The organism is Cryobacterium sp. N19 (assembly GCF_002929595.1).
Taxonomy (GTDB): Bacteria; Actinomycetota; Actinomycetes; order Actinomycetales; family Microbacteriaceae; genus Cryobacterium; species Cryobacterium flavum.
Map to the genome: position 1 here is coordinate 1 of NZ_PJJR01000046.1, position 57,671 is coordinate 57,671.

General features: G+C 62.1%; 48 protein-coding genes and 1 tRNA gene (1 of these 49 running past the window's edge). 12 read left to right on the top strand and 37 right to left on the bottom strand.

The window, feature by feature from the left end:
• Positions 1–1,917, bottom strand: a 1,917-nt coding sequence (locus CXY78_RS04680) for an ice-binding family protein (protein ID WP_140425656.1), incomplete at its 3' end; no start/stop codon positions are given.
• Between the two features lie 259 nt (positions 1,918–2,176).
• On the opposite strand from CXY78_RS04680, the gene CXY78_RS04685 reads away from it, so the two are divergent.
• On the top strand, positions 2,177–3,310 hold the full coding sequence (locus CXY78_RS04685; RefSeq protein ID WP_104088287.1) for a class I SAM-dependent methyltransferase: 1,134 nt from the start codon (positions 2,177–2,179) through the stop codon (positions 3,308–3,310).
• A 92-nt stretch (positions 3,311–3,402) separates the two neighbouring features.
• Here the strand turns inward: CXY78_RS04685 and CXY78_RS04690 are convergent, their stop codons facing one another.
• From CXY78_RS04690 to CXY78_RS04705, 4 genes are all read right to left on the bottom strand, one after another.
• Positions 3,403–4,167, bottom strand: coding sequence for an SCO1664 family protein (locus CXY78_RS04690; protein WP_092341240.1), 765 nt, complete (start codon positions 4,165–4,167; stop codon positions 3,403–3,405).
• A 5-nt stretch (positions 4,168–4,172) separates the two neighbouring features.
• On the bottom strand, positions 4,173–4,718 hold the full coding sequence (locus CXY78_RS04695) for a DUF3090 domain-containing protein (protein WP_092341241.1): 546 nt from the start codon (positions 4,716–4,718) through the stop codon (positions 4,173–4,175).
• A 9-nt stretch (positions 4,719–4,727) separates the two neighbouring features.
• Entirely contained in the window at positions 4,728–5,435 is a 708-nt protein-coding gene (locus CXY78_RS04700) for a histidine phosphatase family protein (protein ID WP_092341242.1), read from the bottom strand.
• 81 nt (positions 5,436–5,516) lie between these two features.
• A tRNA-Glu gene (locus CXY78_RS04705) sits at positions 5,517–5,589 on the bottom strand.
• A 141-nt stretch (positions 5,590–5,730) separates the two neighbouring features.
• On the opposite strand from CXY78_RS04705, the gene CXY78_RS04710 reads away from it, so the two are divergent.
• From CXY78_RS04710 to CXY78_RS04725, 4 genes are all read left to right on the top strand, one after another.
• Entirely contained in the window at positions 5,731–6,384 is a 654-nt protein-coding gene (locus CXY78_RS04710) for an MBL fold metallo-hydrolase (protein WP_092341243.1), read from the top strand.
• Between the two features lie 123 nt (positions 6,385–6,507).
• On the top strand, positions 6,508–7,278 hold the full coding sequence (locus tag CXY78_RS04715; RefSeq protein ID WP_092341244.1) for an ABC transporter ATP-binding protein: 771 nt from the start codon (positions 6,508–6,510) through the stop codon (positions 7,276–7,278).
• A complete protein-coding gene (locus tag CXY78_RS04720; RefSeq protein WP_092341245.1) occupies positions 7,275–8,567 on the top strand; it encodes an ABC transporter permease in 1,293 nt (430 codons plus the stop codon). The genes CXY78_RS04715 and CXY78_RS04720 overlap by 4 nt, the downstream gene beginning before the upstream one ends.
• Before the next feature lie 35 nt (positions 8,568–8,602).
• Complete coding sequence (locus CXY78_RS04725; protein WP_092341246.1) at positions 8,603–9,307, top strand: TetR family transcriptional regulator; 705 nt, start codon at positions 8,603–8,605, stop codon at positions 9,305–9,307.
• 5 nt (positions 9,308–9,312) lie between these two features.
• Here CXY78_RS04725 and CXY78_RS04730 read toward each other — a convergent pair whose 3' ends face one another.
• The 14 genes from CXY78_RS04730 to CXY78_RS04795 all read right to left on the bottom strand — a co-directional run bounded on the left by CXY78_RS04730 (position 9,313) and on the right by CXY78_RS04795 (position 28,677).
• Positions 9,313–10,209 carry a response regulator gene (locus CXY78_RS04730; RefSeq protein ID WP_104088289.1) on the bottom strand — a complete coding sequence of 299 codons (897 nt, stop codon included), beginning with the start codon at positions 10,207–10,209 and terminating at the stop codon, positions 9,313–9,315.
• Between the two features lie 4 nt (positions 10,210–10,213).
• Positions 10,214–13,006 (bottom strand): response regulator, encoded by a 2,793-nt coding sequence (locus CXY78_RS04735; RefSeq protein ID WP_140425440.1) that lies wholly within the window; start codon positions 13,004–13,006, stop codon positions 10,214–10,216.
• Between the two features lie 272 nt (positions 13,007–13,278).
• Positions 13,279–15,723, bottom strand: coding sequence for a hypothetical protein (locus tag CXY78_RS04740; protein ID WP_092341249.1), 2,445 nt, complete (start codon positions 15,721–15,723; stop codon positions 13,279–13,281).
• Between the two features lie 757 nt (positions 15,724–16,480).
• Positions 16,481–17,647 carry an L-rhamnose isomerase gene (rhaI, locus tag CXY78_RS04745; protein WP_104088293.1) on the bottom strand — a complete coding sequence of 389 codons (1,167 nt, stop codon included), beginning with the start codon at positions 17,645–17,647 and terminating at the stop codon, positions 16,481–16,483.
• Positions 17,648–17,687: 40 nt separating this feature from the next.
• On the bottom strand, positions 17,688–18,296 hold the full coding sequence (locus CXY78_RS04750) for a histidine phosphatase family protein (RefSeq protein WP_104088294.1): 609 nt from the start codon (positions 18,294–18,296) through the stop codon (positions 17,688–17,690).
• Positions 18,293–19,783, bottom strand: coding sequence for an FGGY-family carbohydrate kinase (locus CXY78_RS04755; RefSeq protein WP_104088296.1), 1,491 nt, complete (start codon positions 19,781–19,783; stop codon positions 18,293–18,295). Before CXY78_RS04755 ends, CXY78_RS04750 begins: the two co-directional genes overlap by 4 nt.
• A gap of 28 nt (positions 19,784–19,811) precedes the next feature.
• On the bottom strand, positions 19,812–20,585 hold the full coding sequence (locus CXY78_RS04760) for a class II aldolase/adducin family protein (protein ID WP_104088298.1): 774 nt from the start codon (positions 20,583–20,585) through the stop codon (positions 19,812–19,814).
• Between the two features lie 35 nt (positions 20,586–20,620).
• Positions 20,621–21,643 (bottom strand): LacI family DNA-binding transcriptional regulator, encoded by a 1,023-nt coding sequence (locus CXY78_RS04765; RefSeq protein WP_104088299.1) that lies wholly within the window; start codon positions 21,641–21,643, stop codon positions 20,621–20,623.
• Positions 21,644–21,755: 112 nt separating this feature from the next.
• Positions 21,756–22,799, bottom strand: coding sequence for a rhamnose ABC transporter substrate-binding protein (locus tag CXY78_RS04770; protein ID WP_092341255.1), 1,044 nt, complete (start codon positions 22,797–22,799; stop codon positions 21,756–21,758).
• A 12-nt stretch (positions 22,800–22,811) separates the two neighbouring features.
• Positions 22,812–23,924, bottom strand: coding sequence for an ABC transporter permease (locus CXY78_RS04775; RefSeq protein ID WP_104088301.1), 1,113 nt, complete (start codon positions 23,922–23,924; stop codon positions 22,812–22,814).
• Positions 23,921–24,949 carry an ABC transporter permease gene (locus tag CXY78_RS04780; RefSeq protein ID WP_092341257.1) on the bottom strand — a complete coding sequence of 343 codons (1,029 nt, stop codon included), beginning with the start codon at positions 24,947–24,949 and terminating at the stop codon, positions 23,921–23,923. The genes CXY78_RS04775 and CXY78_RS04780 overlap by 4 nt, the downstream gene beginning before the upstream one ends.
• Complete coding sequence (locus CXY78_RS04785; RefSeq protein ID WP_104088303.1) at positions 24,946–26,451, bottom strand: sugar ABC transporter ATP-binding protein; 1,506 nt, start codon at positions 26,449–26,451, stop codon at positions 24,946–24,948. The genes CXY78_RS04780 and CXY78_RS04785 overlap by 4 nt, the downstream gene beginning before the upstream one ends.
• Positions 26,448–27,446 carry an aldose 1-epimerase family protein gene (locus CXY78_RS04790; protein WP_104088305.1) on the bottom strand — a complete coding sequence of 333 codons (999 nt, stop codon included), beginning with the start codon at positions 27,444–27,446 and terminating at the stop codon, positions 26,448–26,450. The genes CXY78_RS04785 and CXY78_RS04790 overlap by 4 nt, the downstream gene beginning before the upstream one ends.
• Entirely contained in the window at positions 27,439–28,677 is a 1,239-nt protein-coding gene (locus tag CXY78_RS04795) for a hypothetical protein (RefSeq protein WP_092341260.1), read from the bottom strand. Before CXY78_RS04795 ends, CXY78_RS04790 begins: the two co-directional genes overlap by 8 nt.
• 215 nt (positions 28,678–28,892) lie before the next feature.
• Here CXY78_RS04795 and CXY78_RS04800 point away from each other — a divergent pair, with 215 nt between their 5' ends.
• The 4 genes from CXY78_RS04800 to CXY78_RS04815 all read left to right on the top strand — a co-directional run bounded on the left by CXY78_RS04800 (position 28,893) and on the right by CXY78_RS04815 (position 34,288).
• Positions 28,893–29,657, top strand: coding sequence for a DeoR/GlpR family DNA-binding transcription regulator (locus tag CXY78_RS04800; RefSeq protein ID WP_233197162.1), 765 nt, complete (start codon positions 28,893–28,895; stop codon positions 29,655–29,657).
• Positions 29,658–29,779: 122 nt separating this feature from the next.
• Positions 29,780–31,816: a bifunctional aldolase/short-chain dehydrogenase gene (locus CXY78_RS04805; protein WP_104088429.1), complete on the top strand. Its 2,037-nt coding sequence runs from the start codon at positions 29,780–29,782 to the stop codon at positions 31,814–31,816.
• Positions 31,817–31,820: 4 nt separating this feature from the next.
• A complete protein-coding gene (locus CXY78_RS04810) occupies positions 31,821–33,245 on the top strand; it encodes a rhamnulokinase family protein (RefSeq protein WP_104088306.1) in 1,425 nt (474 codons plus the stop codon).
• A 122-nt stretch (positions 33,246–33,367) separates the two neighbouring features.
• Positions 33,368–34,288 carry an NAD-dependent epimerase/dehydratase family protein gene (locus CXY78_RS04815; protein WP_158252736.1) on the top strand — a complete coding sequence of 307 codons (921 nt, stop codon included), beginning with the start codon at positions 33,368–33,370 and terminating at the stop codon, positions 34,286–34,288.
• A 25-nt stretch (positions 34,289–34,313) separates the two neighbouring features.
• Here CXY78_RS04815 and CXY78_RS04820 read toward each other — a convergent pair whose 3' ends face one another.
• From CXY78_RS04820 to CXY78_RS04875, 11 genes are all read right to left on the bottom strand, one after another.
• Positions 34,314–36,128 carry an amino acid transporter gene (locus tag CXY78_RS04820; RefSeq protein ID WP_233197167.1) on the bottom strand — a complete coding sequence of 605 codons (1,815 nt, stop codon included), beginning with the start codon at positions 36,126–36,128 and terminating at the stop codon, positions 34,314–34,316.
• A gap of 845 nt (positions 36,129–36,973) precedes the next feature.
• Entirely contained in the window at positions 36,974–37,660 is a 687-nt protein-coding gene (locus CXY78_RS04830; RefSeq protein WP_092341265.1) for a cation transporter, read from the bottom strand.
• Positions 37,657–38,010: a helix-turn-helix transcriptional regulator gene (locus CXY78_RS04835; RefSeq protein ID WP_092341266.1), complete on the bottom strand. Its 354-nt coding sequence runs from the start codon at positions 38,008–38,010 to the stop codon at positions 37,657–37,659. Before CXY78_RS04835 ends, CXY78_RS04830 begins: the two co-directional genes overlap by 4 nt.
• A 209-nt stretch (positions 38,011–38,219) precedes the next feature.
• Entirely contained in the window at positions 38,220–38,558 is a 339-nt protein-coding gene (locus tag CXY78_RS04840) for a thioredoxin family protein (RefSeq protein WP_233206081.1), read from the bottom strand.
• A gap of 104 nt (positions 38,559–38,662) precedes the next feature.
• Positions 38,663–39,268 carry a hypothetical protein gene (locus tag CXY78_RS04845; RefSeq protein WP_140425441.1) on the bottom strand — a complete coding sequence of 202 codons (606 nt, stop codon included), beginning with the start codon at positions 39,266–39,268 and terminating at the stop codon, positions 38,663–38,665.
• A gap of 680 nt (positions 39,269–39,948) precedes the next feature.
• Positions 39,949–41,406 carry a beta-Ala-His dipeptidase gene (gene pepD / locus CXY78_RS04850; RefSeq protein WP_158252737.1) on the bottom strand — a complete coding sequence of 486 codons (1,458 nt, stop codon included), beginning with the start codon at positions 41,404–41,406 and terminating at the stop codon, positions 39,949–39,951.
• A gap of 55 nt (positions 41,407–41,461) precedes the next feature.
• Entirely contained in the window at positions 41,462–42,481 is a 1,020-nt protein-coding gene (locus tag CXY78_RS04855) for an ABC transporter permease (protein ID WP_092341270.1), read from the bottom strand.
• Positions 42,481–44,007: a sugar ABC transporter ATP-binding protein gene (locus CXY78_RS04860; RefSeq protein ID WP_158253267.1), complete on the bottom strand. Its 1,527-nt coding sequence runs from the start codon at positions 44,005–44,007 to the stop codon at positions 42,481–42,483. Before CXY78_RS04860 ends, CXY78_RS04855 begins: the two co-directional genes overlap by 1 nt.
• Positions 44,008–44,012: 5 nt before the next feature.
• The gene (locus CXY78_RS04865) at positions 44,013–45,062 is read right to left on the bottom strand and encodes an ABC transporter permease (protein ID WP_104088313.1); all 1,050 of its coding nucleotides are present in this window, start codon (positions 45,060–45,062) and stop codon (positions 44,013–44,015) included.
• Between the two features lie 98 nt (positions 45,063–45,160).
• Positions 45,161–46,315, bottom strand: coding sequence for a sugar ABC transporter substrate-binding protein (locus tag CXY78_RS04870; RefSeq protein ID WP_092341273.1), 1,155 nt, complete (start codon positions 46,313–46,315; stop codon positions 45,161–45,163).
• Positions 46,316–46,490: 175 nt separating this feature from the next.
• Positions 46,491–47,726: an epoxide hydrolase family protein gene (locus CXY78_RS04875; protein ID WP_158252739.1), complete on the bottom strand. Its 1,236-nt coding sequence runs from the start codon at positions 47,724–47,726 to the stop codon at positions 46,491–46,493.
• A 338-nt stretch (positions 47,727–48,064) separates the two neighbouring features.
• Between CXY78_RS04875 and CXY78_RS04880 the strand changes: the two genes are divergently transcribed.
• Positions 48,065–49,012, top strand: coding sequence for a 3-keto-5-aminohexanoate cleavage protein (locus CXY78_RS04880; protein ID WP_092341275.1), 948 nt, complete (start codon positions 48,065–48,067; stop codon positions 49,010–49,012).
• A 55-nt stretch (positions 49,013–49,067) separates the two neighbouring features.
• On the opposite strand, the gene CXY78_RS04885 is transcribed toward CXY78_RS04880, so the two are convergent.
• Positions 49,068–49,826, bottom strand: coding sequence for a lipoate--protein ligase family protein (locus CXY78_RS04885; RefSeq protein WP_140425659.1), 759 nt, complete (start codon positions 49,824–49,826; stop codon positions 49,068–49,070).
• Positions 49,827–49,864: 38 nt separating this feature from the next.
• Here CXY78_RS04885 and CXY78_RS04890 point away from each other — a divergent pair, with 38 nt between their 5' ends.
• Both CXY78_RS04890 and CXY78_RS04895 read left to right on the top strand, forming a co-directional pair.
• Complete coding sequence (locus CXY78_RS04890; RefSeq protein WP_233197163.1) at positions 49,865–50,497, top strand: NUDIX hydrolase; 633 nt, start codon at positions 49,865–49,867, stop codon at positions 50,495–50,497.
• A gap of 97 nt (positions 50,498–50,594) precedes the next feature.
• The gene (locus CXY78_RS04895) at positions 50,595–51,560 is read left to right on the top strand and encodes a sugar-binding transcriptional regulator (RefSeq protein ID WP_158252740.1); all 966 of its coding nucleotides are present in this window, start codon (positions 50,595–50,597) and stop codon (positions 51,558–51,560) included.
• Positions 51,561–51,613: 53 nt separating this feature from the next.
• On the opposite strand, the gene CXY78_RS04900 is transcribed toward CXY78_RS04895, so the two are convergent.
• The 6 genes in view from CXY78_RS04900 to CXY78_RS04925 are tightly spaced (at most 38 nt apart) and all read right to left on the bottom strand, a layout consistent with a single transcriptional unit that may run on beyond the window.
• Entirely contained in the window at positions 51,614–52,285 is a 672-nt protein-coding gene (locus tag CXY78_RS04900) for a 2-oxo acid dehydrogenase subunit E2 (protein ID WP_092341279.1), read from the bottom strand.
• Positions 52,285–53,157: a class II fructose-bisphosphate aldolase gene (locus CXY78_RS04905; RefSeq protein ID WP_199181836.1), complete on the bottom strand. Its 873-nt coding sequence runs from the start codon at positions 53,155–53,157 to the stop codon at positions 52,285–52,287. Before CXY78_RS04905 ends, CXY78_RS04900 begins: the two co-directional genes overlap by 1 nt.
• A 36-nt stretch (positions 53,158–53,193) precedes the next feature.
• Positions 53,194–54,753, bottom strand: coding sequence for a glycerol kinase GlpK (locus CXY78_RS04910; protein ID WP_092341280.1), 1,560 nt, complete (start codon positions 54,751–54,753; stop codon positions 53,194–53,196).
• Positions 54,750–56,477, bottom strand: a complete 1,728-nt coding sequence (gene glpD / locus CXY78_RS04915) for a glycerol-3-phosphate dehydrogenase (protein WP_092341281.1) — start codon at positions 56,475–56,477, stop codon at positions 54,750–54,752. The genes CXY78_RS04910 and glpD overlap by 4 nt, the downstream gene beginning before the upstream one ends.
• A gap of 38 nt (positions 56,478–56,515) precedes the next feature.
• Complete coding sequence (locus tag CXY78_RS04920; protein ID WP_092341282.1) at positions 56,516–56,758, bottom strand: biotin/lipoyl-containing protein; 243 nt, start codon at positions 56,756–56,758, stop codon at positions 56,516–56,518.
• 18 nt (positions 56,759–56,776) lie between these two features.
• Positions 56,777–57,671 carry the 3' portion of an alpha-ketoacid dehydrogenase subunit beta gene (locus tag CXY78_RS04925; protein ID WP_092341283.1) on the bottom strand. It continues 134 nt past the right edge of the window, so only the last 895 of its 1,029 coding nucleotides appear in the window; the start codon falls outside the window, past its right edge; the stop codon is at positions 56,777–56,779.

Sequence of the window (57,671 nt, forward strand, 5' to 3'; positions counted from 1 at the left end):
ATCCGTGACGGAGACCGTCACGGTGTGCCCGCCCTCGACGAGAGCCGCGGCTATCACCGACCAAGTACCACCCGCAACAACCCTGGCGGTCAGCGTTTGACCCGCAACCACCACAGTGATCAACGTACCGACCGGGGCATCCGTCGTACCCGAAATCGTCGGCGTGCCATCCGCGGTCGTCAGCATTGAACCGCCGGTAATGACCAGCGACGGCGCAGTTATATCCAGCGTCAGACGCTGCGTCACCATGCCGGTATTGCCAGCAACATCCGTGACGGAGACCGTCACGGTGTGCCCGCCCTCGACGAGAGCCGCGGCTATCACCGACCAAGTACCACCCGCAACAACGGTGGCGGTCAGCGTTTGACCCGCAACCACCACAGTGATCAACGTACCGACCGGGGCATCCGTCGTACCCGAAATCGTCGGCGTGCCATCCGCGGTCGTCAGCATTGAACCGCCGGTAATGACCAGCGACGGCGCAGTTATATCCAGCGTCAGACGCTGCGTCACCATGCCGGTATTGCCAGCAACATCCGTGACGGAGACCGTCACGGTGTGCCCGCCCTCGACGAGAGCCGCGGCTATCACCGACCAAGTACCACCCGCAACAACGGTGGCGGTCAGCGTTTGACCCGCAACCACCACAGTGATCAACGTACCGACAGGGGCATCCGTCGTACCCGAAATCGTCGGCGTGCCATCCGCGGTCGTCAGCGACGAACCACCGGCGATGGCCACCGTCGGCGCTGTCGTGTCGAGAGTGATGGTCTGGCTCGCCGTTCCGGTCGCGCCGGTGACGGTGATGGTAACGACGGCCGCGTAGGAACCATCGGCACCGAGGTTGGTCACGGGCACCGAGAATGCACCCTCTGTAACGGTCGACGTGGCGGTAACGCCGTCGATCAGCACGGATACCGCGCTTCCGTCGGGCGCATCGGTTGTGCCGGAGATCGTCGGTGTCGAGTCGTTGGTGAGGAGAATGGCCCCGCCGGTGATCATCACGGTCGGGACGCTCACGTCCTCGGTGGAAAAGGACTTTGTAATACGAATATTGCCAACGATCGTGGCGGTGATCGACCAGGAGTAGCTGGCCGAGTCAGTTCGCGTTCCCGCCACCGTTCCGGTGACGGGATCCAGGGAGATCCCGGGTGGTAGTTGGCCCGCTGTCACTGCCCAGGCCACGTCCTCAGCGCCGACCGATCTATTGTCGGACGACACGACCGAGAGACGGTCGGAGTAGGAGACTCCGTCTGTCATAGCTCCGAGGGTCTGATCGAGCCAATTCGTGGTGGCCGTGCCAGAGGGGGCATCGTTGATGATTCGTGCCGCCGCGCTGAGGGTGATCGCTGTTCCCGTCGTGAGCAGCTGACCGTGCAGCACGGAGCCCGCCGAGAGGGTACCGGCCGTGCCGCCGATGACCCGACCGCTGAATTGGGCGTTAGCCGCAATGGTGAAGGCCGCGCCGATGAACCAGTAGACGTTTCCGGCCTGCGCACCGTTGGCCAGAACCACTTCGGCATTCGCTGCGGTGTCGAATGCGCCGTGCGGCACCATGATGAAGATGGCATCGGGGTCGCCGCCCGCGTCAAGAGTGACATTGCCGGTCAGCGTGACATTGCTGTCAGCGGTGTGAATCCCCGGCAGAAGGGTCTTTCCAGCCAACTCTCCCGAAAGAATGTAGTTCCCGATCAAGGCCAGTGCGGCGGTGTGCGCTGTGGTGAGATCAGACTGCGCGCGCTGCGCCGCTGCGTTCCGCAGGTTGATGGCACCCACGCCCGAGAGCGTTCCCGTATTGGTGTAGACCCGGTTGGACTGGACACACCCAGGTCGGAGCCGAAGGTGCCCTGGACGCTCCCCGCGTCGCTGATCGTGACGGCCGAGTTGCCCAGAACGACATACGAGTTCGTACGCCATCCCCCGGTGGAGTTTCTCGGAGAGCAACGAGTCGTCGGACTACCGAAGTTCCAGCCTGACGTACGTGTGGGTATTACCCCGGCGATGGAGCCACCCACTACGAGGGGAGAATACCCGTCTACGCCCCAGCCGGGTGACTCACCACGTATACAAGCCCTCAGAGTCAGGCCCTGGTGCGTCCCAGCCGGCGGTGACAACCCCCGGGACACCGCCGCGGCAGCGATCTATAATTGAAGGCTATGACTATGCACCGGGTTCGATGACTCCCTCAACCGACGACCCCGCCCACGTTCACTGGGCTCAGGAAGGCATTCCGGCCTCAGCACTCTGGCGTTCGGCCAATGGCGCACCAGCCCCCTCGAGCGTCGTGCCCGTTGACGACACCATCACAGCGGATGCCGCGTACCGGCTGGCTTCGCAGGGCGTTGCCATGCTCTGGAGCGGGGACTTTCAGAACGCCCGCCAGATTCTGACGGCGCTGGAGCACCGCACTCGGCCACGTCCCGACAAATCCCAGCGCACGACCGGCGAGTTGTTCTACCGGTATCGGCAGAATCGTTCGCATCGGGCCCGGATCCTCGGCCTGCTCCTCGTTCCGATGCAGGCCGGCAACATCATCGGGTTGCGGCGCGCTCCCGACGTGGTCGCGGCCACGGTCGACGCTTATGGGAGCATCTCGGAGGCATCCGTTGTGTCGCTGCACGAGGTGCTCGGCACAATCGGAGCGCACCAGTGGCGCACCAAGGGCATTCCGGTTGCCGCGCTGAACGCGTCGATCTATCCCCACTACGGCACGTTCTTTCCGGTGCGTAGTGAATACGTCGACCTCGTCGCGACGGCTCCGCTCGCCGCGCCGAACCTCGCCTTCGACATCGGCACCGGAACCGGGGTGCTCGCGGCTGTGCTGGCGACCCGGGGCGTGCCGCGGGTGATCGCGACGGATATCGAGCCGCGAGCCGTCGCATCCGCTCGCGAAACGATGGCGCAACTCGGGCTCTCTAAACGTGTTGAGGTGCAGTTGGGCGATCTCTTTCCCGAGGGGCGTGCCGACCTCATCGTGTGCAACCCACCGTGGATTCCGGCGACCGCGCACTCACTGCTCGACGCGGCGGTCTACGACCCCGGTTCGCGCATGCTCAAGGGTTTTCTGGCCGGTGTGCGTGACCATTTGCAGCCCGGCGGCGAGGTGTGGCTCGTGCTCTCCGATTTTGCCGAACTGGTGGGGCTGCGCTCCCGCGACGATCTGCTCAAGGTCATCGATGCGGCCGGCCTGCGGGTGATCGGGGTACTCGACGCGCCCGCCGTGCACGCCCGCGCGACCGACGCGAGCGATTCGCTGCACGCGGTGCGTGCGAACGAGGTCACCTCGCTCTGGCGACTCTGCGCCAGCTAACCCAGCGCTAGTGTCCTGCGTCGGAAGTGCGTGCGAACCTGAATTCGCACTGACAGCCGCGTTTTACGATTCGCGAGCGGACGCTCGGCCCCCTAGAACAGTGGCCAGGGCACGGCGGTCTGGCCACCGCGCGGGGCGGGAAACCGGGGCTCGGCGATCAAGAGATCGCAGCGTGCGGCGAGCTGCGCGACCTCGGGCCCGGTAATCAACCCGGCGAGCTTCTCGCCGAGCTGGCCCAACAGTTGCGAACGCACCCGTTCAACGCCGGCCAACTCGTCAAGTGTGAGAGCCTCACCCAGCCATCCCCACAAGACCGTCCGCAGTTTGTCGTCGACGTGAAAGGTGAGGCCGTGATCGACGCCGAAGCGATGGCCGTCTGGCATGGCCAAAATGTGGTCGCCCTTGCGATCGGCGTTGTTCACGACGATGTCGAAGACCGCCATGCGGCGCAGGGCCGCCGAATCTTCGTGGATGAGGGTGACCGCGCGGTCCTCCTCGTCCCGTCCGTCGAAAACCCGGCGCCAGCCGGCATCCGGTACAGCGTCGGTCAAGACAAGGTCGACCGCTGCCTGGTCCGGGTCGGAGTCCTGCCAGAGCTGCACCATGCCAACACCGCCGGGGCCGTCGCGCAACCAGGTACGCGGCACCACATTCCAGCCGAGCGCCTCCGAGACCAGGTACGCCGCAGCCTCACGGTGGGCAAGGATTGCGCCCGGAAAGTCCCAGAGCGGCCGTTCACCGGCCATCGGCTTGTAAACAACCACGACATCGTCGATGCGCCCGAGGAAGGTCGCATTGGACGCTGTGCGGATGCGGCCCGTGAGCCCGAGCTCCGCGTTCTTGAGGTCGGGCTGCATGGCTGTCAGCGTTCGCCGGGCAGGGCGCAGACGTGCCCGGCGGCATCGATGGGAGTGCCGCAGAGCGCACAAATGGGGCGACCGGCCCCGACGACCTCGCGGGTACGCATGGCGAAGGCCTGCGCGGAACCCACCGGAATGCGCACGACCAGCATTTCCGCCGCCTCTCGGCTAGCCGCGTCGGGGTCGTCCTCGTCGTCCACGAGCGGAAACGCCTCGATCACCACCTGCGCGGTACTCGGGTCCCAGCCCAGGGTCATGGTGCCGGTGCGAAACTGCTCATCGACCGGTTGCTCGAGCGGGTCGTTGTCGACCAGTTCGATCGGCGTGCTGGCTGGCACGCTGAACGAGTTGCCCTCGTGCGTCGTCAGCTGCTCGAGCAGCTCGTCGATCTTCTCGGCGAGCAGCTCGGATTGCTGTTTCTCGAGGGCGATGCTGACGATTTGGGCTCCCGTGCGCACCTGCAGGTAGAACGTGCGAGATCCGGGCACGCCGACGGTGCCGACGACGACTCGATCGGGCCAGTCAAATTCGTGAACAATTGTGGGCATACGACTATTTTACGAGCGCAATGTCTGTGGCGCATCAGGACCGGCCCCGCCGCCAACCGGCGCGTCGTCCCCGCCTGCAGTCGTACGCAGCCAGGACAGGTCACCGGCGTCGGTATTGGTGGCAATGACATTGGGTCGGCTCAGCCCGTAGCGCACGATCGACACCGAGGCCGGACCGACCGAGATGCGCTGGAACAGGTCCAGGTGCATGCCGAGCGCGTCGGCCAGGATCGACTTGATGATGTCACCGTGGCTGACCGCGACCCACACGGCGTCCGGCCCATGCTGCGTCTCAAAGAACGCGTCCTGGCGTCGGATGGCGGCAACCGACCGGGCCTGCATAGTCGCCATCGACTCGCCCCCGGGAAAAACGGCAGCCGACGGCTGCGTCTGCACAACCGCCCACAGCTTTTCCAGCGCAAGCTCGCTGAGCGAGCGACCCTGCCAGTTTCCGTAGTCGCATTCGGTGATGTCCGCGTCAATCGAGCTGACCGGTGAACCGGCCTGGTGCAGAAGGATCAGGCTCGAGGTCTCCTGGCACCGTTCCAGCGGGCTGGAGACCACGCCGACCAGCGGCACCGCGGCGAGCCGCTCCCCCGCGCGGGCCGCCTGCTCGCGCCCGACCTCGTCGAGGCTAACTCCGAGGGTGCGCCCGGCCAGCATTCCGGTGGCATTGGCGGTGGTGCGGCCGTGCCGCACGAGAATGACTGTGGCCATGACTATGAGCCTATACAGGCTGAAGCACTCCCTTAACCAACGAGCGCCCGGCACCTACACGAGAAGGCAACCGGGCAATTGTGACCCCAGCGGGATTCGAACCCGCGTTACCGCCGTGAGAGGGCGATGTCCTAGGCCGCTAAACGATGGGGCCGTTTTTGCAACTTATCGAGTATGCCACACAGTTGAGCGCACTTCCAAACTGAGTGCGCGCGGCGCGTCGCGACTGCTGCCAGCACCCTTCAGGAAAGCGGATGCTGTTGCGCCACGACTCGAATCGGGGTTAGCTCGGAGCATGAAACTGACCAAGCTGGAGCATGCCGCGCTCATCGTCGAACTCTCGGGCAAAAAGCTCTACATCGACCCCGGTTCGTTCACCACGGCGCTCACCGGCACGGCCGGTGCGGTCGCCGTGGTGATCACCCACGAGCACGCTGACCACTGGACTCCCGAGCAGCTCACCCGCATCATCGAAATGAATCCTGACCTCAGCATTTTCGCTCCGGCCGGTGTCGCTCGGGCCATCGCGGCCTCCAATCTCAGCGACACCCCGGTCACCATCGTCAAGGCCGGCGACGTCATCGAGGTCGAGCCGTTCACCCTGCGCTTCTTCGGCGCCACCCACGCGGTCATCCACGAATCGATCCCGGTCATCGACAACGTCGGGGTACTCGTCAACGAGGAGCTGTATTACGCCGGCGACGCCTTCACAATTCCAGAGGGAGTGGAGATCGGCACGCTCGCCGTGCCGGCCGCGGCCCCCTGGATGAAAATGAGCGAGGCGATGGACTTCATTTTCGCCATCAAGCCCAAGCGCAGCTTCCCCACCCACGAAATGTTGCTGTCCCGAGCCGGAAAAGACCTGTCCAATTCCCGATACGAGAACGTGACGAAACTCGGCGGGGGCGAGTTCTTCCCACTGGAACCGGGCGACAGCCTCGATCTGTAGGCCGAGCCGCACCGAGCATCCGCTCGGAATCGGCCTCCCCTCAGCCAACTTGCAGCAACTGCAAATTATAGTGCAGTTACTGTAATTGTGGCCCGCGTGGGCCACCAGAACCGAGGGAAACCGATGGACAGCCAGTGGGTAATTGATGCGCAAGGCCTGGAGAAATCCTACGGGTCGGGTGCGAGCCGTTTCGACGCTCTGAAAGGGGTGTCCGTTCAGATCGCACCCGGCGAGACCTTGGCGATCGTCGGAAAGAGCGGGTCGGGCAAGTCCACCCTCATGCACCTACTCGCCCTGCTCGACGAACCCGATGAGGGAACACTGCAGGTCGCCGGTCGAGACGCCAAGTCGCTGTCCAAGTGCGCGGTCAACGGGCTGCGCAACAAGGAGTTCGGCTTCGTCTTTCAGCAGTTCTTTCTCACGCCCAACGTGAGTGTGCTCGACAACGTCATCCTGCCGCTGAAGATTGCCGGCATGGGCGGCAAGGAGCGCCGCAAGCGCGGCATGGAAGTGCTCGAACAGCTCGAACTGGCCGACAAGGCCGGCAACAAGGCCACGACCCTCTCGGGTGGTCAGAAGCAGCGCGTCGTGATCGGTCGCGCCCTGGTCAATGCGCCGCGCGTGATCTTCGCCGACGAACCCACCGGAAACCTCGACACCGCCACGGGAGCCGTGGTCGAAGACATTCTGTTCGAACTCAATCGCAGCCAGGGCATCACCCTGGTCATCGTCACTCACGACGAGGACCTCGCCGCCCGTTGTGACCGTCAAATTTACATTCGTGACGGACTCGTCGTGTCGCAGACCACATCGACCCACACCGGTTTGACCCACACCGGGGCCCACGCGCTCGTCACCCCGGAAGCACTCAGCACCGCCGGAGGCGCAGAATGAGAACCAAAGACCTCGTCGCCACCGCGATCTCCAACACCTTTCGCAGCAAACTCCGCACGACCCTGACCGTTCTGGCCATCTTCGTTGGTGCGTTCACGCTCACCCTCACCAACGCAGTCGGCGCCGGCGTCAGCCAGTACGTCGACGCCCAGGTGGGTGCCCTCGGCGCCCCCGACGTATTCATCATCACGCAGGCCAGCGACGCCACCACGGCCGGCGACGGCCCGGTAAAGTACAACGCTGGCAGTTCAGCGTCGGTGTCCAGCCAGCAGGGTCCTCCCGGCACCACGACCAAGGCGCTGACGGACACCGACCTCACCAAAATCGCCGACACCGCCGGCATCGTCTCGGTCGATCCGATTCGATCGGTGCAGCCCGACTACATCGAATACGGCACCGGCACGCAGTACGAGTTCAGCATCAACGCCACCTCCGCCGTCACCACGGCCGACCTCACCGCCGGCGCGCAGCTCGATGGCAGCGCCAGCGAGGCCCAGCTCGTACTGCCCGACACCTTCGTGACTCCGCTCGGGTTCGCCTCGGCGGATGACGCAGTGGGGGCATCCGTTTCGATCGGAATCACCGATATTCTCGGCGAGCAGCACACCGTGAACGCCACCATCGTGGGCGTCTCGCTGGAGAGCCTGCTCGCTGCCGGCGCCGGCGCGAACGATGCGCTCATCGCCGAATTGGCCGACGCGCAGTCCGGCGGCATCGAGACGGCAGTCACGAGCTACGGCGTGGCCGTCGCCCACTTCGACAAGGCGCTGTCAGCGGATGCCGTGACCGCGCTCAAGGCAGACCTCGCCACCGAGGGCTACACCGCGAACACCATCGAAGACCAGCTGGGCGCCGTGCAGACCGTGATCAACGGCATCGTGGGCGTGCTCAACGCCTTCGCCGTGATTGCCCTGATCGCAGCTGCATTCGGCATCATCAACACCCTGCTGATGAGCGTGCAGGAACGCACCCGCGAGATAGGCCTGATGAAGGCCATGGGAATGAGCGGCGGCAAGGTCTACACGCTGTTCAGCCTCGAAGCGATCGTCATCGGCTTCCTCGGCAGCGCCATCGGCGCCGGCGTGGCCATCGGGCTCGGCTCCGCGCTGAGTGCCGTGCTGTCACAGGGCCTGCTGTCGGGACTACCCGGGCTGAACATCCTCTTGTTCGAGCCGACTTCGGTAGCTTTCGTCATCCTGCTGGTCATGTTGATCGCGTTCCTCTCGGGCACCCTGCCGGCCCAGCGCGCGGCAAAGCAGAATCCGATTGAGTCGCTGCGCTACGAGTAGCACCGACCGTTAACACCGATGGACCAGGACGAGGCATGACCGACACCCCGAGACCGCGCACACGCACTCGTGACGACAAGCATCACCAAACGAGCCTGCGCGTGGAGCGGAGCGCGGTCAGCCTCGTTCTGGAACACGGTTTCGACAACGTCACCGTGGACATGATCTGCAGCCAGAGCGGCATCTCACAGCGCACCTTCTTCAACTATTTCAAGACCAAGAAAGCCGCCATTATCGGCGCTGAACCGCCCAGCATCGACGAGAGCCGGGCCCGAGAATTCATCGCAGCCCCCGGCGACGACCTGCTGCCCGATGTGCTCACCCTGATGAGCGCGATCGGCCCCCGGGACGGCATCGAGGAAGAACTGTTCACGGACCGCCTCCGGGTGTTCGGCTTGCATCCCCAGCTCATGCAGGAACAGATGGACCGGATGACCCGGGTAACCTCCGAGGTGACCGAGCTGGTCTACCTGCGCCTCGGACGCGCTGCGATCCCGCAATCGGAGAGCGACGCTGACCGTGTCTTTCGGCGCGGACAAGCGGGGCTGCTTACCCACGCCATGCTCGGCGTGGTGCGTTTCATGGCCCTGCAGTGGATTCCCGACTTTGACCGCCTCTCGCCAACCGACAACGGGTCCATCGCTGCCGAGCGTGTTTTGCCCCCGTCATTGGCGGAATCGCTCGAACGAACGATCATCCTGCTGCGGCGCACGCTGGGCAGTCCGGGCCTCGGCGAGTAGTTCGGCTAACGGTCGGATTCCAGCGGTAACCATTTCAGCAGGGCGCCGCGCAATTTAGCCAAGTGCAGGGGGCGCATGAGGGACTCGTCCATGCCGACCATGCGGGCGTGATCTGCGTCGCCGCGCACTGCGCTCGCGGTCATCGCCAGAATTGGCATGCGCATTCCCGGTGGCTCGGCTGCTCGAATGGCCGATGCGAGCTCGTAGCCGGTCATCTCCGGCATGTGCAGGTCGGTGATCACCAGGTCATAGTCTCCGCTCGCCCACCGCGCGAACGCCAGGGCACCGTTGTCTGTCATGTCCGCCTCGTAGCCCAGCAGGTTCAGCTGCCAAACGATGAGTTTCTGGTTGGTCGGGTTGTCTTCGGCCACGAGGATGCGGGGAGCGCCCGGAGCACGAGGTGTCGCCCGCTCCTGGTGCGCGAGTAAAGCATCCGCTCTCGTCGCGTTGTGCCGTGCCAGCTCGCAGTGCGACTCAATCGACTGCAGAACACTGCGGGTGAGCGAACCAGCCTCGTCCGCGGTGCGTTCGTCGTCGACGCGGGGCATGAGCCAGTTGATTGCGTCTTCGAGCTCCTGATACTGCAGCGGTTTGGTGATGTAGGCATCGCATCCGACCTCGCGTGCCCGCTCCTGGTCTCGGGACATAGCCATCGCGGTCAGCGCGATCACAGGGATCTCGGCGGTGACCGGATTCTTCTTCAATTCGGCGGTGGCGGCGAATCCGTCCATTCCCGGTAACTGGATGTCCATCAGGATCAGGTCCGGTATTTCGCGGTGCGCTAGCAGCAGGCCGCTCTCAGCATCAACGGCCTCGAACGTCACGTGACCCGCCCGGCGAACGAGCAGGGTGGCGAGCTTCATGTTGATGGGGTTGTCTTCGACGATCAGAATCCTGGCCACATCATCACTGACCCAATGAGTCGCCTGAGGCCAACGCGCGCTTCACCTCGGCCATAAAAGCCGTTCGGTTGAAGTTCTCCGTTCCAAGTATCCGCACGGGCTGGGTTGGGTCGCTCTCCACTGCGGCCAGTTCCTGAACGGTGAGCTGCTTGCCGGTCAGTATCAGCACTGGAATGTGTGCCGTGCTCTCGTCGCTCTGCAACGCCAGCACAACCTGATAGCCGCTGAACCCTTCCATCATGAGGTTGAGCAGCACGAGATCGGGATGCAATCGTTGTGCCATTTCAATGGCCTCGTCCTTGGTGAAGGCGCGTTCCACGGCATATTCCGGTCGAGTGAGGAACCGTGCGATAACGTCGACGGTCTCGGGATCGTCGTCGGCCACCAACACCCGGCGGGTGCGCAGGGCATCGGGGCTGAGCCCCAACACGTTCAGCGATTGTTGGAGTGCTGCCCGACTGATCGGTTTTTCGAGCACGGCGGCCGCACCGTGGGTGAGCGCGAGGCTGACGTCTGTATCCCCCGCAATGATCACAATAGGCACAGCGGCAAGGTCAGAGAACTCGTGCAGTCGAATCAGAAACCCCCAGCCGTCCATCCCCGGCAAGCGGATATCGAGTGTGATAAGGCTGAGGTGCTGGTGCGGCGCAATCGCGAGCCCTTCCTCACCGCTCGGGGCAACGATGACGCGAAATCCTTCAGCTTCGAGCAGCAGTCGAAGCACTTCGGCACCTTTAGCGTCGTCTTCGATGACGAGCGCAACGTGCTTCTCGGAGCGCGCCTTGGACTCCTGCTGCGGTTGTGACTTCAGTGCCGCAGCCACGGATTCGGAGGTCGGCTGCCCGGTCGCGGTCGAGTACACTTCCCGGTCGGGCGATACCCCATCCGTTTTCAAGTCGGACGTTGATGACGGTGTGGCGGTAGCGGCCGGTTGGAACGGATGCGGTTTCGGCCGGCACGTACCGGATGTCTGCCCATCGGTCCCCGGGGCCGGATCCCGGCCGGTTTCCGACTTTTCCAACCCCGGCGCCGACCACTCCGGCGCAATCTGGTCGTTCGTGCCGAGCGGCAGCCAGACGGCGAAACTTGCGCCCTCTCCCTCGGCGCTGGCTACGGCCACCGTGCCGCCCTGAATTCCGACCATCTGCTTGACCGTGGCCAGGCCGAGCCCTGTGCCCTCGAACCGTCTGGCCAGGGTACTGTCAATCTGGCTGAACGCCAGGAACAGTTTCGACATGTTCTCCGACGAGATCCCCATCCCCGTATCGACGACGCGAATCTCCAGAAAGTTCATGACACCGCTCTTGGGCAGGGGAAAATCATGAACGGGCCAGGAGCCGTCAATCTTTCCGACGGCGCTGCGCGGTACGCGTTGGGCGATGAGGGTGACCTGACCCTGGTCGGGTGTGAATTTCACCGCGTTCGAGAGCAGGTTGTAGACGATCTGTTTCGTCTTGCGCATGTCAAGCTGCGGAACGCCGAGGTCGTCTGCACCCTCAAATCGAAGCTGGATGCCGTGCGTCGCGGCGCCATCGCGCACGATCAGCAGGCTTTGTTCCAGCAACGAGCGCACGTCAACGGCCTCCAACTCGATGTCCATCATTCCTGCCTCCACCTTGGACAGGTCGAGGATGTCGTTGATGAGGGCGAGTAGGTGATGACCACTGGTGTAAATATCACCGATATAGTCGCGCTGGGACTCACTCATGTCGCCCATGAGACCGTCTTTCAGCGCTTCGGAGAAGCCGATGATGGCGTTCAACGGTGTGCGCAGTTCGTGCGACATGGTGGCCAGAAACTCAGTTTTCATGCGGCTGGCGTGCTCCAGCTCGATGTTGGTTTCCTTGAGCGCCTGCTCAAACCGTTTGCGTTCCGTGACATCGCGAGCGGAGGCGAAAACACCCTGAACGACCCGATCTCGATCGTAGAATGTGGCCGCGTTGTAGGAGACGTCCGTTTCATCACCATTGAGCGCTCGCACCGTCAGCTCGTAGTCGGTGACCCTGTTCTCGGCCAGCGCCCGCCGAATCGCAGTGTCGGCTCGGGCAGGATCAGTGAAGAAGTTACGGCAGGGAGCGCCGATGAGCTCGTCTCTGGTTCGTCCGGTCAGCTCGATCATCTGCTGGTTCACGTCGGAGATGATGCCCATGGTGTCTGTCGTCATCAGTGCGTCGATATTCGACTCGATCAGCGAACGCGTGTAGAACTGCTGGTCGCGCAGCCGCTGGTCGAGCACGGATTGGGCGATCTCCACCTGTTTGCGCGAGGTGTTGTCGGTTCCGATCAGCAGGTAGCCGATAATGGCGGCATCGACGTCACGCAGCGCGGTCACCGAAACGATCGCCGGAAAACGGCTGCCGTCCTTACGCACCACGGTGAGTTCATAGATATCTTCGATGCCACGACTCGCCTTGAAGACGAGAGCCTCAAAACCGGGCTTAATTGTGGTGCCGAACTCCAGGCTGAGCTGGGCTGCTCGCAGAATGATCTCTTCGGGGTCGTGCATTTGGGCAGGGGTGACCTGGTTCACGACCTCTTCAGCGGTGTATCCCAGCATGCGCTGGGCGCCCACGTTGAAGATCTGAATCACGCCTTGCGCATCCGTTGCGATGCTGGAGAAGTTGGCACTGTTGAAGATGGCGTCCTGCAGGCTCACGGTCTGCTCCAGCAGGTTCTTCTCCAGCACGGCAGCCTGGGCGACTGAGCTCTCCGCACCCGGCAGACTCCCTTCGACCACAGCCATGCTGTCGACGGCAGGCGGCCGCTGGGAGCGATTCTTACGGCTGTGGGGGGTCATGATCATCACGCCTTCCGTGATCCATCGATGCGCAGTGAGCGTTTTAGTTCAGTGAAACGCTTCACGGAAAGGCAGAAGAGGCACGCATTCGGCAACTTCGCCTCGCTTGATTGCCGCGAGTCGTCCAGGGGAATTTCCCTCAGCCAAATCTATATCATGAAATACCCTCAGATACCCCCTTATTGGGGTAGTCGCGTATGCCCTCCCCCGACACAAAAAAGGTTCGGGCTCGGCTCGCGCCGAACCCGAACCTTGAGTGCTGTGGTGATGGGTTAGTAGACCTCGGTCACCACGACCTCGCCGTCAACAACGTTGACCTCAGCGTTGACCGTGAGGTAGTTCTCCTCGGATTCATGGCGGATCTCGGAGGAAAATCCGTAGTTGACGTCGTACGCCATGGTCACAACTCCGTAGGTGTCGGTGCTGACCGTCAGACCACCCTCCTCGTAGGACAGGTCCACCGTGAGGTCGGGCGCCGTCACGAGGGTGTAGACCACGTTGGAGTAGTAAGAAGAGATGTACCCCAGGTATGGGCAGTCGTCGGACGCGGCCTCGCCCGCGGCGAGGCAGGTCGTGATGAGCGTGTTGACGGCTTCCAGGGCGGCGGCTTCGTACTCTGCGGTTGGGGTGGCCGTGAACACGTCGTCACTCGATTCGAACTCACCGGAGCCGCCGAGCAGCCCGCTCACGACATAGGTCACGGATGATTCTTCGAAATACTCGGTGGCAGGAACGGCCACTTCGTAGGTGCCGGGGAAAGCCGGAAGGTTCAGCCCGCCGTCCTTTGTCGTCCCGACCGACGTACCGTTCGCCTCGAGGTCAACATCGCCCATTCTGGACGGCAGGTAGACATCGATCTGGCCCGGCTCGGCGTTCAGTATGGACCACTTATCAGCGATCAGCCAGGCGGTGCTCGTGCGGGTGAGCTTCAGCACGGCAGAATCGGCAACTCCGCCCTGTTTGAAGTGCACCTCGATTTCGGCGACATCTCCGACAATGGTGACGTCCGAAATGGCGGCGTCTTTGATGCGATCGGTTGCCAGCCCAAAGATGTCGTTGGAGAGCAGGCCGTCGCCGGCATCCGCTGACGACCCCAGCAGCTTCAGAGCCGTCGTAGCGTTGCCCTTTTCCAATGAATCCAGGTAGGCGGTAGCGACATTCTGCGGGCCGAACACCGAGGAACGCACGATGCCGCCGGCCACACTGCCAGCAATGACGAGCAGCACAGCCGCACCGACGATGATGGCGCCGATCTTGACACGCTTGGCGGTGGCCGGCGACATGGTGGTGGTGGCAAACGGGAGCGGTGCCGCACCCGGCTGGCCGGCCAGGGTGGGATAGGCGCTGGCGGCGGCAGCGCTGGCGGGATCGATGCTGTACGGCATCCCTGCGGCAAGAGGCGCACCGGCTGCAGCGGGCACGAGCGGTGCCGTCGGCACGACGGGCAGCAAACGTTCCTGACCCGAGAGCTTAACCAGGGCGCCAATGGTCCCTGGCGTTGCATAGGCCAGGACAACCGGTGCGACGAAGCGCGTCAGGGCCTCAATGGCAGCACCCCAGATTGCGAAGATCAGAAAGGTCCATGCAGCGGGGCCGAACGTTCCCGAGGCCGAGGCCCTCTCGGGGGCGGTCATCGACGCCGTGAACAATGCGCTGCCGAGGAGCTGGAGAATCAAGCCGAATACCAGGTACGTGGCAATGGTGGCCAGCCACGACGTGGGGGCCGGGAGCACACGGTTGCGACGAACCGCGAGCAGCAGCGAGGCGACAACCGCCAGAATGACGGCGAGCAACACGATGAGCCAGATAAAACCGGTGACTCCCTCGGTGAACACTGAAATGCTCTGCTGAGGCTGCTCGTCGGACGCGCCGCCCAGGCCGGACAGCGCACGCTCCAGGTCGCTCAAGTCTGCGGAGAAGGCGCCAAGCAGACCGATCACGACGGCGTTGATAGCGATGGTGAACAGGAATACGGGGAGCACACCGACGAATTCGTCGGCTTCAGACAGCGGAGTCAGAACGGCCAGCACGACCGCCATGACAGCGATGAACGTGCCGAGGTGCAGGGCCGCAATGCGCACGGTGCCCCAAGGCAGCCAGGTTGCGCGGGCGACCAGGCGTGACCATCCGTCTGTGGCCTGCAAACGAGCCACATACGAAACGGCGAATCCGATGACCAGAGCACCCAGGAAGGAACCGACGGATGCCGCGGAGGTGGAGCCGACAGGAATGTCCAACTGCAGGTCGGGGAACTGCACGGGCAGCACGGCCGCCAGCACTGTTGCACCAATGGCGAGCGTAAGCCCGGACACGGCCGACAGGATGAGGGCCGAGGATGTCTGCCAAACCCCGCGCCCCACGAAACGACTGGACAGATAAATTCCGGCCAGCAGAGCTGCGAGCACTAACAGCGGCAACGCCCCGACGGTGATACTGCCGGAGAAGGCGACGAAGAAGTCAACTTCTGCCGACGCACTCAGCTGGCCAAACGTTGCCATCGCGACCAACTGCACCGGGCCGGATACAAGCCAGCCGGCCGAGAACATCTCCCAGCCGGTGAGAAGCCCGGTCAGAGCAACCGTCAGGAGCGCGACCACGAACGCCGCTCCGTATCCGATTCCAGCGGATGCGATGGCTCCCCGCCACGCGCGCGGCGCGATCGTGGAGAACGCGTTCGGAGCGCTCGGCCCCTGGGCCAGGGGCTGTCCGGCTGGCACGGCGTAAGGGTTTGCCTGTGTCGGCGCTGCCTGAGCAGGAGCTGCCTGGTCAGAAGCGGGCGGAGTCGGCGCGGGCGGAGTCGGCGCGGGCGGAGTCGGCGGCATTGATCCAGGCTGGAACGGATTCGGTGGCGTGGACGGCGGCGTGTTTTCAAGCGACATAAATGTCGTAATCTCCCCAAGATTGATGTGTGTGTGCGGGCACAGGGTGAACATCACCTGTGCATTCCATGAGAAACCCATGGCAGCATTAGCCTATTGCACACAAAAGACGTCGCCGACCGGTGCATTCGAAGCTCGATCAGCCAACTCGCCAGCGAATTCAGCGAAGAACACTCTCCGGCGTTCCGCGCCGCACGACGGCACGAGAAACTTCGCAATTTCCGTGCTCGACGCGAGTAATACATCCACTGGGCAGCTGCTCGTGAACACCATCGGCGCCTACGCCGGCACGACCGAGCACGGCCCGAGGACGTCGTCGTTGCCAACACCTTCGCTGGCGACGGAACATTTCGGGTTGGCACGGATATTCAGCCGGGTACGTACTCGTCGGATGGCGGATCGAGCTGATAGTGGGCGCGACTAAATGCCACCGGCGACGACATAATAGACAACAACATCAGCTCGGGTCCGGCCCTGGTAACCGTGCAGGCCTCGGACGGCCTGATCAAGACCTCTCGCTGCGCTCCGTTCACCAAGTCAGGCTAGGAATGCGCTATCGCTGACGGACGGCGCTGAATCGAAGTCGTGGATCCGCTTAAGCGCCCCAGCCGGCCTGGCTGCCGCCAACGCGCTCGGCGGAAATCTTCGCCTGGTACCCGGATGCGGCATATGCCGTCATCGGGTCGGCCGGGAGACCCCGACTTTCGCGCCAGGCGGCGAGCGAGGGGCGCACATCCGTGTAGAAGGCATCCATCAGAATGCCATTGGCTCCGAGCACATCGCCGGCGTTCTGGGCCAGGGTCAGGGCGCCCTGGTCGACGAGCAGCGCGCGGGCGGTCATCTCCTGCACGTTGAGCACCGAGCGAATTTGCCCGGGGATCTTGTCCTCGACGTTGTGGCATTGATCGAGCATGAATGCCACGGTCGATTCCGGGCCGTAGCCGCCGCCGCGAATGACCTCGTAGAGAATGCGGAACAGCTGGAACGGGTCGGCCGCACCGACTATGAGGTCGTCGTCGGCGTAGAACCGCGAGTTGAAGTCGAAGGAGCCAAGCTTACCGAGGCGAAGCAGCTGGGCGACGATGAATTCAATATTGGTGCCTGGAGCGTGATGGCCGGTGTCGAGGCAGACGCTGGCCTTCTCACCGAGCGCGACCACCTGCGCGTAGCTGGTTCCCCAGTCGGGTACATCAGTGTGGTAGAAAGCGGGCTCGAAGAACTTGTATTCGAGCACCAGTCGGTGGTCGTCGCCGAGGCGGGCGTAGATGGCGGCGAGCGACTCGGCGAGCCGGTCCTGGCGGCCGCGGATATCGCCCTGGCCGGGGTAATTGGTGCCGTCGGCCAGCCATATCTTGAGGTCGGTCGACCCGGTCTGATGCATGATATCGATGCACTCGAAGTGATGGTCGATGGCCTTCTGGCGCGTCGCCGCGTTGGTGTGAGTGAGGCTGCCGAACTTGTAGGCGTCGTCCTGAAAGGTGTTGGAGTTGACGGTGCCGAGGGCGAGTCCTTGGTCGGCGGCGAACGCCCGCAACGCCCCATAGTCATCGACCTTGTCCCACGGAATGTGTAGGGCGATCTTGGGTGCGAGGCCGGTGTACTGGTTAACCGTGGCGGCATCACAGATCTTCTCTTCGATGGTGCGCGGGGTGCCCGGCGTTCCGAACACCTTGAACCGGGTTCCGGAATTACCGAACGCCCAGGAGGGCAGCTCGATGGCCTGCTGCGCAAGAAGCGGCTCGATCGAAGCGAAAGTGGTCATGATGTGATCCTGTTCTCTTGGAGGGTGTTGAGCTTGGTCGTCAAGGTGTCAGCGGCACGTTGTAGCTGAGCAGCGCGGTGCCTTGCGTCGTCCAGGACACCGTCGTGATGCCTACATTGAGCACTGCGGGGAAGACCGCGCGGTAGCGGTCTGCCGGAATCCCCAACGCGCGACAGAGAATGAGGCGCATAAGGGTCGAATGCATGACAACGAGCGCCGTTCCGGCAGGATGCTTCGCGGCGATCGCCTCGAGGGCAGTCCATGCTCGCTCGGCGGCGTCGACCCCCGACTCGGCCCCCGGCAGCGGGGATGTACCTGGATGTTCGACGAATCGGGCGGTTTCTTCGGGAAAGGTTGCCTTCATTTCGGCAGAAGTCAGGCCCTCTCCTCGCCCAAAGTCGACTTCACGCAGCGCTGGAACGACGCTGAGAGGGAGCCCGAGCGCCATGGCCGATGGAGTGGCGGTGGTCACGGCGCGCGACAGGTCGGAAGCGTAGACCGCATCGATCGACTGCCCCTGGGCCCAGCGTGCAAGATCTTCGGCCTGGGCGATACCCAGCTCGGTGAGCGCGACATTTGAGTTTCCGGCGTAGCGATTTTCGGCGTGCCACGTGGTCTCGCCGTGACGCACGAGAAACAGGGTCGTCACGGTGTGATCCAGTTCTTCGAGCCGAGTTCGGCGACGAATCTGTCGTAGCGATCGTTCCAGAGCGCCGCCGGAGCGGAGCGCGGCTCGACGACCCGCCCAACGATCGACATGCGCGAGGCGGTCTCGGGCAGCGAGCTTCCGGCTGTCCCCGCCCACGCGGCCAGGATAGCCATGCCAATCGACCCCTCGGACGATCGCGGAATACTGATCGTGCGTCCGAGCAGATCGGCACGAAGTTGGGTCCACCATTCGTTGTTCGTGCCTCCCCCCGACGAACTCAATGTGCCGTCGACGGCGGCGCCAGCGCGAGCCATCATCTCAAGACTGAGGCGTTCGACGCAGGCGATACCAAGCATGATCGAGGCGAGGAGAAGGTCTGGGTCGAGCAGAGTTACAGCTGCGCTGAGGCTGTAATCAATCCCGTCAACGGTGACGAACCCTGGAGCATCGGGGCGGATCACGGGGAAGCGCTCGCCGGTACCGGCCAGGGGATAACTTGTCGGAATCGATGAGAGCCGGTGCCCCAGGCCGCTCAGGCGGGAGGATGCCCCCGCCAGGTCGATGGAGGGTAGCGTTGCGGTGATCGCTCCGGCACCGACACTCGAGGCACCGCCCGGAAACCACAGTCCATCGTGGGGCGCGCGATGCGAGTAGACCGCTCCGCCGTCGTCGATGATGATGCGGTTGGACACGCCCTTGAGCACCATGGTGGTCCCGATCGTGGTGTGCCAGTCACCCAGGCCAAGAGTGGCGGCGCTGAGCTGCGCGGCACAGCCGTCGGTCATTCCGGCGAAGACGGGAATACCGACGGGCAACCCGGTCACATCGGCCCACCATGCGCCCGATCGGCCGAGCTCGGTGCCGGGAGCGACGACGCTCGGCAGCTGGTCGGGGTCGATGCCGAGTGCGTCGAGGGCACGGACGGGCCATTCCAGTGCCAGCAGGTCGTATCCCGATTTAAGGGAGTGACTCCAGTCAGAGGCGACACGCGTTCCGACGATTGCGGATGCCAGCACGTCGGCCTGGTGGGCGATCCAGCGCTTTTCGGAAAGCATGCCGTTGCGTGCGAGCCAGGCGATCTTCGGCAGGGCCCAGGTCGGCTGAATTTTGTAGCCCAAGCGCGCCCAGCGCACCGGGTCAGACTGGTTGGCTTCCGGTCCGATCGCTTCAGCCCTGGCGTCGTCGTACATGAGGCCAGCCGAACACGGCCGACCCGCGGCATCCACTGTTGTGATGGTGCCCGATGTCGCGCAGATGGATACCCCCGCGATGCGGGCCACGGCCGTGGACGGTAGCGACGCCAGTGCCACGGCCAGCGCTGCACCGGCATGGTTGATCCAATCCTGCGGATCCTGTTCGTGTCGGTCGCCCATTCGCCGACTTACCAGGGGTACAGCGGATGACGCGGCGACAGCCCCTTCATCGTCGACGATGGATACCTTCGCACTCTGAGTGCCAAGATCAATGCCGATCCACAGCGCTGTCATCGCCACTGTGGACCTGTTCCAACGGGCATCAGGCGGTGCCTGCGAGGTTCTTGCGGCGCTCTGCCATGTCCGTGCGCTCGAAGTAGTGTGCCACGGTGTCGTCACCGAGGCCGATCACCCCACCGATCGACAGCGCCTGCACTCGGGTTCGTGCACCCTTGACGGTCATGAGGGTGATCGCCTCCACGGCCTCTGCGCTGCCGCCGATCGCGACAATGCCATGATTGCCCAGCAGTACGACCGATGGCAGCTCGCCACGCGTCGCCACGTAGTCGCGTAGACGCTGAAGGAAGAGCCGGCCCAGCGCGATACCGGGCGCCGCGTACGGCACGAAGAGGGGGGTACCGATGACAAGGGCCTCGTCGGAGTAGACCCACTGCGCGAAGGCGGACTCCGCGTGCACGCTTGCGAGCAGACCGAGCACCGATGTCGGATGGGTGTGCGCGACATAGGCGGTGGGCTGCACCGACTGCACGGCCACGTGCACGAGCGTCTCGATCGACGCGCGCCGCCTCGTGCCGGTATGCTCACCCGCATCGAGCATCTCGGTGAGGTCCTCCTGGGTCGAGGTGGCGTCATCCATCAGGTCGATGAGAGGTTGAACGTCGGTGACGACGAAGTCGTCACGAGTCACAGCAGACATGTAGGCTCCCGATGCCTTCACGACGATTCGACCATCGGCGAGGCGCTGGGAGGTGTTGCCCTCGGCCAGGATCACCAAGTCTTTGGCGGGCTCGCCCAGGGAATGAGTCAGGGCGACGAGATCGTCGGTCACAAGTTCGGGTTGCCAGATGGTAACCATGGGGATCTCCTTATGGGTCAAGAGTGGGCAGCGCTTCAGTTGTCAGAGCGCATCGGGCGTGGGGCCGCGCTCGACGCGCGGGTGACAAGTTCGGGGACCAGCAGTTCGTGGTGGTGCGCATGGGCCTCGCCACGGTCGATCTCGTCGAGGAGCAGGCGCACTGCTTGCCGGCCCATTTCTTCACGCGGCTGACGTACGGTCGTAAGAGGAACAGTGGCTGCTTCCGACCAGGACAGATCGTCAAAACCCACGATCGAGACATCGTCTGGTACGCGGATGCCGCGGTGTGCGAACTCGAGGAGCACGCCGAGCGCGGTGAGGTCGTTGCCGCACATGATCGCGGTCGGCAGTTCGGCGGTGGCCCGTGCGGCGAGCGCTGCGCCTGCCATTCGTCCATCGGTGATTCGCCACGAGTCGGTAGGGACTCGCTCGGGAACAACATCAACTTCAGCGAGCGTCGCGGCGAAGCCGTCGAAGCGACGATTGGCCTGCAGACTGCTGGCGAAGTTGCCGACGAAGGCGACGTTACGGTGGCCGAGCGCAATCAGGTGCTCGGCAGCCAGCCGACCTCCCGCGACATCGTCGGTCTTGACCCAGCAACGCTCGGTCTTCTCGTCTACGCGGTCCACGTTGACGAGGGGGATATCGCGGGCATCGAGGCGCTCGACCGTCGCGTCGAGGGCGCGCACGGGCGCGATCATGATGCCGTGAACGCGCTGCTGCACGAGCAGGTCGAGGTTGTCCTGTTCACGCGCGACATCGTCGCCGTTGTGCACAATGACTACTCCCACGCCGAGTGACTTCGCTTCGGCCTCTGCGCCCAGGGCGACGTCGACGAAAAACGGATTGGCCAGATCGGCCAGGGCGAGCCCCAGGGTGCGCTGGCGACCGGCAGGGTACTTGCGGGCTCTTTGGATGGGGGTGAAACCCAGATCGGCGATTGCCGCCAGAACGCGTTCCCGAGTCTGGGGGGCGACGTAGCCGGGACGGTTGAGGACGTTACTGACGGTGCCCGCCGAGACGCCCGCATATTTTGCGACATCGTGAATGGTCGCCATCGTCTTCCTCCATCCTGCTGGGGACGGGTGGAGCCTGCAACGAAGAACGTTGCAGGCTCCACCCCCTGTGTTGATTCAGCTCGACCCGGGTGGAGTCAGCTGGCAGCTGTGCTTAGAACGAGAAGTCACCGACGTTGGACTTGTCGAACACGAACATCGGGCCGAGGACAACCTCTCCCCCGGCGCCGACAGTGAAGTCTCCGAGCTTTCCAGCGGTGAACTTGTCGCCCTCCTTGCCTGTGATCGTGCCCTGAGTGAGCGCGTCCGCGGCGTAGGTGGCCAGGTACCCCAGGTCCTCAGGATTCCAGAGACCGAACTGCTCGATGACGCCGCTCGTGACGTAAGTCGCCATTTCGCTCGGCAGACCGAGGCCAGTGACCCACACCTTGCCCTGGAACTGCGGGGTGTCAGACAGGTAGTGTGCTGCTTCCTTCACCGACACCGTGTCCGGAGCGATGATGGCCTTGAGATCCGGAATGCTCTGCATGAGTCCCTGAGCTGCTTGGTAGGCCTTCTGGTCAACGTCTTCGCCGTATGCAACCTGGGCGATCGTGATCTCCGGGTGTTCCTTCTCGATGAGAGCAGTCATCGCATCGACCCAGGCGTTGAGGTTTGCGGCGTTGGCACCACCGGAGAGGATTGCGATGGTGCCTCCGGCCGTTCCGAGGTGCTTCGAGGTCAGGTCGACCAGTCCCTGGGCGATGCCATCGACCGTGGCCTGGTTGATGAAGATGTCGCGGCAGTCGGTGTCGGTGTCGAAGGCAACGACCTTGACGCCAGCGTCCTGTGCCGCCTTCAGATCGTTGCAAACGGCAGCCGGGTCGTTCGCCGCGATGGCGATCGCCTTCTGGCCGGTCTGGATCGCCGTCTGGATAAACGGAACCTGATCGGCCGAACCGGTCGAGGTCGGACCGACCTCGGAGAAGTCAAGGCCGAGTTCGTCCGCAGCTGCTTTGGCACCTTTGTCCGAGGCCTCGAAGTACTTGTTACCAAGGCTCTTGGGGATAACGGTCAAGCTTCCGGCGCCAGCGGCGTCGGTCCCGGTGGAGCCGCCCGTGGGTGCGGCGCAGCCGGCCAGCAGCACCGACGCGGCCGCGATGGCCACGGCGATGGATGCAGCGCGCCTGTGCGCCGACTTACTGAATGTGAAATTCACTGTTTTGCCTTTCTAGTGGTTGCTTGGTACAGATTTCGGATTTGGGATTGCCCGGTGCTTTTCAACGCCTGCCGCGATTACGGAGGCCTTCGACCGCCGCCGCCGCGAGATGAATCCCGCAATACCGGCGACAACGACGGAGAAGATTAGGGTGGCGCCAGTGACGATGCTGATCGTGTCGGAGCCGATACCGGCGAGCTGCAGCGTCTTGTTCAGTGTTGCGATCAGCACGCCGCCGGCCAGTGCCCCGAGTATTGAACCGCGGCCGCCCCAAATCGAGACGCCGCCCAGCACAATGGCTGTCACGACCTGCAACTCAAAGCCAAGGCCGTTCGTTCCAATCGCATTGCTGTACTGCAGCGTGTAGTACACACCGGTCGCCGACGCGACCAGCCCGCTGAGAACGAACAGAATGAGCCGTGTGCGATTGACCCGAACGCCCGAGAACGCGGCCGTCTCGGAGCTCAACCCGATGGCGAATACACCGCGTCCGAACGGAGTGAGGTGCAATACCACCGCGAAACCGATCGCGACGACGATGATCGCCACGGTCACCATCGGAACTGGAGCACCGACGAAAAGCGGAGCGCCGATGAACTGCGTGACCTCACTCGGAAAACCCGTGATCGCCGTGGTGCCAAGCAGCCCGACGGCGATGCCGCGAAACAGCGCCAAAGTGCCGATGGTGACCGCCAGGCTCGGCAATCCGACGACCGTCACGAGCACGCCGTTGAGTAGGCCCACCAAGCCACCGCCAACGACCGCGACCCCGGCGGCCAGTGGAAGGGGAATTCCAGCGTGAAAGCTCAACCCGAATATGGCACTTGAGAAGCCGACCACACTGCCGACCGACAGATCGATGTCGCCGGTGATAATGATCAGGGTCACCGGCAACAGCATGAGCAGGATCGGCGCGGAGTTCAGGATCATCGTTAGGTAGGTATACGGCTGAGCAAAATACGGCACCGTGGTGATGGCAAAGATGATCAGCAGGATGATGGCCAGGACGATTGCCGTCTCTGTCCGCAGCAGCATCCGGCGCCACAGCGTGCGGCTATGCCTGCGGTACTGTGCGGCAGCACGACCTACGGCGTTGGTCGTGATCGTTGCGGTGTCGGCGCTCATGTCGCAGTCCCCTTTCTCTTCGCCCGGCGAATGCGGGTGATGAATACAATGCGGTCGAGCAGGATGGCGCCGACGATCAACACACCGACGATGGACTGCTGCCAGAGGCTCGGCACTCCGAGAACGGGAAGCGCGTTGCTGATAGTGGCGAGAAAAAACGCGCCCAGTGCGACGCCCCAGATCGTGCCGGATCCGCCGACGATGGCGACTCCGCCCACCACGGCTGCCGCTACAGCCTGCAGCTCATATCCGGTACCGACCTGCGCATCACCGGTCGCGAAGATCGCGAGGTAAACGAGCCCGCCGAGACCGGCAAGGGCGCCGCTCGCGACGAAGGCTGTGACCGTCAGACGACGCTCGCCGAGCCCGAACAGCGTGGCTGCCTCGGGGTTGGAACCGAGCGCGTACAGGTCGCGGCCCACCCGCCGACTCGTCATGAACCATCCAATCAGCAAGACGATGATCGCGACAACGATCAGCAATACCGGAATGCCCAGGAACTGCAGGGTACCGAAGGAGCGGTACTCGTCAGGCAACCAGCTGGATCGAATAAAGTGCGGGCCGATCCAGAGGATCGCGATCCCCCGGTAGGTGTACAGCGTGCCCAGAGTGATAACCAGCGATGGCACTCTGAGGAAGGCGACCAGCAGGCCGTTAACGAGTCCCAGGAAGGCCCCGAGGAGGATGCCGCTCAGGATGACCAGAGGTATCGGGATACCCGGAAAGTTGGAGAACAAGCTCCCGGCCGCGTACGCCGAGAGGCACAGGATCGAGCCGACCGACAAATCGATGTTGCGGGTGATGATCACGATCGCCTCGCCGAGAGCGATGAGGATCAGAATCGTTGGCTGCCGAAGCAGCTCACGCCATCCGCCGTCGCTGAAGAGGAACCCGGGTTGCGTCACACTGGTCAGCGCCACGAGCGCGAAGATCATCACGATCAGGCCGACCTCGCGGGCGCGGAGGATCCTGCCTAAGAATGAACGCCGTCCTTGGCTCACCGGGACGGTGTGCGTCACGCTCATGCGGCCACCTCCGGTGCGTGCGTCGCGGCGTACATCACATTCTGGGGAGTTGCCGTCGCGCGCGGCAGTTCCGCCGTAATCCGACCTTCACGCACCACGAGCACACGGTCCGCCATACCCATGACCTCCGGCAGTTCGGACGAAATCATCAGCAACGCGACGCCGGTTCCGGCCAGCTCGGACAGCAGGCGGTGCACCTCGGCCTTTGTGCCCACATCGATGCCACGGGTCGGCTCGTCCACGATCAGCAACTTCGGTTTTGTGGCCAGCCACTTCCCGAGTACGACCTTTTGTTGATTTCCGCCGGAAAGCATTTGTGCCTCGGTGTCGAGGGCATACATTTTGACCTGCAAGCGCGCCGCCCAGGTACGAGCGCTCGGCTCTTCGAGCGGTGCGATGATGAATCCGAATCGGGCCAGCTTGTGGCGGATCGCGAGAGTGATGTTGCTCTGTATGCCCGCCGTCATCGCCAGGCCCTGCTTGCGCCGGTCCTCGGGAACGAAGCCAATGCCGAGTCGCATCGCCGCCGCGGGGCTCGTCCGGGGCACGCTGATACCGCCCATTCGAACCGATCCAGAGTCGTAGGGGTCCACGCCGAACACTGCACGGGCGATCTCACTTCGACCGGCACCGACGAGGCCGGCCAGGCAGACGATCTCACCCGAACGCACGGTGAAACTGACGTCCTGGAAAACTCCGGCGCTGGTCAGGTGCTCCACCTCGAGTACGGGTTCGCCGATCAGTGCTTCCTGCTTGGGGTACAGGTTGTCGACGCTTCGACCAACCATTTGATGGATGATCTCGTCTTCGGTCGTGACGGTCGTCAAGTTCGTGGCGACGTAACTGCCGTCCCTCATGACGGTGATGACATCGCAGAGGGCGAACACCTCGTCAAACCGATGGGAGATGAAGATGAGGCCCTTTCCCTCGTCGCGGAGCTGGCGTGCGATGCCCATTAGACGCTCGACCTCGATTCCCGACAGCGCCGCAGTCGGCTCGTCCATGACGATGACCTTGGCGCCGACCGAGATTGACTTGGCGATTTCGACGACCTGCTGGTCTGCGATCGACAGTCCTCGCGCCTCGCGGTCGGGATCGATCGGCACGCCAAGCCTTTGCGTGAGCTCGCGAGTCTCGCGGCGCATTTTCGCGCGGTCCAGCGCGCCAAATCGGGTGTACGGCTGACGGCCAACGAAGAGGTTCTCGGCGACCGAAAGGTCGGGGAACAGCGTTGGCTCCTGGTAGATGACAGCGATGCCCGCGGCTTTTGCCTCGCGCGTATTGTGAAAGTCGACGCTTTCCCCATCCAGCAGAAATGTGCCAGCGTCGCGGCGGTACAAACCGCCGATGATCTTGACGAGCGTCGACTTGCCCGCGCCGTTCTCGCCGATGACGGCATGGATAGAGCCGGCCTTGAGGACCAGCTCTGCGTTGACCAGCGCGGCCACCGCGCCGAAAGTCTTGGTAACGCCATGGAGTTCCAACAGTGCGGTGTCATTCATGCTGCGCTCACGTCGATTTCGATCACATAGGTACGGCTCTCGCCCGGCTCCAGTCGGGGCAACGTGCCGTTGGCGCGTGCAGCGGCGCGGCCCTGGATTTCGGGGGTGTTTGCAGGTTCGAGACCCAGCACATAGTGCTTTGTGGCGGTCAGTTTCCATTGAAAGATCGCCGGTAGCGTCTCGGAGTAACGGAGGGTGAATGTCAATCCCCGGGCCGCGTTGGTCACCCGGGCGACGCGCTCATCGCCAGCGGTGTGGATATAGACCTGCTCGCGCGTGCCGGCCTTGGGCTCACCAATTTCAGCCCGCTGGTTGAAACCAGTGGCCGCGTCGGGGTCACGGGACGTTACGGAGGCGGCGGGGATGTCGATGACGGTCCCAGCGTCGAGCAGCGGCCACCCGAGGTTGACGTGGTAGAGCACCATGTGCGGGCTCATGCTCTCGCCCTCGTTCGTCACGGTGTCCTCGATCGTGAAGGAGGTGGACCCGACACGCGAGGTGATGCGGCGGCGCAGCACGAGATTCTCCTGGAATACGCCCGTCTGGCGTACCTCGCCGGCCACGGTGATCAGCGCGGGCGTCACTGTGACCTCCGTCACCCGCGCCGGCACGGCCCCGATGCGGCCGTGCATGCCGGACACGCCATCCTCATCGTCGGCGGGCGGGCCGAAGGTGTCGAGTCCACAGGTCGTCACGAGGCCACCGCCAAAGGTGCGCAGCCACCCTCGCCCGGCAGGCTCGTATGCGTCGGAACGCGTGATGCCAGTCGATGAGAGCCAGGCAAGCGGGATCCCATTAATGGTCGCGGCACCAATATCGAGGGCGCGGTCGGGATGAACGTCGAACTCGAACCCGCCGCCGTTCACCACTCGGAATCGGCGAGCCCCACGTGCCGGACCATCATCCTCAACGAAGCGATCGACGCGCGCGACCTGATCAAGCGATCCGACCCGGAGGAGGGCCTGGCCGACCGGGGTTCCGAAGATTTCAGACAACGCCCAGCTCCAGATTTCCGGGACCGAAATGCTTCAGGATGACGATGTCATCGGTTGCGCTGCGGTTGGTGATCGTGACGCCAGCACGGGCCGCCGATTCGGAGACGAAGAACTCGTCCTGGCTGAGTTGCCCGAAACGGATGAGCGTCGCTGCCTGCGCGTCATGCACTCCGAAAGTGCCGCCGCCCTGAACAAAGAGGGCGCCGTAAGCATCCTGGTCCCTGATCGTTACCGTTTGGCCTGGGCGTACCGTGAGCTCTTTGGCGCTAAATGAGGTGGAGCGGAAGACGATCCAGTTCTCGACATAGCTTGAACCGCCGTCGGCCGCTGACGTGGAGGTGCTGTACGGACGCATGAACCGGTTGGGTACAAAATCGACGTCAAGATTCTTTTTCCAGTCCAAAAGGTCGAGAAGAAACTCATAGTCGCCGTGGTGCGTTGGGGGCACGTCCTTCCAGAGCAACTCCTCGGGGACCTCCTTGTTGTTACTCCACGATTCGCACATTGCGAACACGTCGCTGGCGGATTGCGGCTCATAGGTGCAGATGCTCGCCGGAGCGTGCAGAACACCCGCCGGAATGTCCCATCCCGTTCCAAGTTGAGTTCGGTATCCGAGCGACAGATCGGTGATGCGATTGTCGCCACCATCGGCGAAGCGCATGAGACGCTCCTTGACCTGGTCGCGGGTAGTGCCCGGCTGAAATCCGAAAAAGGAGATGGGTTGCAGGCCCAGGTTGTCGTTCATATGGGGCGAGTAGTAGTACGCCTCTGGCTTTCCTACCTTGTCGACGAGTGCGGCCTTCTCGTCAGAGTGGTGCACGTGGAAGGGCAGGGGCATCAGGTTGTCGTAGAACTTGGAGTACATCGTCCAGCCTCCGAAGCGGTCCCACAATCGCGACCCGATCACGTCGGCCTTATGGTGCTCGACAAAATCATCGAAGGGCAGGAGGCCGCCGTCGGGGTCGACGACGAGGCTGAGGCCTTCGTGGGCCCCGGTGAGTGGACCGTTGTCAGCGCGAATCGACGAGGCAAGCCAGCGCTCGTCAATGCCGCCGCGCCCCTGGCCGAGCGGGAAATAGTCATCCGGGTGCAGTCGGATGCGCTTGCCAGGAGTGCAAAAAGCACGGGGAACCCAGGTGGGTGCAAACCGAACAATTCCCTTGCCGGCGTCCAACGCACGATCGTGCGCGGTTGCCGATGTGACGATATTTTCGTAGGCCTCAGAGGTCATCGGTGACACTCATCTTTCAGTTCGTGCATCACCCAGGAGGCAACGCTGCCAACAGGACCGGTTCAATGAACCGTCTTTTGGGACAGTAACACCACACTCGTTGTGCGTCAATATATTTATTCAACACACATTCGCTCCCACAAACTCAAGCAGATAAGTGTATTAGTGTTAGATAACGCGAAAAGTTAACATACAAGTTACAAAGAATCGAGACCGTGGTGGCCACAACCGGAAGTACCGAATCCGAAGAGCGACGCCGGCAATTGCTGGCCTCGCTTGAGCACGAGAACGTCATTCGACTGACCGAGGCCGCAGGGACTCTCGGTGTCTCAGCCATGACCATCCGTCGTGATCTGGCCGATCTCGAGGCGGAAGGACTGCTGCGCCGCGTGCGTGGCGGAGCGATCTCGGTCATCGGCCCACGCCCCTTCGAAGAGCGGCGTTCCGTGCGCTCGCGGGCGAAAGAACTCATCGCAGACAAAGCTCTGGCTCTGGTTCCACGTTTCGGTTCTATCGCTTTCGATGCGTCGACGACCGTTGGAACCATGGCGAGCAGGCTGGGTCCGAGGTCCGGTCTCATCGTGAGTACGAATTCCTATCCGACCTACGCGAGTCTCAAAGGAACCCTCGGAGTGAACCCCATTCTCATCGGTGGCGAGACGGAAGAATCAACGGACACGTTCGTGGGCCCACTGGCGGTACAGGCCGCCCAATCGTTGCGCTACGTCAGGTTCTTCGCATCGGCCAGTGCCGTGGACGCCACGTTCGGGACCACTGAGGTTTCGCTGGCCGAAGCGCAGATGAAGCAGGCCTTCGCTCGGGTGTCCAAGGAGATCGTGCTCTGCATCGACTCGTCGAAGCTGCACCAGCAGGCCACGGCGGCGTCCCTGGAATTGTCGAAGATTGCAGTTCTCATCACCGAGCTCGACCCGGGCGACAGCCAGCTCGATGAGTTTCGAGATCGCGTCGAGTTGCGCTGAAGCAGCCACGAACGAGTCGTGACCTTTCGTGTGCTTATTTGTTATGTTTCACAACTGCGCACATTTAGCGTATGGTCATCCAGCAGACCACCTTCACCGACGCAGGAGCAGGAGCCAGAACGATGACGAACCGAACCGCGGCCGAACTGGTCGCTCGCAGCAACAGGCTGGGCAGCGATCCCAAGGTTACAAACTTCGCTGGTGGAAACACCTCCGCCAAGGGCACCGACACCGACCCCGTCACGGGCGAGCCGGTCGAATTGATCTGGATCAAGGGTTCCGGCGGCGACCTCGGCACGCTGGCCGCCTCCGGTCTTGCCGTGCTGCGCGTCGACCGGTTTCGCGCCCTGCAACACGTGTACCCGGGGGTGGAGCGCGAGGACGAGATGGTGGGAGCATTCGACTACTGCCTACATGGCACCAATGGTGCGACACCGTCGATCGATACCTCGATGCATGCATTAGTCGATGCCCAGCACGTCGACCATCTGCACCCCGACTCGGGCATCGCGATCGCAACCGCCACCGACGGCGAAGCGCTGACCAAGAAGATTTTCGGCTCCAAGGTGCTTTGGGTACCGTGGCGCCGACCCGGATTCCAACTCGGACTCGACATCGCTGTGCTCCAGAAGCAAAATCCGGATGCCATTGGGTGCATCCTCGGCGGACACGGCATCACGGCGTGGGGCGAGACATCGACTACATGCGAGGCGAACAGCCGCTGGATTATCGACACCGCCCAGGCCTACATCGATGCGATGGGTTCGAAGACACCGTTCGGTGCTGCAGTCGCCGAGAATACCGCGCTGCCACAGCACGAACGCCGAGCCAAAGCCGCCGCTCTCGTTGCCACGATTCGAGGCATCGCCTCGCAGGACAAGCCGATGGTCGGCCACTTCACCGACGACCCCCGCGTGCTGGAATTTCTCGGTAGTGCCAATGCAGCCAAACTTGCTGCTCTCGGCACAAGCTGCCCAGACCATTTTCTGCGGACCAAGGTCAAGCCGATGTTGCTCGACTTGCCGGCCGGAGCATCCGTCGCAGCGTCTATCGAGCGACTGAAGACACTCCATGAGGCCTACCGCGTCGACTACACCGCCTATTACGACAAGCATGCAGCCTCAGACAGCCCCGCCATGCGCGGCGCAGATCCGGCCATCGTTTTGGTTCCTGGGGTCGGAATGTTCAGTTACGGTGCCACGAAACAGGTCGCTCGCGTGGCCGGGGAATTCTATCTCAACGCCATCAATGTCATGCGGGGCGCCGAGGCGCTCTCCACCTATGGCCCGATCTCCGACGCAGAGAAATTCCGCATTGAATATTGGGCACTCGAGGAGGCGAAGCTGCAGCGGATACCGAAACCCAAGAGCCACCAAGGCCGGATCGCCCTCGTCACCGGAGCGGCATCGGGCATTGGCAAAGCCATCGCCATACGGCTCGCGGCTGATGGCGCCTGCGTCGTCGTCGCGGACCTCGACCTGGAGAAGGCGCAGGCGGCGGCAGCGGAATTAGGTTCCGTCGATGTGGCCATCGGCGTCGCTGTCGACGTCTCCGACGCCGACGCCGTGAAAGCCGCGGTCGATGCAACGCTGATGGCATTCGGCGGTCTGGATCTTGTCGTGAACAACGCCGGGCTGTCCATTGCGCGCTCATTGCTGGAGACCACTGAGACCGAATGGGATCTGCTCCACAACGTCATGTCCAAGGGATCGTTCCTGGTCTCGCGCGCCGCAGCGAGCGCCCTCATCGAGCAGGGAATGGGCGGCGATATCGTCTATATCTCCTCGAAGAACTCGATCTTCGCTGGCCCGGATAACATCGCATATTCGGCGGCAAAGGCCGACCAGTCACACCAGGTTCGGTTGCTCGCTGCTGAGCTGGGCGGGTATGGAATCCGCGTCAACGGCATCAACCCTGACGGTGTCGTGCGGGGTTCTGGCATCTTCGCGTCGGGCTGGGGCGCTAATCGGGCCAAGACCTACGGCGTCAGTGAAGAGAACCTGGGCCAGTTCTACGCTGACCGAACTATATTGAAACGGGAGGTCATTCCCGAGAACGTCGCTGACGCGGTGTGGGTGCTCACCGGCCCCGCATTGAGCCGGACGACGGGTGTGCATATCCCGGTCGACTCCGGCGTCGCCGCCGCGTTCCTGCGATGACCCGATGACCCGCGCAGCTGTCGCCGCAATCGATCTCGGCGCGACCAGTGGACGTGTCGTGGTCGGTCGCTTCGACGCTGACACTGTGCGCCTCGACGTAGTCGAGCGATTCTTGAACAACCCCGTGCGCTGCTGGGAGGGAACAACAGACGGGCTGCACTGGAACGTGCTCGAACTGTTTCGTTCAGCCCTGATCGGCCTCCGCAAAGCAGTGATTGAGGAGCCTGATCTGCGCAGCATCGGAATTGATGCCTGGGGGCTCGACTATGGGTTGTTGCGTGGCGGTGCGCTGCTCGGTAATCCCTACTCGCACCGCGACGAGCGCACACTCGAGGGCGTGCGGGCGACCCATGAGCTCGTCTCGCAGAAGGAGCTGTATGCCGCCAGCGGTATGCAGTTCATGCCGATAAACACCGTCTATCAGTTCACCGCCGACCGGCTTGCCGGACGGGTGCAAGCTGGCGATACAGCCCTGTTGATACCCGATCTCATGGGGTACTGGCTGACTGGCGTGCCTGTCGCCGAGCACACCAACGCCTCGACGACGGGTTTGCTGGACATACACACGCGAGGTTGGTCGACCAAGCTGGCGAACAGCCTCGGGTTCACAGCGAGCCTGTTCCCGCAGTTGGTCGAACCTGGAACGACGCTCGGCCCACTGCTGCCGACCGTGCGAGCCGAGGTTGGCGGGCAGATCCCCGTTGTCACCGTGGGGTCGCACGACACGGCCTCAGCCGTGGTCGGAGTGCCTGCCCGGGGCGATGAATTCGCCTACGTCTCGTGCGGTACCTGGGCGCTCGCCGGGGTCGAACTGGAAATGCCCGTGCTCAGCGAGGCGGCCCGCGTCGCCAATTTCACTAACGAGAGCGGGCTGGACGGTCGCATCCGCTTTCTGCAGAACATCACGGGACTCTGGCTGCAGTCGGAGAGCATCCGCACGTGGGAGCGGGCGGGACTTCAGATCGACCTTCCTGCACTCATCCGTGAGGCCGCGGCCCTACCGCGCGGTTCGGTGTTCGATGCCAACGATCCGCGCCTGCTCACGCCTGGCGACATGCCCGCGCGCATTGCGCAGTGCTGCCTCGAGGCCAATCAGCCTGTGCCGCACACTCTGGCGGAGGTCACGCGCGCAATTAGCGAGAGCCTGGCCGAGGCGTTTGCACACACCGTTCGCACCGCTTCGGAGCTGTCGGGCAAGACCGTGAGGGCCATCCACATCGTTGGCGGCGGATCGCAAAACGCCCTCCTGTGCCAGTTGACCGCCGACCGCAGTGGACTGCCCGTGATCGCTGGTCCGGTCGAGGCAACCGCCTTCGGAAACGTGCTCGTGCAGGCGCGCACCGGGCGGCTCATCTCGGGCAGCCTCGAGGCGATGCGGGCCGTCATAACCCGGTCGGTGACGCTGCAGCATTACGCGCCGCGCGGGTGACATCGCGCCGGAATACGCCCGCACGGGAGGGGGTTGATCAAGCGTTTCTGGTGCACCGGCATATTCCGTCTGTCAGACTCGGCGTTAATCGCACGACGCGACCACCGAACTGAATGGATTCCATGAGCAAGCACCTTGTTGTCGGAGCCGGCCTCATCGGCCGCCCCCTGGCCGAACGCCTCGCGGCCCGCGGCGACACCGTGACCATTGCCACCCGCTCGGGCTCGGCCGCCGCAGGCGCGACTGCTCTGGTACTGGATGCGAGTGATCCGGCAGCTTTTACGCACGCCGCAGCTAATGCTTCCACCATCCTTCTCTGCACGAATCCGCCCTATACCGATTGGGCTGCACAATGGCCGCCCATCTACGAGGCGGTGATTGCCGCCGCATCCGCTACCGGTGCCAGGATCGTCGTGATGGGTAACCTGTATTCCTATGGGTCACCGACCGGCGCCATGACCGAACACTCGAGCGAAACGACCACCGAAGCCAAGGGACTCATTCGCCGCGAAGGTTGGGCAAAGTTGCGCGCCGCGCATGACGCCGGCCACATTCGTGCTGTCGAGGTGCGGGCCAGTGACTACTTCGGGCCTGGGGCCACCGGCACCGCGCACCTGGGCGAAGCGTTTTTCACCGCTGTTCTTCGCTCAAAGACGGCTCATGTCGTGGGTAAGCCGCACCTCGCGCACAGCTGGAGCTACCTGCCCGACATCGTGACCACGCTCATCGCCGCGGCAGACTACACCGGCGACTGGGGCCGAATCTGGCACGTTCCGAGCGGTACCGTCAGCCGTGTCGACATCGTTGGGCAACTCAATGCGCACTACGGCACACGGGGAAAAGTCACCGGCTATCCGCAGCTGTTGCTGCGGTCCCTCGGGGTGGCCAATCCGATGATGCACGAAGTGTGGGCGTCGAGTTACCAGTTCGTGGTGCCGTTCGTGATTGATGCGACCGAGACCGAGCGTGAACTCGGTGTCGCCGCCACGTCGTGGAACGAGGCACTCATCGCCACCGCAGAGAGCTACCGCAGCCAGATCTGATCGAGGCGCTTCTGCAGCCGGTGCCTCAGCTCACGTGTACGTGCGGGCGCCGTTTGGCGTTCGGCTCCGACTCACGCAACACTTCGCGGGTCACCGGTGCGATCTCGCCCTGGCCGGTGACGAGGAACTTGAACATATTCGAGATGGGGTTGTTCTGGGTCCACTCAAAATAGATTTCCGGGATGATGCCGGTCTGGTCACGAATCTCCAGAAGCACGGCCGCAATCGTGTTCGGCACATTGCCGCTGGTCACCTGGAGAACCCGGTAACCGTGTTTGGCCACGCCGCTCACGACGAGATCTTCCTCAAAGTCCGACGAGTCTGAGGGGAGCACTTCGAGAAAGATGATCGGTGAGCCGGTCGGTATATTGCCGAATCGGCGTTCGTCGCGGCTCTTATCACGGTACTCGGTTTCGGTGTCTTCGTCGGGCTCGTGGGAGATGATTCGCACGACGTCGTAGTCCTCGGCGTCGCCCGTGACGAAATCGAGGGCCGAGGAATCCAAAGTGATCGACGTCGCCCTGAGTTGGAACGACCGACGCACGCGCGAGACGAGGGAAGTCACCATGATGCCCACGATGAACAGGGCGGCGATGCGCACGCCGTCGGGGCGTTCGACGATGTTCGCGATGGTCGTGTACGCCATGATCGCGGCGATTATGCCGAAACCAATGGTCGGCCAGCGTTGCCGTCTTTTGCGGGCGGACAGGGTGACCGCGACGGATGCCGACGTCATCAGCACGAGCACGCCCGTTGCGTAGGCACCGCCCTGGGCGTCGACGCTGGCCTGGAAAGCAATCGTGATCACGAAGGCGATCCCGATGAAAACCAGTACGAGCGGGCGCACGGCCCGGGCCCATTGCGGTGCCATGCCGTACCGCGGCAAGTACCGAGGCACGAGGTTAAGCAGACCGGCCATAGCGGATGCCCCAGCAAACCAAAGGATGCAGATGGTGCTGATGTCGTAGACGGTGCCGAATGCGTTACCGAGGTATTCGTGGGCGAGGTAGGCCAGGGCGCGACCGTTGGCGGGGCCGCCGGGCTGGAAGGCGGCCTGCGGGATCAGAAACGTGGTGACCAGGCTCGACGTGATCAGGAAACCGCTCATGATCAGTGCCGCTGTGGTGAGCAGCCGTTTAGTGCCGCGTATCCGGCCGACGGGATTGTCGTCGCTGTCGGTCGGGCTTCCCGTAACCTGCGGCATCACGGCCACACCGGTCTCGAAGCCGGACAGGCCCAAGGCCAACTTGGGAAACACGAGCAGTGCGATCCCCACCATGACGAGCGGATTACCGTGCTGCACGGTGAGCGCCGCCCACCAATCCGTGATGACCACGCTATTCGTCGCCACGTGCTCAATCGCAACCATGATGACGATCAGGTTGAGAATGAGGTAGACCGCAACAAGAACCACGGCGATGCTGATTGCTTCCCGAAAGCCGCGAAGGAAGACAATTCCAAGCAGGGCGATGATGAACAACGTGATCGGTACTTCCTGACCGTGAAACCAGGTTGGCGTGAACGGATTCTCGACTGCGTGAGCCGTGGCATCCGCTGCCGACAAAGTAATCGTGATCATGAAGTCCGTTGCCGCGAACCCGAGCAGAACCAGCACGAAGAGCTTGCCCGACCACCACGGCAACAGCTTCTCCAACATATGGATGGAACCGGATCCCCGAAAACTCTCGGCAGCCACTCGCCGATACACCGGCAGGGCACCGAGCAGCGTCAGGGCGACGAGCACGATGGTCGCGATCGGCGACAACAGCCCCGCAGCGAGTGCCGCGATCGCCGGCTGATAGCCCAGCGTCGAGAAATAGTCGACACCGGTCAGGCACATCACACGCCACCATGGCTGCGTCTTTTCGGCCGTGGCCGCGTGCGGTCCCACCCGCGATCCCTGACGGTCCCCAGTGTCTTGCAATAGCCACGCTTTGACACTTTTGGCCGAAGCCCGCGATATGGTCACGAGCACACCCTACGCCCTCGCAAACTACCGCAAGAATTGCTTTCACTTTCATTTACTGCACGCTTCTCGCTGCGGCCGAACAAGGGGGCAAGCCGCCATCTGGTGACCCCTACTCGACCTGTACGCGACGTTTGCGGTTGCGTGGTTGTGAGCGCGAGAGAGGACCACCGCAAAGATCAGGAAGACGGCTGTGCTCAGCCATCCGCTTATCTCTCCCAGCTGCGGAATTACGAGCAGCCCGCTCACTCCCAGCAGAATCAGCACCCCGGCCAAAACTGCGAACAACCGCATGCCATAAAGCAAGATGAAGACGAGGTAGTGCCCGCCAACGAAGAAGAGCTCAGCCGGAAAGAAGGGTACGGGCTCATAGCTCCCGAGGGCGACGGCAATCAGCAAGCCGAGGGGCACGGTAAACGCGCACTGCATCGCCAATGCCGCCGAAGAAGAGCGCAGCCATACCGCCAGCAACGGAGCCCCAAGTGAACACCGCGCTCGCCGCCGCCCAGATGACCGCGGACACCAATGGTCCAGGGAAGCCGGCACGATAGATTCGTCGAACATCGGCCTGTGCTTGTGAAATGTCCATGACATCCACCGTGATCGAGCCGAAGAGCGAGTCGCACACTCGTCAGAGCCCACTTCGATCATGGCGCACCAGTCGCGACAGGACCAATCAGAGCCGCGTTGCGACGCTGTGTCAGAGCGCGCGAGTAGCTTCAGCAGCAGTCTTCGTGCTCGACGTCGCGTTCCCCGGTGAGCGCAGCCACGGGCACTTTGCAGGCGTCGCCACGCCAGGCCTCGAAGCCTTCCCGAACGGCGAAGACCACGATCACGAGGGCTGCAACCGAGTCCGCCCACGCCCAACCAAAGAGCGTGTTCAAAAGTAGCCCGACCAGCAGGGCTGCGGAAAGATAGGAGCAGATCAGGGTTTGTTTCGAGTCAGCGACCGCCGAAGCAGAGCCCAACTCATGGCCGGCGCGACGCTCGGCGAAGCTCAGAAAGGGCATCACCAGTAGGCTGACCGCTGCCAGCACAATGCCGACCGTGCTGTGCTCCGCTTCGCGAACGCCGAAGAGGGACAGGCCGGCATCCACAATCACATACGCGGCGAGAGCGAAGAACGCCCACGCGATGACTCGCAGCGCGGTCTTTTCTCGCTTCTCCGGATCAGGCGCTGCGAACTGCCAGGCGACAGCGGCAGCGGAGAGGACCTCCACGATGGAGTCCAGGCCAAACCCGATGAGGGCGGCTGACGATGCCACGCTGCCGGCCGCGATCGCAATGATGGCTTCGATGACGTTGTAGCCAATGGTCGCCGCGACGATCCACCGAATCCGGCGGCGGAGAACCTGCGTTCGGTCAGGCTGGATCGCAACAACTCGGTCATTGCTGGAGAGGCTCATGCGTCGTTCCCGCAGCACAGCGGTACGTCGCAGTCCTCATCGACGCAGCCGACACCGTCATCGATAGCGAGCACCACATCCATCAGGGCGATTAGCGCCCTGGTCACGTGAGGATCCGCGATCTCATAGCGAGTCGAGCGTCCCTCCGGAACGACGGCCACGATTCCGCAGCCTCTGAGGCACGCCAGGTGGTTGGATACGTTCGACCGCGACAACTGCAGCTCGCGCGCCAACGCACCCGGAAACCCCGGGCGTTCGAGCAAGGAGAACAGGATTCGAGACCTGGTGGGATCGGCCATCGCTCGACCCAACCGGTTCATCACGTCAACCCGCGAGGCAATAGTCAGCATCCACTGACATTACAGCAGGGGCTGACCAATCACCACGGTCCTGCCAACGCAGTGTCAATTAGTACTGATCGTGCCCGATTGGATCGGCCCGGAGGCGGAGCGCGACCCACAGTCCACATCGGCGGCAGATGTAGGCATTGTCGCTGAGGGCGTGCAGCCTGCGGCGCGGATAGCTGCGACCGCAGCAGGAACAGGTGAGTTCTGGGGTGTTATCCATGAGCCGCGAGCGCTGCCTCAATCTGTTCTTGGGTGGGAGCTCCGGCCATTCCGTTCGGCGTTACATAAATCCGGCAGGCGAGATCGCTGGTGCGGCCATCCGTCGGGAAGAGATCAACACCGTCGACGAGGATCGTTGGCGACCCAGCAAATAGGACTTGCCCGGCTGTCTCGGCGGAATCGATCAGTGTGGATGTGATCACTGTGTTCGAGTGCATCGTGTTGTCGACGGCGCGCTGCAGGCGGATGAGGGCCTGTACCGAGTTCGGACAGCCTGCAATGTAGAGCAGCTCGATTGTTGTCATGGATTCTTTTCCTTTTGAGGGGGCCATCCATATCATCCAACGGATGCGTCGCCTCGCGATACCGCGGATGGACAGAAATCAACGTGGGTACCCAGTATTTTCCGCAGGACAGTCTTTCAGGTCGATGCGAGCTAGTTGTAAATCTCGATGAGGCTCGGGTCGGTCAGCTCAATCTGAGCGACACCTTCGTACAGTGTGATTTGGCCGGAGGTGCACAGGGTCACGCCGCCGTCAATCGGCTCAAGGTCGCCGACGTCCCAAACCACGATCTGAAAACGTTCCGGGTCGGGGTAGTCGCGACCGAGGTTGAGGAACACGTCGTCTTCCGAGTTGCCGCCGCCGGCGAGTGGCCCGCAGACGCGCTGCGTCGAACCGGCGTAGTCCACAGCATGGTTCCAGGGGATCCCGCCGCCAGGCTGCTCTTCCGCGGCCGCGGCAAATGGGAGCGGGGTTGGAGCGCCAGGAGCCGGATCTGCCTGGTAAACCCAGTTTCCGTTGCGGTCCTCGACGCAGCTAAGCTCTACGGCCTTCCGCTGAGCCAGACCGGCCGGTGCCGCGACGAGCGCAGCGCAGGCGGTGGCAGGATCGACCGGCGATGACTCTTCGGTCAACAGTTCAGCCGCGTTGGGCTCGTCATAGGAATAGGAGCCCGAGCTGCAGGCGGTGAGCAGAAGCATCGAAGACAGGGCCGCAGCAGCTGTCAGAGCGGCGATTGGAGCGCGAGGCGATCGGGGCATGGGCAAAGACTAGGGCATCGCCGACGGACGTGTGTGTCCCAGTCCGAATGGGCGTCCAGCGGGCAGCATGCCCCCTTCGGCCGAACACGTCACGAGAAAATCGCGGCCGCTGAACGACTAATACGCGGAGACTCGAACCAAGAACATCACATTCCGAGTCATCTTCATCAAGACTTCGAAGTCGCACAGATTCGGAACTCCCCCGACAACCGGCACGAAAGGGGCACCACGGGCTCACGAGCCTGGGCTAACCTAGCGGGATTCGGACATGACTTCATCGCGACCGCAACTGCCAAAACCCCCCAATTGACCGGAGATTTTTTACAAAGCTGGGGTACCTGGACTCGAACCAAGAACAAATGATAGCCGTCGGGGTGGCCGTGCGCACCTGCATACGGGGCAGACTTCCGCGGAATTCCGCGGTTCTCATGGGGTTTAGTGTACGCGCTGTACGGTGAAATACGGCCTGAATCTGGTCAGATTTTGGGGTTTATGGTTAGTTTCTGGTCATGGGCCGTACCTTTACGTGACCGGGCGCACGTTGGCGTCAGGCTCGCCAACAATGTCGCGCGCGTATCCGGTATTGCCCGGAACCCCTGGGAAGGCCTCGACCCCGCAACTCTGACCGCTTAGAGCGATCACTTCGATAACAGGCGAAGGCCCGTTACCTTGCCACTTCCCTATCCAAGCCGCGACACGACCGCCTTGATCAGTGGCCAGACACGCTCCACGGACTTGTGATTCACCCTTTCCGCGGAGGAATGCAGGGCCTGAAGCTCGGTGCCGATCGAGATGATATCGGAGACGGGCACCCGCCGACTAAACATGCCGAGCTCGAGAGAACACTGGGACACCTCGACGTTTGGCTCTGTGCCGAGCACGTCACGGTAGGCCTCCGATGCCGTCCGAAGGAGTTCCGATTGCGGACGATACGGGAACTCCGGAGCGTCGAGGCCGTAGAGTTCGCACACGACACCACCACCGGCGAGCGCCACGAGCGCCTGTACTCGCTCGATCAACTCGTGTTTCCGCGAGGTGAGGGCCGACGTCACCGTCGACATCACACGTGCACCTTCGGGAGTCGGCCGCAACGTTCCCACGTTGTTGGACGTCTCTACACGACCGGGCACGTGCAGATTCCAGCTGACCACCCCGTGAGGAATCAGCCGCAAAACAGACATGAGACGAAGCCCCGCGGCGTGTGAAAACGCGATGTCGGGACGGTGGGCATCTTTCAGCTCGACGCGAATCGCCGGGTCGGAAATCTGGTACTCACTCTTGAGAGCTGCATCCAGCTCGGCGATGAGCGCCTCGATCGAATCCAGGTGTATGTCCTCGAAAACGATGACAGCGGATGCATCGGCCGGGATGGCACTATTCTGAGCACCTCCGAAGGGGGTGGCGATGCGCAGGTCGTACGTGGCGGCCAACCGGTGCACCGCGCGGGCCAGCACCTGCAGAGCGTTCGCGCGCTCCAGCTGAATGTCGAATTCGCAGTGACCGCCATTGAGCCCACGCACCTCCAGCGACCGCGCAGTGGTCAAGGCATCCGGTGTTCGTTCAAACTCGCCCGGAACATCAACCGTGAACGTCACGTCCCCGCTGCACCCCGCCAGAATCTCTTCATCGGTAATCCAGTTGAAGTCGATCATGCGGCGCCCAGTGAGTTGCGCAACGTCGAACTGTCCGGCACCCACCTTCCCCTTCTCTTCCATGGCGGTGAGGACCGCTTCCAGCGGCGGATGAGGAATGTCCTTCGATTCCAGCAGCGCGAGAATGTAGGACACTCCTATTCCGTTGTCCGCCCCCAAAGATGTTCCTGCCGCCGAGATGTACTCGCCGTCCACGACGAGGCTCAGTGGTTGGTTCACAAAGTCGAATTCGACACCTTCGGCTTTTTCGCAGACCATATCCAGGTGGCCGTGCAGGATCAGGGGCTCGGCATTTTCAAGGCCACCCTGACCGGGCTTGCGCACGAGAACGCAGTGCAGGTCATCCTTGAATGCCTCCAGTCCACAGGAGCGCGCAAAATCCACGACCCACGTGGCGACCTGTTCCTCGTTCCCCGATCCTCTCGGGATGCTGGTGAGCACTTCAAAGAATCGTAAGACCTCGCGGGGTTCGAGGTCGTCGAGCACTCCAGAGTTGGTGGTTTCCATAATGTCCGCGGCAGGCATGTTTCCCTCTCTTGTACTACTTGACAATGCTTGATTTGTTGCGCGACATGGTGAGGGCAACCACTGCGATGATGACCGCGCCGTAGACCAAGCTCTGTGCTTGGGCGTCAATACCGACCGCAGTCGTCGCGATGGGAACGAGGGCAACGGTCAGCGCTCCGAAGATCACCGTGAGCGGATTCACTACGCCCCCGGAAATCGACGTCCCTCCGATCAGCGCTGCGGCGATGGCGGGAAGCAGCAGGTCGCTTCCTAGGCCGGTGGGCGACGCGGATCCCGCCTGCGCGATGATCGCGATGCCGGCGAGTCCAGCCGCGAACCCCGAGAGAGCGAAGGCCAGCACCTTGAGCGAGCGCGTTCGAACGGCCGAGAAGATCGCGGCGGACTCGTTCTTTCCGATGGCCGTCATTCCTCGGCCGATGCGGGTGTAGCGCAGGAGTACCCAAAGAGCGACCGCCAGTAGCACGCCCATCCAGAACGTCATCGGCACATTTGCGATTCCGCTTTCGTACAACGAACGAACGCTCTCCCCGTTGCTAGAGACATAGACGGTCGTGCGGCCGCTGGCTACGAGCGCGATGGCTTGAAAAATTCCCAGCGTGCCGAGTGTCAGCGCAAAGGACGGCACCTGCGCGTAGGCGAGGATTAGGCCGTTCACGGCTCCGAAGGCGGTGGTGGCAAGGAGAACGATCAGTGGCGATAGACCCGCTACGGGCCCGAGCGTGAGAGCAAGCAAGATTGCACCCAGCAGGCCAATCGCGGCATTCGACAAGTCGATCGACCCGACATTGAGCACCATTGCCTGCCCGAGTGCTAGCAAAAGGATGGGGGCCGACGACGACGCGATTATTGCTAATCCTCCTCCCCCGATGAAAGCTGGCGTGAGGATCGCAACGACGACGAGAATCGCAAGAAAGATGACGATCGGGCCAATCGCATGCCAGCCTCCGAGGCGCTTCACGGACGGCAACTTACCGCGGGCGGGGATGAGGACGGGTACGGCAATCTTCGTTGCCTCGTTATCAATCTTGGACATCAGAGCATCCTTTCGAGCAGGTCCAGAGTCGCGGGATTATCGTGACCGAGGTCGAAGACCCCCGAGATCCGACCGTCCCGCATCACCACGATGTCATCGGCGATATCTAACGCCTCATCGATCGTGTCGGGTATGAGAATAATTGCGGTGCCGCCATCGCACACCGACCGGATCTGCGCGTTGACTGTCTCCGCCGCACCCGGGTCGAGGCCTCGGAGCGGGTGGTCTAGCACGAGTGCCTTCAAATTTGAAGAGTTCAGCCACTTGGCGAGGACGACCTTCTGCTGGTTGCCGCCTGAAAAGTCTTGCAACATGTGCAGGGGCTCCCGAGGCCGAATGTCCAGCTTCTCAAACCACATCCGTGCCAAAGACAGCCTGCGTCGGGGAAGCTCGAACGGCCCAACGGCCGCGGAGCCGGGATGCGTGAGCGTGATGTTTTGATCCGCTGGCATTTCCCCCACCATTCCCTCAGTCTTGCGCTCCGCAGGCACGTAGCCGACCCCCAGGTCGACGGCACGTTTGATGGACAGCTGGTGCCCGGAGTATCCCGCGATCGAGACCGATCCGGAGTCAAAGCCTTCGGCCCCGAAGACCGCTCGCACCACGGACTCGCGGCCTGAGCCGCTGGTACCCAGAATGGCCAGGACTCGGCCGGGGTAGGCATCGATCGATACATCCGCATAGGATCCTGCCCGGGTGAGGTCGTGGATCGAGATGATTGGGCTGCTCGTCGCCTCAATACTCCGCCGGTTTCGAACAGCAGCGTGGGTCTCCCGACCAACCATGAGGCGAAAGAGTTCCTCTTCGGTAACGTCATCGACGGGGCGGTCGGCGATCAATTCACCATCGCGCATGACGACCACCCTGTCGCAGATGCGCATGACCTCGTCGAGTCGGTGCGAGACGAAGATAACCGAGCCGATGTCGCGAAGCTTGGAGATTTCCCTCTCCAAGATCGCGGTCTCCGTCCTTTCTAGGATTGCAGTTGGTTCATCGAGGATCACGAGAGGCGTCGTGTGGCTGGCGGCACTTACCCGGATCGCCCGCGCAATCTCGACCATCTGGCGATCAACGAACGACAGGTCGCTTACTCGTGTCTTCGGATTCAAGTGCGATCCGATGAGGTCGAGAGCCTGTGCTGCGTCCGCGTACAAGCGTCGCCAGTTGTACAGCCCTAGCCGATTGACACCGCCCCGGCCCATTGGTGTGTTGACCTCGATGTTTTCGGCGATTGTGAGGTTTGTGAAGAGAGATTGCTCCTGGTGAACGACCCCGATCCCCGCGCGCAGGGCATCAGCTGGTCCGCGGAACTGAACTTCCCGTCCGTTTACGGCGATTGTTCCTTCGTCGTGGCGATAGTTGCCCGAGAGCATCTTCAGCAGCGTTGACTTGCCCGCGCCATTCTCTCCAATGAGGCCGATGACCTCACCCGATTGAATATTAAGCGACACTTTGCGAACGGCACGATTCGATCCGAAGCTCTTGGAGACGCTGTCGAGGCGAAGCACTGCGGGAGTTGTGGTCACGTCGTTCACTTTGCCACCTGCAATCTGTCGCGCTGCGACCACGCGGCGAACACGATAGCGGCGACCAGGATCGCGCCGGTAACTGCCGACTGATAACTCGACTCAACGCCGGAGAGTATGAGTCCGTTGTTCAGGATCGTCAGCAGGAATACGCCCAATACGGTGCGCAGGATCCCCCCTTTTCCACCGCCGAGATGCGTGCCTCCGATGACAACCGCAGGAATGACGATGAAGAGCACTCCGGAGCCGACGGTCGGTGACCCGATGTCGAGTTGAACAGTGGCCAGGATGCCGCCGAGACCGCTCAGAAGCGCGGCAATGGCGAAGACGGCAACCTTTACGCGGAAAGCCGGAAGGCCCGCCGAGCGCACGATCGTTTCGCTGTTTCCAATGGCGAGGGTCACCCGGCCGATCCGGGTACTGCGTAGAACGAATATGCCGAGGCCGATGACGAGCAGCGCCACCCAGAAGGAGTTCGGAAGCCCGAAACTAATTCGCGAGGTCCAGCCCTTCAACCCCTCATCTTCAAGACGAGGGAGAAGGTCGGTTCCATAGAGCATGGTGGCGATTCCGAGGCCGACATACCACATTCCCAGAGTAACGATGAATGAGGGAACCTTCAGCGCGGTGAAGATGAGGCCGCTGGCGACACCGATCACAAGAGCTACGCCGAGCGCTATGACCCAAGCCCATGGCCCCAAGTCCGCTCCCCCCCGCGAGTTGGCGCTGAGAAGGATCCAAGTCATTCCGGTGGCCCCCATGACTCCCTCCACGGACAAGTCGATGGATCCAAGGAGGATGACCAGGGTCGCTCCCACGGCAACGATCAAGGGGATAGCGGACTGGGTAAGCACATTCTGAAGGTTGGAGGCAGTCAGAAAGCGTTCGTTGAGCAAAGAAAACACACCGATAAGAACGGCCAGAGCTACGAGTAAACTCAGCGGTTCGGCGAGACCGCGGAACCGAGCACGGCGCTCGATGCCGGATTCGCGGATCCTGATCGCAGTGGTGCTTATGCCCCCCGCGACCTGTTCCGCTACAACTTTGTGAACCATGAAAATTCTCCTCGCATATACAGATCTCGTACTGGTGATGCGGCTGTTCCCGGCCGTCGTCTGGTGACGAGGGCCGGGAACAGGCCGGCCGCAATGCGCTACGACTTGGGCAAAACCTCGGGGCCACCGCCGCCGACGAGGGTCGCCGGCTCGGTGTCCCACGGGCCAGTCTCGACAAGATTGTCAACGAAATCAGCTGCAGCCGTGTCAGTGTCGTACTTCGCGTAGTCGCCAAGCGTCTCGGGGGTTACGCACTTGATGTCAAAGAAGCTATCCCGCTTGTCCTTGGGCAGTTCGGACGGAACGATCTCGCCGATCGCGGCCTGGTAGGCCGTGTACAGACCGATGGCGGAGGCCATGTAGCCGCGGTGGAAGGTTTCCCCGACAATGGCATTGTTGCCGTAGCCCTCTTTCATCAGTTTTACCGTGTCGGGGTACAGACCGTCAGAGGCGAACTTCACCGAGTTCAGCAAACCGGCGTCATCGAAGGCTTGGAGCGCACCGAGCTGCATACCGTCATCGGCACTCCAGACACCATTGATCTGGTCGCCGTACTTAGCGATCAGGTCCTTTGAATTCTGGTTGGCCAGCTGCGGGTCCCAGTTCGAAGCCTGCTTCTCGAGAATTTTGATGTCAGGGTAGTTTTCACGCATCTCAGCCTCGAAGCCGGCGACACGCGTCGCGCTGGTCGTGCTGTCTTCCACGCCGGGGAACATGATTACGTTGCCCTTGCCCCCAAGTGCATCACCGATTGCCTTGGCATTGCAGCGGCCTGAGTCCACACCAGCGTGCTTCTGGAAGGCCACGAAGTTATCCCCCGCGTCCCAGGGCTCGAAGTTATCGGGTTTGTTCCACCAGATCGATACGTAGCCACCGGCACGCTTCACAGCGTCCACGATGGTCGGGGTGTCCGAGCTCGCTACCGTGTTGACGAACATCACGACCTTCTTGCCCTGCGCCAAGATCGCCTGAATCTTCGAGATTTCAGTCTGCGACGAACCCTGCGAGTCGATGATCTCGAGAGGAATGTCAAGTTTTTTGGAGAGGGCCTTAGCTCCCTCAATGTTGGCGATGAAGTAAGGGTTTGTGGTGTTGATGACGGATGCGACGAGGACGAGATCCTCTTTGGCGATCGGCCCCGAGGAACCGGTGGCGGTTCCACCCGCGGTCGACGTGCACCCGGCGAGAGCGAGCGCAGCAACAGCCGCGAAGGCGGCGAGGCGGAGCGCGCCGCGTTTGTTTCTGAGAGACATCTTTGACTCCTTTGTCGTGGGTAAGGCTTGATTTCAAGTCGTTTGCATTTTTATTCAGCAAATAAATTTTGATTCACTGTGAGGATATGGGTACTCGCGCGTGCACGCAAGAGAATTTCGCCGGACGGCCCACACGTGACCGATTCGTTACGATTTGGAACGAGAAAATCGTGCGTCAGCGCAGAGTTCGGAAGAAATCCCGAACGTCGTTCACGTAGATTTCCGGTTCTTCCAAGGGAGCGAAGTGACCGCCGGTGCTGTGGACGCGGTACTGCTGGAGGTTGAAGTACTTCTCCGTCCACGTTTTCGGCGGCTTGTAGATCTCGCCCGGGTAGATCGAGACCGCGGTCGGCACTCCCACGACCGGGAACCGGTTGTGGCTCGGCGTCCACGGGTTACCCCGGCACTCCCAGTAGTACCGGGACGAGGTCCCACCCGTTCCCGTCAGAAAGTACACCGCGGCGGTCGTGATCAGGTCTTCCTTTGGCCACACACGCTCGAATGACTCTGTGCCGCTGCCACGTTCCGCGAGGCCCCAGAAATAGCGCTTCTCGGTAATCCAGGCCAGCTGGGCCGCAGGCGAGTCGGTGACGAGCGCCGCGAGCGTCTGTGGCTTCGTCAACTGGATCTCACCGTAGCCACTCTCATTCTCGACGAACAACTTGCCACGTTCGAACCAGCCGGATTCGTCGGCGGAGTACTCGCTCGCCGCCGGCAGTCCCAAAAAGGTGTCATACTCGACGCCGTCGGGCTGGTCGGGATGATCCGGAAGATAGTGCGACATCTGCGCGGGAAAATGTGTGTACACCCCGATGACGTCAGATTCGTACTTGTGCCCGTGCTGCTGGGCGATGAGCGCGCCCCAGTCCCCCCCTGCGGTGGCGTAGCGGTCGTACCCCAGAATCTGCTTCATAAGAACGTTCTCGAGATCGGCGGTCTTCCAGAAATTCCACCCTGTCTCCGTCAGCGGAGACGAAAACCCATAGCCAGGCAGGGAGATCAGAACGACATCGAAGGAATCAGACTCCAAACCGCCGAACCTTACCGGATCCGTCAGAGGCTCAATAATTTTTCGTACGTCCCAGAAAGTCCAGGGCCAGCCATGGTGGAGAAGCAGCGGCTTCGGGTTCGGCCCCTTGCCGCGCACATGGATGAAGTGCAGGGGCACGCCCATCACGTCCACCTTGAAGTGTGGGAGTTCGTTCATCTGGCGCTCCACAGCACGCCAATCGTACTCGTTGATCCAATAGTCAATGAGGGTGCGGTGGTAGTCGGTATTGTAGCCGTAGCGCCAGTCTTCGTTCCCAAAATCCTGCGGGAATCGTGTGCGTTTCAGCCTCTCCATCATGTCGTCCAGATCCGCGTCGGGGATGCGGATCTCGTACGGCTGGACATCAAACGAATTCGACAACCTAGAACCTCCTCGTTCTGCGTCGCACGCGTGAAGTATGTTTTTATTCATCGACTGCGTGTATATTCACTCTATATCCCAACCGGGATATATCTGTCAACGAATCGTGCTCGGTCAGAAGAATCAGCGTGTTGCGGCTGCTGGTGGAATCGGTTGGAATCACTGCCGATGACGCCGATCGAGGCCAGCGCGAACGGAAATGTCCGCGGAAGCGCCCCATCAGCGACGTCGCTGCAGTCGAGCTAACGCTCGCGAATCGGAACCAAAAAAATCGTTGTCCGGCTTTTGCCGCACGCCATCGCTGCAGGTGCAATCATCTCGAGAAAGAGAAGTGGACCATGGGCACTGCCCTCGACAAATATGCGGACATGAAGCCCAATTGGGACTACCCGGTCATTATCGAGTCCCACATCAATGGGATCCGTACGAAAGAGATGAACCCCAACACGCCAATTTCCTATGACGAGATTGCGGAAGACGCGATTCGTTGCTGGGAAGCCGGCGCCGGCGCGATCCACGCCCACAACACTAGCTTCGATCTCATGGGCGCAGACGCATACAAGGACTACATGCGCACCTGGGACATGGTGTTGCAAAAACACCCTGACATCACCTGGTACCCGACGACCTGCAATAACCTTCGCCTCAAGGGAGACGAGAACGGGCTTCAACACGTCCCTCTACTGATTGAAAAGGCAAATGTTCGCATTGCCTGCGTCGATACAGGGCTCACCCTGTTCGCTACAGAAACGGATGCCGAGGGCTACCTCGCCGGGCCGGAATTCGGGTTCAACTACGAGCGGGTGGGCAGCCAAATCAAAATGCTGCGCGAGCACGGCACCCCCATGGTCTTCGGCGTCTACGAACCAGGCCACCTTCGCCACGCCATGCACTACGTGAACAAGGGGCTCTCCACACCCGGCTCTATGTGGGATTTCTATCTCATTGGCGATTACGGTCTGACTGCCACAGAACCCATCGGAACGAACGGCATGAAGCCGAGCCTTGAAAGCCTGTACTACTACCTCTGGATGATCGAGGAAGCCAAGGTCAAGCATCCGTGGTACATCTCGATCTGGGGTCAGGGTGCGCTCGACGACACCTCAATCCTCCGGAGGGCGATCGAGCTGGGGGGCCACATCAAAACTGGACTGGAGCTGTTCTATGATCCGGCCCGCAACCCGACAAACCTGGAACTGCTGCAGCAGGCGCAAGAGATCGCTCGGGAGGTCGGCCGACCCATCGCGACCGCGGACGAGGCGAGAGCCCTGTACAACATCCGATGATGCGCAAATGACGAAAATATTTCGCGGAGTCCTCTTCGTTCAAATGTGAGACTAGTTACGTACGCGTTTCGACAATTTGGCTTGCCTGCGGGCGTGCCCATGCCGAGTGTCGTTGTTGGAGCCCGGTCACGAGCTCGTTCACTATTTCATCGAGTGTTCCTCGTACACCCTCATCACGCAGGCTTCCCAGGCTTGCGGGCGACCACTCAAGGTTCATTGCACCGTAGACCGCATCCACGACTGGTCGCAGTCCCTCGGGCTTGTCAAGAACAATGCAGGCGGTGAGGAGCCTGGCCCGGCGCATGGCGCGCTGAGCGATACCTACAACTTTCACTCGCCCTCGGGCATTGACGCTATGGTCACCCGCGCAGTACTCCCCGACGACGGGACCGACTCGAGCGTCGAGGCCGAGGTCGCCCAGCACATCTCGAAAGCAATCGGCGCCCACCTCAAAGGCGGCTATGTGATTACCGTAGAACTCCAAGGGGGCCATGAGATCGATAATCAGGCAGGTCTGATCGTAAGCCACCGCTCGTCCCCCCGCGAGGCGGATCACCGGGTCAAAGCCGAACCTGCGAGCGGCCGCTGAGGCTGCGGCGAATTCGGGCATCAAACTCTCGCGTCGGCTGAATGCCACCGTTGGAATCGGGCGATATGCCCTGATCCGAGCATGAGCATTAACGTCCTGTTGCATCTCGCGGAGCACGCGCAAGGATTCGTCGATGTCGTCTTGTGCCGTGCTGCCGACCCGGCCCAGTGATAATTTCGGAATGCGAGTGTGCAACTGCCGGTTCGCCGTGGTCACGTCGCGCAAGACCATAATTTTGAATCTAGGAACAGGAGATAAATCAATTGTCTGATCAGCTGGCGGATATGCAAGTGCACCATGAGGTGCGTTCTACCACGACCGACTTGGAGGGGCTTGTTTGGGATATTCGATCCGACGAGGTCGTGTACGGGGAGACCATCTTGACGCGGCAGTATCTCTCTCATCGCGGCGCGGTTGCGATCGTTGCCCTGGATGAGGACGATCGTGTTTTGCTGATACGGCAGTATCGCCATCCAATACGTGCACGAGAGTGGGAGCTTCCGGCAGGCATTCTCGACGCTGCCAATGAAAGTCCCATTTCGGCCGCCCGACGAGAATTGTTGGAAGAAACCGGACTTGCAGCCGCGAATTGGGAGCTGCTGCTGGATTTCTTCCCCACCCCAGGTGGCAGCAACGAAGCAGTCCGCGTCTTTCTCGCACGTGGCCTGGAGACAAAAGCGACCGACTTTCGCCCCACTGGAGAAGAAGTGAATATCGAACTTCGCTGGGTTCCGCTCGACGATGCTGTCACGGCAATTCTTGACCGTAAGACGCAGAACGGAACCCTTGCGGTCGCAGTATTGGCGGCTTTCGCTGCCAAGGTGCGGGGCCGGACGAACGCGACAAGTGCGGACGCTCCGTGGGATCGCCATCCGTCGGCCTCCTTGCACCACTGATTCCCGAAACACTAATCAGTCCAGCCTAGGGAGTTTTGGATATTCTTGCAATCGACGAATGTTGATACACTTGCGTATCTTAGTGAAAGGAAGAGTCATGTCTGCTGATCCGGAACCGCGCCGCTTCATGACCAAGGTTGCGCGTATGTATTACACGCACGGCATCCGGCAGATCGATATCGCGTCGAGCTTGGGCATATCGCAAGCGCGCGTGTCCCGACTGTTACAGGCCGCAGAGCAGGCGAAAATTGTCCGAACGGTTGTTGTCGTCCCCGAGGGCCTGCACGCGGAGATCGAAGAAGATCTGCAAGGGCGTTACGGGTTGTCCCAAGTTCACGTCGTTGAAGCGCTGGATCTGGACGACGAGGGTGGGATCAATCGCGACCTCGGCGAAGCCGCCGCACTCATCCTCTCGGCAATGCAGTTATCGGGCAAAACTATCGGCTTTACTTCGTGGAGCCGGTCACTGCGTTCACTCGTGACCACCCTCGAACCGTCGAAAAAGAGGTCCGACGCCACTCGCATCGTCGAGATGCTCGGGGACGTCGGCCCACCACAGCTGCAGCATGATTCCACCCGTTCCACGCAACGCTTTGCTGACCTAATCGGCGGGACGCCACTGTTCATCCGCGCCCCCGGAGTTCTGTCTTCGGCGGAAGTGCGTGAGGCAATGATTAGCTCCGACGCACACACCCGCGAGGCGATCGCGGCGTTGGATGAATTGGACGTTGCTCTCGTCGGTATCGGTACCTGCAATATCGACGCGCCGCTGGAACCGGGCGGCAACTTTTTCACCGTAGAACAGTTCGAAATGGCCAAATCCCTCGGCGCCGTCGGACAAATCAACCTGAGATTCATCGATGCGGAGGGAATCCCGATCGAGAGTGAGCTTGATTCCCTGGTGATTGGCGTGACCCTGGCCCAGCTTCCCGGCACGGGCGGCCGCTTTGCCGTCGCTGGTGGAAGGTCGAAATACGAGGCAGTGCGGGCAGCGCTTCGCGGTCATTGGATCGACACTCTGGTCACGGATATGGAAACGGCAGAGCGGCTGCTGCAGGAGTGAAGATAGGTGAGCGGCGGCCCGCACCGCGAGCCGCCGCCATCGAATACACGTTGTTACAGCGGCGCTTCCAGTTTCGTCTTCAATGCTCCGAGAAACTCGGCCGCAACCGCTCCATCCAGGGCGCGGTGATCCGAGGTGAGGGTCAGTTCGGCGATGGGACGCCAACTTCCGCCATCCTCAGTCCAAACATGACGGCGGATGGTGGCGCCGACGGCCAGGATGGCAGCCTGGGGCGCGTTGACGATGGCATCGAAGCGGGTCACCCCGAGCATGCCAAGATTCGAAATCGTGAACGTCCCTCCCGTGATGTCGTCGCGCCCCAGCCCGCCGGAACGTGCACGGCCGACGATGTCGCGCCGGCGCTGAGCGATCTCTTCAAGATTCAACTGATCGGCGTTGTGAATAATCGGTACTGTCAGACCCTTGTCCGTGGCGACAGCTATACCCACGTGGGCTCGGGGGAAAGATACGACCGCCTCGCCGTCCACGTGCACGTTCACCGCCGGAACAAAGATCAGAGCGTGCGCGGTCGCACGAACAAGCACATCGGTCACGGTCGCCCCCGGCACGACGATCTTGGCACGCGACGCCTCCGTCATATCAACCTCGACCGTGAGGTGGAAGACGGGCGCTTCCCACGCCGTGACCATGCGCCGCGCCGCGGTGCGACGCATGCCCTTCAGCTCGGTACGCTGGCCCTCGTCGAGATCTAGTGGTTGCGTCATCACGCCCGCGCTTCGGTCAGAACGGCGGTTGTCGAGGCACCGGCACACCCGTACTCGCGCATCTTTGCGATCGTCGCTTCGATCATCTGGCGCTTTCCTTCGGACATGGCGTCTTCGAGCTGGCGGTCACCCTGCGCCCAGGTCTCTTCGATACCGCGGCGAAAGGCATGGCGGAGATCAGTATCGGCGTTCAGCTTGTGCACGCCAGCCGCGATCGCGGCGCTGATATCCGACTCCGGTACTCCCGATGCTCCATGCAGAACGAGGGGAACGCCCGTGACATCCCGAATGCGTTGGATTCGTTCGATGTCCAGGGGCAGTGGGTCACCAGAGGTGATGCCGTGCATCACACCTGCCGAAATCGCTAGGAAATCGACACCGGTTTCCGCGACGAATCTTTCGGCTTCGTCGACGTTGGTGTAGTGCGCTGACCAGTCGATTCCGTTGGATGCATCGGGAATGCTGCCCAGTTCCGCTTCTACTGGAACGCCGAATGAATGTGCAACCTGAACGACGTAGCGCGTAGTTTTCAAGTTCTCTTCGAACGGCAAGTGCGAGCCGTCAAACATGATCGAGTCAAATCCAAGACGCAGGGCTTCGAAGACCTCGTCGTACGTACCGTGATCGAGGTGGATGACCGCATCCGCGCCTGTACCGTCGAGTTCACGACGGGTCATGCGGTACGCAGCCTCAAGACCCATGTGAGGAACAATCGCCCGCCCAACTTGCAGGAACACTGGGGATTGAGCGCGAATTGACGCTTCGATCAGCGCTTGCGTGGTCTCAGGGTTGTGCATATTGAAACCACCTACTGCATAGCCACCTGCTCGGGCGCGGGCAACATAGTTTTCGGCTGTCTTCGTGGTCATCATGATCCTCTCGATTGGTTCAGTTGTTAGACCAGCACGTCAGTGTGCGGCCAGTACCGGGACGGAATCTGGGACCGTCCCGTTGGTTGGGTAAGGCGGTGCCGGCGGCATCATGCGCGCGGATCGCACGGCGGACTGCCAACCGCCGTAGAGCTGGTCGCGTCGGTCGCTGCTCATGCGGGGCTCGAACACGCGCTCCACGCGCCACGTGTCGCGCACGAGATCTTGTGCGTTCCACAGACCCACCTCTGCTCCGGCAATATAGGCGACTCCGAGAGCGGTGCGTTCGAGGCCCTCCGGCCGAACGACCGGCATGCCAAGGATGTCGGCTTGGAACTGGCACAGAAAGTTGTTGCAAACCGCTTTTCCGTCTACCTTCAGCGACGTCACGCTCATACCGCCGGCACGCAAGGCATCAAGGTTGTCGCGCGTCTGGTACGCCATGGCTTCGAGCGCCGCGCGAACAATCTGGTCGATGCCCGTGTCAAGAGTCAATCCAAAAATTGAGGCTCGGACGTCCTTGTCCCAGTAAGGGTCGCAGAGGCCGGCGAACGCGGGAACAAAGTAGACGCCCTGGGTGTCTGTGACCCGTTCTGCGATGCGCTCCATCTCCGCTACGGATCCAACAGCCCGCATCTTGTCACGCAGCCAATGAAGCGTCTGCCCGCTGTGGAATACCACCCCTTCGACTTCGTAGCTGGTGAGCTCGGGAATGTTCATCGCCACGCTGGTAGTCATTCCGGGGAGAAGGAGTGGGCTGCTCCCGACGTTGGCGACGAGCACGCCAGCGGTTCCAAACGTGTTCTTGACTGAGCCCTCGTCGAAACATCCCTGCCCAAAAAGTCCAGCCTGCTGATCAGCGATGATTGCTTGGATGGGTATGTGATGGCCGATGCCGCCGGGCAGAATGCTGGGGTCAAGGTATCCGAAGTGCGAATTGGAAGATCGCACCTCGGGGAGTAGCTCCTGCGGGATTCCGTACACGTCGCAAAGTCGGTCGTCCCACACAAGTTCATTAATGTTGAGCAATGCCGTGCGCGACGCCGATGTCGCATCGGTGACGTGCTCACGCCCGCCGGTGAGGTTCCAGACAAGCCAGGTGTCGACTGTTCCGGCAGCGTAGTCGCCCGTGCCTGCAAGCGCTTTGAGTCCCGGGATATTCTCGATGAACCAGGCCAGTTTAGGGGCGGAAAAAAACGAGTCGTTCCTAAGCCCGGTGAGCGTGCGGATTTCGGCGTCGAGCCCCATGTCGGACCAGCGCTGCACGATCTCATCGGTCTGATGTGAAGACCACATGATCGCATTGTGCACGGGGATGGAGGTGGATCGATTCCAGATCAAACAGGTTTCCCGGTGAGTGGTCACCCCGACCGTTGCAATATCGCGCGCCGTCAGCCCCGACCGATCCATAACCTCGTCGATCGCTGCCCGCATCGCAGTCCACAGCTGGGCCGGGTCAAGCTCGACCCAGCCGTGGTTGGGGAAAAGGGGCGTGAGCGAATTTGATGCCTCCGCGACGATCCGCCCGTCTGTATCAACGAGTACCGCCCTCGCGCTGCTCGACCCTTCATCGAGCGCGAGGACATAGCGGCCCGTCATAGGTCTGCCCGGCCGCCCTGGAGGCCGACATCACCGACGGTCAACCCACTTTGCCGTTCACCGGATGTCGCGCGACCCGGAATTTGCGCTGTGGGTCGGCCGGGGACGGCTAGGTGGCCGAGCCACTCAACGTAGCCGTCGATCTCTTCCTGGATACGGTTTTCATCCCAGCCGTTGATCGCCGCCATGATCTCCGCGATCCGCTCGACGCTCTGGATGCCGTGATCGGGTTCAAACGCCAGCAGAAGACGTCGTGCCATAACGTCTGTGAGAGTTCGGGCGAATTCTTCATGGATGGCGAAAACCACTTCAGCGGCCAGAGCCCCCGACTTTTTGTCGACGATTTCAGCGAGACTGGCATCGTCACTCACCAGAGCCACGATGTTCGCTGCCCGCACTCCGTACAGAGCGAGGAGGCGCTTCGCCACTAGTGGCGGCACAGCGCCGTTCGCAATGAACGCCTTCGAGAAGGCCTCATAGTTTGCTACTCGAGCACCAGGAAGGGGACTCGTCAGCGTAATTGTTTTGATCTTCTTAGCACCGAGGCTGCGAAGCGCTAAGTCAACGGCGTCCTCAGAGAGCTGTCGGAACGTCGTGAGCTTTCCGCCGATGACGGAGAAGAGGCCTTCGACGCCGTCTTTAGCGTGGTCGTGGATGATGTGACTCCGCGGAATCTTCCATTCGGGCACACCAGGCGCGTAGGGCAGTGGTCGCACTCCGCTATACGTGTAAAGAACATCGTCGGTGGTGAGTTTCGCGCCCGGCACGAGGGTGTTGACCTCGTTGAGAAGGTAGTCAATCTCCGACTGTTCTGCGCGAGCAGAGTCCGGTTCCTCGTTGTAGAGGTTGTCGGTGCAGCCGATGAGGTATCTATCCATCCACGGTATGACGAGGACCAGACGGCCATCCGCCTGCGACTCGTAGTACACGACGTCGCGAGGCGCCCCCGGGAACGGGGCTACGACAATATGGCTGCCCTTCGAGCCGCCGATGAATCGGGGTGAATTGACTCCCCCAAAGTCGGCCAGCAGGCGGTCGACCCACGGGCCTGCAGCGTTCATGACCACGCGTCCGCGCACGGAATGACGTTCTCCCGTGATGGAATCGGTGTACTCAACGCCGGTCACTCGAGCATCGGACTTCAACAGCCCATCGACGCGGGAGTGGGTGACGATGTCGGCCCCGTCACTCTTTGCTGCTACCGCGAGTTCAACACAGAGGCGCTCAGCGTATTCAACCTGCCCGTCGATAAATACCGCGGAACCTGTGAGTCCGGCAGGCTCCATCCCGGTGAAGCGGGACAGCACCGCGCCCTTCGTCAGAATACTGTGATTGGGTTGCTTCTTGTCCCACGAGAGGGCGTCGTAAGCGATCATGCCGAGACGGATCAACCACGACGGCCGCTTGTTGCGGGCGTAGAAAGGCATGAGAAGCGGCACAGGCTTCACGAGGTGCGGAGCGAGCTTGAAGAGACGCTCGCGCTCCTTCAGGGATTCACGAACCAGGGCGAAGTCCTTATGCTCCAGGTATCGAAGACCACCGTGAATGAGTCGCCCCGACCACGCGGACACACCGCTGCATATGTCTTCCTGGTCGATGACAATGGTTCGCAAGCCTCGCGCAGCCGCATCGCGCGCTATGCCGAGTCCATTGATACCGGCCCCTACGACGACGAGGTCATACGGTGCGCGGGTATCGCCGGCGTTCACTAAAGATGAGCTCATGGCTCCTCCTGCTTCGTTGTTTTCGTTGAGGCTCGCGTTTAGTCGGTTTCGATCACGGCAAGAATGGTGCGGACCTCGACTGAGGCACCCTCCTCGACCAAGATCTCAACCAGGGTTCCCGTGGCAGGTGACTCGAGGGTTTCCTCAACCTTCTCCGCCTCAACCTCCGCCAACGGTTCGTCTTCATCGACGTGGTCGCCCACCTTCTTGAGCCACTCGACGATTGCCCCTTCACTCATTCCCATTCCCCACTGGGGAAGCAACACATCTATACGCGCCATTTGATTCCTCTTTCGTTATTAAACTGCGGCTGCGACCGGCTGAAGCGCCGGCAGATCGACGACGCGCCGGATGGCGGCCGCAATGGTGGCCTTCGTCGGGTACATCTGCTTTTCGAGCGAGGGGCTAAAGGGAATTTGCATGTCCGGTGCCGTAACACGAACGATCGGGGCTTTAAGCGAATCAAAGATTTCTTCCGCGACGAGCGCACTGATCTCTGCCGCTGCACCGCAGGTACGGTGCGCCGGCTCGGCTACGACCAGGCGACCTGTCTTTGCCACCGACCGCAAAATGGCATCACGGTCAAGTGGAACGAGCGTTCGTGGATCAATGACCTCAACGGACACTCCTTCCTTTGCGAGTTCTTCCGCTGCAGCCACTGCCTCCGGCACGGAGCTCGAGATAGCGACGACGGTGACATCCGTTCCTACTCGCGCCGTGCGTGCGACGCCAAGCGGAACCCAAAACTCGTTCTCGTCTACATCCTCTTTCGAGCTCCACAGGAGGCAGGCCTCGAAGCTGAGGATCGGGTCGTCGGAATCGACCGCGGAGCGGAGCAGCCCTTTTGCGTCTGCGGGCGTGGCGGGGGCAATGATCTTCAGGCCGGGGACGTTCATGAACATCGGATACGGACGGTCCGAGTGGTGCGCGCCGGTGTTCAGTCCATAGAACATGGCGGAGCGGAAGACCACGGGCATCGAGGCCTGGCCGCCGAACATGTACCGGTTTTTCGCCACTTGGTTCACGAACTGGTCCATGGCCATGTAGAGAAAGCTCGAGTAGGAGAGGTCGACTATCGGGCGTAGCCCGGTCATCGCAGCACCAGCGGCCGCGCCGACTATGCCCTCCTCGGAGATCGGGGTGTTGCGAATGCGGTTCTTGCCGTACCGCTGAAGAAAATCACCCTTGTCACTG

Bases quoted from the DNA above. Each gene is read 5' to 3' on its own strand.
- glpD (WP_092341281.1), bottom strand. From the start codon at position 56,477: ATGAGCTCATCTTTAGTGAACGCCGGCGATACCCGCGCACCGTATGAC.
- CXY78_RS04735 (WP_140425440.1), bottom strand. From the start codon at position 13,006: ATGACCCCCCACAGCCGTAAGAATCGCTCCCAGCGGCCGCCTGCCGTC.
- CXY78_RS04700 (WP_092341242.1), bottom strand. From the start codon at position 5,435: ATGGCCACAGTCATTCTCGTGCGGCACGGCCGCACCACCGCCAATGCC.
- CXY78_RS04905 (WP_199181836.1), bottom strand. From the start codon at position 53,157: ATGATGACCACGAAGACAGCCGAAAACTATGTTGCCCGCGCCCGAGCA.
- CXY78_RS04900 (WP_092341279.1), bottom strand. From the start codon at position 52,285: ATGACGCAACCACTAGATCTCGACGAGGGCCAGCGTACCGAGCTGAAG.
- CXY78_RS04845 (WP_140425441.1), bottom strand. From the start codon at position 39,268: ATGCCCCGATCGCCTCGCGCTCCAATCGCCGCTCTGACAGCTGCTGCG.
- CXY78_RS04805 (WP_104088429.1), top strand. From the start codon at position 29,780: ATGACGAACCGAACCGCGGCCGAACTGGTCGCTCGCAGCAACAGGCTG.
- CXY78_RS04810 (WP_104088306.1), top strand. From the start codon at position 31,821: ATGACCCGCGCAGCTGTCGCCGCAATCGATCTCGGCGCGACCAGTGGA.
- CXY78_RS04820 (WP_233197167.1), bottom strand. From the start codon at position 36,128: ATGTGCCTGACCGGTGTCGACTATTTCTCGACGCTGGGCTATCAGCCG.
- CXY78_RS04780 (WP_092341257.1), bottom strand. From the start codon at position 24,949: ATGAGCGTGACGCACACCGTCCCGGTGAGCCAAGGACGGCGTTCATTC.
- CXY78_RS04710 (WP_092341243.1), top strand. From the start codon at position 5,731: ATGAAACTGACCAAGCTGGAGCATGCCGCGCTCATCGTCGAACTCTCG.
- CXY78_RS04760 (WP_104088298.1), bottom strand. From the start codon at position 20,585: ATGGTTACCATCTGGCAACCCGAACTTGTGACCGACGATCTCGTCGCC.
- CXY78_RS04685 (WP_104088287.1), top strand. From the start codon at position 2,177: ATGACTCCCTCAACCGACGACCCCGCCCACGTTCACTGGGCTCAGGAA.
- CXY78_RS04765 (WP_104088299.1), bottom strand. From the start codon at position 21,643: ATGGCGACCATTCACGATGTCGCAAAATATGCGGGCGTCTCGGCGGGC.
- CXY78_RS04910 (WP_092341280.1), bottom strand. From the start codon at position 54,753: ATGACGGGCCGCTATGTCCTCGCGCTCGATGAAGGGTCGAGCAGCGCG.
- CXY78_RS04865 (WP_104088313.1), bottom strand. From the start codon at position 45,062: ATGGTTCACAAAGTTGTAGCGGAACAGGTCGCGGGGGGCATAAGCACC.
- rhaI (WP_104088293.1), bottom strand. From the start codon at position 17,647: ATGACCACTTTCGCTTCGATCGAGCCGCTTCTTGCGCAGCAGGCCATC.
- CXY78_RS04830 (WP_092341265.1), bottom strand. From the start codon at position 37,660: ATGAGCCTCTCCAGCAATGACCGAGTTGTTGCGATCCAGCCTGACCGA.
- CXY78_RS04690 (WP_092341240.1), bottom strand. From the start codon at position 4,167: ATGCAGCCCGACCTCAAGAACGCGGAGCTCGGGCTCACGGGCCGCATC.
- CXY78_RS04755 (WP_104088296.1), bottom strand. From the start codon at position 19,783: ATGACAGCGCTGTGGATCGGCATTGATCTTGGCACTCAGAGTGCGAAG.
- CXY78_RS04775 (WP_104088301.1), bottom strand. From the start codon at position 23,924: ATGAGCGCCGACACCGCAACGATCACGACCAACGCCGTAGGTCGTGCT.
- CXY78_RS04695 (WP_092341241.1), bottom strand. From the start codon at position 4,718: ATGCCCACAATTGTTCACGAATTTGACTGGCCCGATCGAGTCGTCGTC.
- CXY78_RS04840 (WP_233206081.1), bottom strand. From the start codon at position 38,558: ATGGCCCCCTCAAAAGGAAAAGAATCCATGACAACAATCGAGCTGCTC.
- CXY78_RS04895 (WP_158252740.1), top strand. From the start codon at position 50,595: ATGTCTGCTGATCCGGAACCGCGCCGCTTCATGACCAAGGTTGCGCGT.
- CXY78_RS04920 (WP_092341282.1), bottom strand. From the start codon at position 56,758: ATGGCGCGTATAGATGTGTTGCTTCCCCAGTGGGGAATGGGAATGAGT.
- CXY78_RS04815 (WP_158252736.1), top strand. From the start codon at position 33,368: ATGAGCAAGCACCTTGTTGTCGGAGCCGGCCTCATCGGCCGCCCCCTG.
- CXY78_RS04795 (WP_092341260.1), bottom strand. From the start codon at position 28,677: ATGACCTCTGAGGCCTACGAAAATATCGTCACATCGGCAACCGCGCAC.
- CXY78_RS04715 (WP_092341244.1), top strand. From the start codon at position 6,508: ATGGACAGCCAGTGGGTAATTGATGCGCAAGGCCTGGAGAAATCCTAC.
- CXY78_RS04835 (WP_092341266.1), bottom strand. From the start codon at position 38,010: ATGCTGACTATTGCCTCGCGGGTTGACGTGATGAACCGGTTGGGTCGA.
- CXY78_RS04855 (WP_092341270.1), bottom strand. From the start codon at position 42,481: ATGTCCAAGATTGATAACGAGGCAACGAAGATTGCCGTACCCGTCCTC.
- CXY78_RS04870 (WP_092341273.1), bottom strand. From the start codon at position 46,315: ATGTCTCTCAGAAACAAACGCGGCGCGCTCCGCCTCGCCGCCTTCGCG.
- CXY78_RS04785 (WP_104088303.1), bottom strand. From the start codon at position 26,451: ATGAATGACACCGCACTGTTGGAACTCCATGGCGTTACCAAGACTTTC.
- CXY78_RS04720 (WP_092341245.1), top strand. From the start codon at position 7,275: ATGAGAACCAAAGACCTCGTCGCCACCGCGATCTCCAACACCTTTCGC.
- CXY78_RS04880 (WP_092341275.1), top strand. From the start codon at position 48,065: ATGGGCACTGCCCTCGACAAATATGCGGACATGAAGCCCAATTGGGAC.
- CXY78_RS04725 (WP_092341246.1), top strand. From the start codon at position 8,603: ATGACCGACACCCCGAGACCGCGCACACGCACTCGTGACGACAAGCAT.